This is a genomic window from Clostridium sp. Cult3, from assembly GCF_021655115.1.
Taxonomy (GTDB): domain Bacteria; phylum Bacillota; class Clostridia; order Tissierellales; family Tepidimicrobiaceae; genus PPXY01.
This window is the reverse complement of sequence record NZ_PPXY01000013.1, coordinates 1-57,671: the sequence shown is the minus strand read 5'-3', so window position 1 is coordinate 57,671 and position 57,671 is coordinate 1. Positions and strand designations below refer to the sequence as shown.

Below are 57,671 nucleotides of genomic sequence, written 5' to 3'. Positions count from 1 at the left end.
AACATGTTGTGGGGGACTCTAATACCTGGAAAAAGTCTAACGTAATAAATTTTATAGCTGATAAAAACACTTATTCTTTTCATCTAGATAAAGATTCATTTGGTACAATTCATCTCCTCTATAGTAGTAATAACAAAGATGGCTATCAAATCTATCATACTTTCTATAGTTCCTTAGCTGAAAAATGGAATCAACCGCCTTACCATGTATCCAATTTCAGTACTAATAATATATTTCCTTATCTATTTGTTGATTCTAAAGACAATCTTCATGGGTTATGGTTAGAAGGAAAAATAGACGAGAATACATTAAAATATTTTCAATTTTCATCTTCATCTAAAGAAGGTTATCAATGGAGGCAAATAAATATACCTTATGTATCTAACTGCAACCATAGACCTATTATGATTGAGGAAAATGGTATACTAAAAATTATCTATTCCCATACGAATTGTATAAGTTTTTTATATTCTTCAGACTATGGTAAATCTTGGTTCAAGGGCGATACACTAGATGTCAATAATGCAGAAATAAAACTAGTGAAAATTACAGGAAATCTATTAAATATCAGAAATACTAAAATAAACTATGCTTATTGTACTACCAAAAATGCCTTACAGTTTTATTTTATAGATGCCTTTAATCCATTAGATAATGAATCCAGTCCTACAAAACCTCTCAATACCAATATACTTTCTAAACAGTTTTTATCCAATGATCACAATAAAGAAATTCAATTAAAAGATGATGATTATTCAGAGTCTCAAGAAGAAATAAAAGCCTTGTTACTAGAAATATCTAATTCTCAAAAAACTATGGAAAAAGATATACAAAGAATAATAAAACTATTAGGAGAATATAAACCTTCCTTCTTACACAAACTATTTGGTTCATCTAAATAGATAGCTACTTATAATAGTTATTCTTTTCATAATTAATAAAAGTTACATATTTAATTTTATACCATAGAATGTACTAAGAATGACAATCATAAGAAGGAGGAAGGTTTCATGATGAATCCAATTAATAAATCTATTGATAAATTTTTAAAACGAAAAAAGATAACAAGCTCTATTCTAAATAATAAAGGTGTATCCATCATTACATGTACCAATTTGCCCCATAGTCTTGATAATATTCTAGATAATTTTATCAGACAGGATGTAGACACAAAGGAGCTATTGATCATTATAAATAACAACAAAATAGATGAAGTTAAATGGAAAAATAAAACATCAAAGTACGATAGTATTAGAGTGTTCAAATTAAATGAAAATATATCCTTAGGCCGATGCCTAAACTTTGGAGTAGAAAAAGCTAAATATGATATTATTTCGAAGTTCGACGATGACGACTATTATGGTCCAAAATATCTTTCCGATACTATTAAATATTTCGATTGTACAGAGGCAAAGCTAATTGGAAAAGGAGCAACTTTCGTATATGTAGTAGACAAAAATATCCTTACCATAAGAAATCCTCATGAAGAAAATAAATATACCAATTTTGTCAATGGTTCGACCCTGACCTTTAAAAAAGGTGTATTTAATATGGTTCGATTTCAGGATAAGAATATTGCTGAGGATGTGCACTTCTGTCGGGATTGTATCAGAAATGGCATTAAAATATACTCTTGCAGCAAATTTCACCATGTATATTTTAGAAGCCCTTCTTTAAATAATCATACATGGAAAATAGAAGATGATGAGTTTTTAAATCTATGCTGTCGTCAAGATTTATTTAATGAGCCCGTTGAAAGTATCGATGATATTATTAAATATGTAGATATCTAATCATGAGGAATCCGTCGATGAAAAACCCAGTTAATAAATCTATCCATCAGTTTTTAATTAAAAAATGCAATAAAACTCTTTCAGTAGATAGGCCTGTATCGGTTATAACCTGCACCAACAAAGAAGGCAGCATTAATAATATACTAGATAACTTTAATAGACAGAATATAGATTTAAAGGAATTGCTGATAATTATTAACAACAATAAAATAGATGAATATAAATGGAGAAACAAAATACTTGAATATCAAAATATAAGGATATTTAAAATAGATGAAAGTACATCTTTAGGTAGATGTTTAAATTTTGGAGTCCACAAAGCTAAGCATGATATTATTGCAAAATTTGATGATGATGATTATTATGGTCCTAAATATCTATCGGATTCTATAAGACACTTTGACTATACAAATGCAAGTTTAATTGGTAAAGCAACTATTTTTGTTTATTTTATAGAAAACAAAACTTTAGCTGTTAAAGATCCTGGTCTAGAAAATCGGTATGTAAATTTCATAAATGGTTCTAGCTTTATATTTAAGAAAGATTTATTTAATTTCGTACAGTTTCGCGATGTATCTATATCAGAAGATCTACTATTCTGTATAGATTGCATCGACAGAGGGCTAAAAATTTACTCTGGTAATCCATATCATCTTGTATATATTAGACATTCAACCTTAGATAAACACACCTGGCAAATTAGTAATAATGATCTAATGAAGTTATATTGCCATAACCTGGGACAGGTTGACGATTTTATTCCTTACGTAGATATATAACCTCCAATAAATTATTGCATATTGTATATTGAGGTGATTTCATGATAATTGATATCCATGGACATTATTATAATAAAGGTCTATATCCAGATTGGGTGCCCTATGGTGTAGAACCTTTGAAATCATGGCTTCAAAATCCTGATATAACAGGTTTAATAGTGTCCTCCTTAGATGTGCTGGATAATGGTATGGCAGAAAACAATTGCTTAACTCAAGTTTGTATGAACAATCCCAAGCTTTGGCAATGGTATACAGTAGATCCAAGGATACCTTACTGGTGGCACAGGCTGCCTAAGGATAAAAAGATCCTTGGTATAAAAGTTCATCCTACTTGGCAAAATTATGAACTAGTTAACTATTTTAATAAAATATTAGAAGTAGCTAAATATTATAAATGGTCGGTAATTACCCATTCAGGGGTAAAAGAACCTTTTGTAGATATAGAAAAATCTATAAGTATAGCTGACAAGTATCCTTAAGTACCAGTGATATTTGCTCACTTAGGTAATGGTTTTAAAGGATATTATGATGTATTGACACAGATTGAATTTCTGGCTAAAACTAAAAATGAAAATACATTTATAGATACGTCATCTTTGGCCATTCATCTAAGCGGATTGTTGGAAGAGTCGGTAAAAAGAATTGGTAGCAGTAGGATTGTCTTTGGCACTGATATGCCCCTTCATCTTCCTCAGTCTCAATTATCTAGAGTCATTAATGGAGAATTATGTTTGGAAGATAAAGAAAAAATACTTTGGAAAAATGCAACTATGTTATTTTCACAGTTAAAGGAGGAAACATAATATGTCAAAGGTCTCCACCCAATGGCTAATCCTTACAGGAGTTCCCTTCCAAAATAGTGGGGGTGGGCAAAGAGCAGCTCAAATAGCAAAAACACTGTTAGGTTATGGCCATCATATTACCTATGTCTACGCTATAGATTATATAGAAAAAGGCAATTCTCAAACACTAATAGAAAATGAAAACTTCAAAACCATGCACGTTAATAGATTTTCCATTTCGAAATTTATTAAAAACTTAAAAAAGGATATTAAGCTGATAATCCTCATTGAGGTTCCTCACCCAAGCTTTCTACCAATTATTAATAGTTTTAAAAACTTAGCATCAAATATCATCTATGAGCTTATCGATCCTTGGGATACGGAGCTAGGAAAAGGTTGGTATGATATAAAAATAGAATGGAAAATTATAGACCTGGCCAATATATTAACCGCAACAGCTCTTTCTTTGAAGAAAAGATTAGAACAAAAAACTAATAGATTGGTTCATTTAATTCCTAATGCCTATGATGATATATTGTTCAATCCACATATTCATTATAATAGACCCATCGATCTACCTGATAATCCTATAATAGGATATGTAGGCGCCCTGTGGGGTTCTTGGTTTGATATACACCTTATTATCAAACTAGCAAATAAGTATTCTAATTATAATATAGTGTTGATAGGTGAATACAATGACCAATTCGATGGTTTAGTTCCCTCAAATGTTCACTTTGTTGGGTTAAAACCCCAATATGAACTACCAGCTTATTTGTTCCATTTTCAGCTAGGACTTATCCCTTTTAAAGTGAATGATCTGACCTTTGGAGTCAATCCCTTAAAGGTATATGAATACTTGGCTATGGGATTACCAGTAGTTTCTACTAATATGCCTGAGTTAAAGGAAATGCCAAATGTTTTTTTAGCAAAAAACGATAAGCAATTTTTACATTTAGTAAAGTCTATCTTAGACAATGATTTAAAAACAGTCAATGTTGAGCATTGGTTAAAAAAACATAATTGGCATTCAAGGGTAAATAAACTTTTATTATTAACTCAAACCAACAATAAACAAATTTAAGCTTCAAACTTTGTAGCAAAGGCAATAACAATCTATTGCCTTTGCTATTTTAGATATATCTTTGCGTTTTCGCCCAAAATAAATCTATTAACAGCTTTTAATCCCTTCTCCTTAGTAATTATAGATCCCTTTCCAGCAATTGAATAGTCTATCATATCATCTACTCCTGAAATTATGCTATAATCTAAAATTATGGAATTTTCAACGCATGATCTATCAATATTTACCTTTTCTCCTATTGATGTGTAGGGACCCACATAGGAATATTTTATTATTGAGTTATCTCCAATTATTACTGGACCTCTTATTAAGCTATTATAGATAGTAGACCCTTTCCCTAATATTACTTTTCCTACTATTTGAGAGTCAATTATTTCTCCTGATAATTCGTTATCTATTAAGCTTAATCTATAAGCATTTTCTACTATTGCATCTATTGGACTTCCCACATCCTGCCAATGGCCCTCCAAAATATTGTATCCAACCCTATAATCATTATTCAATAACCAGGTTATAGCATCGGTGATTTCATATTCTCCCCGTTTTGAAGGCTGAATCCCTTTACATGCTTTAAAAACATTGTGATCAAAACCATATATACCTGTAATAGCCCAATTACTAAAGGCAGTTTTAGGTTTCTCCTCTATAAAAATAATATTTCCTTCTTCAATGTAAGCTACTCCATACTCCTCTGGATTATCAACCTTTTTTAATAGAATCTTGCAGTTATCTTTACCCTGCATAAAATCCTCCACAAATCTTTCTACTCCAATATCATAGGAATTATCCCCCAATAGTAATATGAACTTCTCTTTTCCAACAAAATCTTCAGTAGATAAAAGTCCATGGGCAATTCCTTTCGGGCTATCTTGAATTATATAGTGAAACCCCCTACTGAAATAACAAGTTAATATACTTTCAAATATGCTTTTATTTTGTCTATTTACTACTATTCCTATGTCTTCTATACCTATACTTAACAACTTTCTTATGCTATGCACGAGTAATGGCGTATTGGCTATGGGTATTAATTGTTTGGGAATAGTATGGGTAATAGGTTGTAACCTTCTTCCGACTCCTGCACATAATATCACACATTTCAACTAAACTCCCCCTTTTAAATGTAGTATTCTAATTCTATATCTATAATAAAGATGGAGTTTATATGCTATTTAATGCACAAAAATAAACGGACAAGGAAAATTCCTTGTCCATTATATATTAAAGACCTAATTTAACTTTAAGCTTTTCTAGCATGTCCTCTGTCATAGCATCTAAATCATACTTTGGATCCCAGCCCCATTCTTCCCTAGCTGCTGAATCATCCAAAGAGTTTGGCCATGAATCAGCTATTGCTTGTCTTTCTGGATCTACATCATAGTCCATTTCAAACTCAGGAATAATCTTTTTAATTGATGCTGCAATCTCTTCAGGTTCAAAACTCATGGCAGTAACATTAAAGGCATTTCTATGAATTAGTTTATTTGGATCTGCTTCTAATAACTGGGTAATGGCGTTCAATGCGTCAGGCATATACATCATATCCATTTTGGTTCCTTCAGCTATAAAGCTGGTATATTTTTTATTTTTTAAAGCCTCATAGTAGATATGTACTGCATAATCAGTAGTTCCACCACCAGGCAACGTTTCATAGGATATCAACCCTGGAAAACGTACTCCTCTTGTATCTACTCCAAACTTATGATAATAGTAGTCGCATAGTAACTCTCCAGCCACTTTTGTAACTCCATACATGGTATTTGGCCTTTGTATAGTGTCTTGTGGTGTATTATCTTTAGGAGTGGAAGGACCAAAAGCTGCTATAGAACTAGGAGTAAATACAGCACAATTTTCTTCTCTTGCTACTTCCAATACATTATATAATCCATTCATATTGACATTCCATGCCTGTTGTGGATTTTTTTCTCCAACAGCAGATAGGACAGCAGCAAGGTTTATTATGGTATTCACCTTGTGTTTTTTAACTATCTCTGCTACCTTTGCACCATCGGTAATGTCAAGTACCTCAAAAGCACCTGATTCCATTACATCTTCATGACCTTCTTTTATCCTTCTACTACTGGCAACTACATTGTCATTGCCATATATTTTTCTTAGCCCCATAGTGAGTTCAGAGCCAATCTGCCCTAGGGCACCAGTAACTAAAATCTTTCTCATCAAATACACCTCCGCTAAATTTTAGAAAAATACTGTCGTAATAATTATATCATATTCTTGTACTATTACCATAGACCACTATTAATAAAAACATATACCTATACCACCAGCCCCTAAATGGCAACCAATAACTGGCCCAAGAACATCTATGCTAATACTAGCTTTTGGATGCCTATATTCTAATTCTGCCTTTATTTTTTGAGCCTCTCTCTCACTTAATATATGACTCACACTTATAGCTTCAACATCCGCAGGTATTTTTCCAATAATCCCCTTTAAAGCTTTGGTTTTCCCCCGCACTTTTTCCAATAATATTAATTCTCCATATTTAAGCTCTATAATTGGTTTTATATTTAATACAGAACCAACAGCTGATTGAAAACTGGTAAGCCTGCCACCTCTTCTTAAAAACTCCAATGAATCTACTGTAAAATATATGGCCATACTATGTTTCTTGCTTTCCATATGAGATACTACATATTGACTGGTCTTACCATCCTTAACCATTTCTACAGCATCTTCCACCAGAAATCGTAAATTTGAAGCAGCTTGATTTGAATCTACAATAGTAATCCTTTCATCTCCTAATATATCCCTAGCTAACATAGCGCTATTATAGGTACCGCTCAGTTTAGAAGATAAAAGAATTGCTATTATTTCATCATAACCCTGGGAAAATGCCTTTTCAAACTCTAATAAAAAATCTCCCGTGGCTGGTTGTGAAGTTGTAGGAAACAAATTCGTACTACTCAGCTTATCGAAAAATTCATGGAATTCCCCGGGAAATCCTTCCTTCTCTGTTTCCCCATCAAAGGTATAATTTAGGGGCACAATGGATATATGGTTTGCCTCTGCATATTCCTTTGAAATATAGCTGGTACTATCAGTTATTATTTTGATCTTGTTCATTATATGACCTCCTCTAAACAAAATAATCCCACTATACTCTATTAGTATAGTAGGACTATTGTTACATATTTTATATTATTTTACAACTATATTGTATATCTTCCCCATTACAAATATCTCTTTTATTACCTCTTTTCCTTCTAAATGTTTTATTATGCTTTCATTTTTCTTAGCTTTCTCTCTAACTATATCTTGGGTATCATCTATATTTACTATTACTTTGCCCCTTACCTTTCCATTAACTTGAACTGGCATCTCTATTACTTCATCTTGAATTTTATCCTCATCATATTCTGGCCAAATCTGATCATGTAGCATACCTCCTAGGCCAACAATTTCCCACAGCTCTTCTGTAATATGAGGGGCTACTGGATTCAATAGGATTAGATAGGTCCTAAAATCCTCCTTAGTTATTCTACCAACATCGCTAAACTCATTCGACAAAGCCATTAATGCAGCTATAGCCGTATTAAACTTCAAGCTTTCATAATCATCTGATACTTTCTTAATAGTCTTATGAATACTGGTTTCCAATTCCCTAGAGTACATATCTCCATCAACTACAATATCCTGTAATCTCCATACCCTTTCCAGGAATCTTCTGCAGCCTTTAACTCCATCTTCTGACCACGGTACACTCTTTTCAAAATCTCCAATAAACATTTCATAGGCCCTTAGGGTATCGGCGCCATATTCATTTACTATATCATCAGGATTAATTACATTTCCTCTAGATTTCGACATCTTCTCGTGGTTTTCTCCAAGGATCATACCGTGAGCCGTCCTTTTACTATAAGGCTCTTTACAAGACACCACGCCTATATCATATAAGAATTTGTGCCAAAATCTTGAGTACAATAGGTGTAGAGTAGTATGTTCCATTCCGCCATTGTACCAATCTACAGGCATCCAATACTCTAATTTTTCTTTACTTGCAATTTCATTATCATTGTGAGGATCTATATACCTTAGAAAATACCAGGATGATCCAGCCCATTGAGGCATAGTATCCGTTTCCCTTTTAGCTTCCCCACCGCATTTCGGACAAGTGGTATTTACCCAATCCGTCATATTAGCTAGAGGGGATTCTCCGGTATCTGTTGGTTCATAGTTCTTTACCTCAGGTAACATTACTGGTAATTCATCTTCTGGGACAGGCACCCAGCCACATTTATCACAGTGAACTAGTGGTATAGGTTCTCCCCAATATCTTTGACGGGAAAATACCCAATCCCTTAACTTATAATTAGTTTTTCTTACACCAAGGCCTTGTTCTTCAAGCCAATTGCTAATCTTTTCTATAGCTTCTTTAACTTCTAACCCATTAATAAGGTCTGAATTAATTAAAATTCCTGATTCTGTATCCGTATAGGCTTCTTTTTCAATATCTCCACCTTTTACAACTTCTACTATAGGAAGATTGAACTTATTAGCAAATTCCCAATCTCTACTATCATGGGCAGGTACTGCCATAATAGCACCAGTTCCATAGCTCATCAGTACATAATCGGATATCCATATAGGTATTTCCTTTTGATTGACTGGATTAATAGCCTTAATACCTTTTATCTCCACCCCCGTTTTTTCTTTTGACAGTTCAGTTCTTTCAAAATCTGATTTTTTACTTGCATATTCTTGATACTCTTTTATCTCATCCATATTTCCTATTTCATTAGCATATTTTTCAATAAGAGGATGTTCTGCTGCAATAACCATATAAGTTGCCCCATATAAAGTATCTGGTCTAGTAGTAAATACCTTTAGTACATCCTCTTTTCCTGATATTCTAAAATCTACCTCCATACCTTCTGAACGGCCTATCCAGTTGGTCTGTTGGATTTTTATGCTATCTATATAATCTACAGTGTCTAAATCATCTATCAATCTGTCAGCATATTCGGTAATCTTCAGCATCCATTGATTTTTAGTCTTTCTTATTACTTCTCCTCCACATCTTTCACAACCGCCTGCTACTACCTCTTCATTTGCCAAACCTACTTTACAGGAAGGACACCAGTTAATAGGCATTTCATGTTTATAAGCTAACCCTTTTTCAAACATCTTAATAAATATCCATTGGGTCCATTTATAGTAGTTAGGGTCGGTGGTATCTATTTCTTTTGACCAATCGAAGGAAAAGCCTATGGATTTTAATTGTCTTTTGAACATTGCTACGTTTTTTTCCGTAACTTCCTTTGGATGAATCTTATGTTGTATTGCAAAGTTCTCCGTAGGTAATCCAAAAGCATCCCATCCCATGGGAAACAATACATTGTAACCTTGAAATCTCCTCTTCCTAGAAAGAATATCTAATGCAGTATAAGGTCTTGGATGCCCTACATGTAAACCCTGTCCTGAAGGATAGGGAAACTCTATCAAGGCATAAAATTTTGGTTTAGTCGTATCTTCACTAGTTTCAAATACTTTTTTTTCATCCCATATGTTTTGCCATTTCTTTTCAATTTCATACGGTCTATATTCTCTCATGATATTACCCCCTCGTTTATTAAATATTAGAAATAAAAAACCCTTCGTCAAAATAGAGACGAAAGGCAGATTTCCGTGGTACCACTCTAGTTGATAGTATTACTATCCACTTGAAACCATAACGGCGGTTACCGGCTAAAGCTACTAAGTTTCACCTTAACAACTCAAGGACGAGTTCAGCTAGGACCAATGCTGTTTTACACCAACCAACAGCTCTCTAGAATTGACCTGAAAGCTTACTACTTCCTATCATTGATAGTATACAATTTTATCAAGTATTATAACAGATATATTTATAAAAATCAAGGTATACGATTCTTTATTCCAAATATATTTAAAATTCTGCTGATTTAACCGTTCTTGGAAATGGTATAACATCTCTTATGTTGGCCATTCCAGTCAAATACATAATTGCTCTTTCAAAGCCTAATCCAAAGCCTGCATGTTTAGTTCCACCATATTTTCTTAACTCCAAATACCACCAGTAGTCTTCTTTATCCATACCCATTTCTTCTATTCTTCTCTCCAGTATATCCAGTCTTTCTTCCCTTTGACTACCACCTATTATCTCTCCTACTCCTGGTACCAATAAATCCATAGCTGCCACAGTCTTTTCATCATCGTTTAGCCTCATATAAAAAGCCTTTATATCCTTTGGATAGTCAGTAACAAATACTGGACCTTTAAATACTTTCTCTGAAATATACCTTTCGTGCTCCGTTTGAAGATCTATTCCCCATTTTACTGGATATTCAAATTTTTCTTGTGATTTTTCCAATATATCTATGGCTTCTGTATAGGTAATATGCCCAAAATCTGAACCTACGATATTATCCAATCTATTCATCAAACCCTTGTCGATAAAGGAGTTGAAAAACTCCATCTCCTCCTTAGCATTATCCATTACGTAATGGATAATGTATTTCATCATATCTTCTGCCAAATTCATATCATCCTTTAAATCTGCAAAAGCAATCTCCGGTTCTACCATCCAAAACTCTGCTGCATGTCTTGGAGTGTTGGAATTTTCAGCCCTAAATGTAGGTCCAAATGTGTATACATTTTTAAAAGCCAAGGCATAGGCTTCAGCTTCAAGCTGACCACTTACAGTTAAATTGGTTTCCTTACCAAAAAAGTCCTTGGAATAATCCACCTGGTTATCATCGTCTAAGGGCACATTAGTTAAATCTAAGTTAGTAACGGTAAACATCTCTCCCGCACCTTCTGCATCGCTACCCGTTATGATAGGAGTATGAACATACACAAACCCTCTATCCTGAAAAAATTTATGAATAGCGTAGGCCGTTAAGGATCTTACCCTAAACACGGCATTAAAGGTGTTGCTTCTTGGCCTTAAATGAGCAATAGTTCTTAAATATTCAAAGGAATGCCTTTTCTTCTGTAGAGGATAATCCTTATGAGAATCGCCCTCTAGTATTATTTCCTTAGCCTGAATTTCAAAAGGCTGTTTTGCTCCTGGAGTTTTCACTAATGAACCTTTAACTACTATAGCACTGCTTATAGGTAACTTTTCTACCTCTTTGAAATTTTCTAATTTTTCATCAAATACTACTTGTAAATTGGTAAAAAAGGTTCCATCATTTACTTCAATAAATCCAAATTTTTTTGATGACCTTAAGGTTCTAATCCAACCTTCTATCTCTATTTCTTTATTCAGGAATTTTTCTGGGTCTTTGAAAATCTCTTTTATATCTACTCTCATATATATTCTCCTTTCTATTAATATAATCAATAAAAAAACCTTCCATCCTGAAAGGGACGAAAGGTTCGCGGTACCACCCTAATTGCTAAATAGCCACTCTAATACACGAATAACGGCGTGAATCCGTCTAAGCCTACTCTCTTTTAAGATTTCGGTTAGAAACTCAAGGATGTTCTTCGATATAGGTTTCGTATCAGGCTCCCACTATCCCCGACTCCCTAGGACTACCTCCTATATCTACTCTTCCTATCACAGTCCATATGAACTTTATAATATTATAATTTGATTAATACTCTTTGTCAAATAATTTTGATAGATGTTCTTTGATTACTTGCTCATATCCATGCTCTGTAGGTTCGTAATATTTAGTTCCTATAAGCTCATCAGGTAAGTATTGCTGTTTTATATGAGCATTATCATAATCATGAGGATACCTATAACCCTTGCCATGACCAAGATTAGCTGCCCCTCTATAGGATGCATCCTTCAAATGTCCTGGCACTTTCCCTACTGGTTTATTTCTAATATCTCCCAAAGCCTTGTCAATACCTACATAGGACGCATTGCTCTTCGGTGCACAAGCTACGTAAACTGCTGCCTGAGCCAATATAATTCTACCCTCAGGCATACCAATTACATTTACTGCATTAAATGCGGATACTGCTACAATTAAAGCTTGAGGATCTGCATTTCCTACATCTTCAGAAGCACATATGATTATCCTTCTGGCTATAAACTTAGGATCCTCTCCTGCATTTATCATCTTTGCTAGCCAATACAATGTGGCATCAGGGTCCGAACCCCTCATGCTCTTTATAAAAGCAGAGATTGTATCATAATGCTCATCGCCACCTTTATCGTATTTAGCTGACTTTACCAATATACACTCTTTTATGGTATCCAAGTCTATATCTATTATTCCTCTGTCATCCTCTTCTGTAGAAAGTACAGCTATTTCTAGTGAATTTAATGCCAGTCTTCCATCTCCATCGGATATTGTTATTAGATAGTCGATGGCCTCGTCACTAATATTCACTTCATAGTTACCTAGCCCTCTAACCTTATCCTTTAATCCGTTCAATATGATATTATGGATATCCTTTTTCTCCAGAGGTTTCAAAGGGATAACCATCATCCTTGAAAGAAGTGCCTTATTTACTTCAAAATATGGGTTTTCAGTAGTCGCCCCAATTAAAATAATTATCCCTCTTTCTACAAAAGGAAGCAAAGCATCTTGTTGTGCTTTATTAAATCTATGAATTTCATCTATAAATAAAATAGTCCTTTTATTATAAAGTTTTAATCCTTCCTCAGCTTTGTGGATTACTTCCCTTATATCCTTTACTCCTGATGTAACTGCAGATAGTTTTTCAAAATTCATATTGGTGGAATTGGCTATAATCATGGCCAAAGTCGTTTTCCCAGTACCAGGCGGCCCATAAAAAATCATAGATGTTATCCTATCAGCCTTTATAGCTCTGTTTAAAAACTTTCCATCTCCTAATATGTGCTTCTGACCAACAAATTCGTCTATGGATTCTGGTCGCATTCTATCCGCTAAAGGGGCATTCTTTTTCAATTGACTTTCCATATTTAAAGTAAATAAATCCATCATTATCACCTATTTATCGAAATAATTGTTATTATCTTTCATAATATAACAGATAAGCTGTCTAGTCAATCAAATAACATAGGATTCAAGGTCTCCCCATATTCCTTTTGAAATTGTACACTAGTTAACTATTTCTTTTTTTACGTATTCTGATGTCATTAGTCTTAATATTCCACCATAGCTTAGCCTAAAATGGATCTTATCACCAATTTCATAATCTACCTGGCTGTCAGTACCATCTAAAAGAAGATGATCACTACTACCACCTAATATGTTAATTCCTTTATCTATAGGAAAAATAGTATCAAAATCCACATCCTGTTTTCCAATACCACAGATTATCCTCTTTCTAATCCCTTTATCTACAAAGGTAGGCACTTTCCCAAAAGCATCCCTACCTATTTCCCCATAAGGTACAGAGGGTTTTTCCTTAATCTCTATTATCTCCGCTACCAATTGAAAAACATCATCATAGGTATTGTTTATCCTATTTCCATAGGCAGTTTCTCCCCCTAAGACTAAGGATTCTCCTAGTCTTAAATTATTTATACCTTCTATGGATTGCCCATTCATCAATAGATGTAGGCTGCTTGAATTGCCACCAGATATGATATTTAAATCTATATCAAATCTATTTTCGATATTCTTTGAAAGCTTAACCAACCTACCCAAATTATCCTCATTAGGTATTATTCCTCCATAGCATGTTAGATTTGTTCCTATGCCCATTAACTTTACACCATCTAATTTAAGAGTATTCTTAACAGCTTCATAAACATCCTCGTCATAATAATATCCTTCCCTCAAATCACCTAAATCCACCATCAATATTATCTGATGGACTTTTCCCCTTTCTAAAGCCTTGTCGGACAATGCCTTAATAGTTTTTATTTCAGAATTAAGAGATATATCCGCATATTCTACTACATCTTCTGCTTCAGAAATCATGGGTAATCTTACTAATATCTTTGGAATATGGAAATCCTTTAATTTTTTTAAGTTTTCCACCCTTGAATCTGCAATATAGGATACACCACCATCAATATAAGCCTTTGCTATTTCTGAATGACCGCAGAACACCTTAGTTACACCAGCCACTTGGATTCCACATTGATTACATATATCTACTATGGTTTTTACATTGAATTTCAATTTGTTTAAATCTATTTCAACCTTGGGGTACTCCATAATCATCCTCCAATCCTTATACCCTTATCTAGCCTAGGCTATCTTTCAATAATTTTAGAGCTTCTTCAGGGTATTTTTTACTCATTACTCCTAGTGAAGCCATTATATAATGATTATCTATTAATATATCAACTTCCTTATTGGGAAGCAATTCATGGCCTTTGTTGCTTAAAGGTATTTGCTCTAAAATCTTAGTTCTATTTGGCAATCGGGTCAAGGGCCCACCAGTGCCTATAATAGTTTTTATTTGAGTTAGGTCCTTACCCTCAGCTATGGTCTTCTTACCACTAGGTCCATAGAGATGTCTCAAACGCCCTGCATGTCTTTTAGTAGCTACTATGGCTCCATGCAAGGTGATTTTTTCCACAAAGAGCTTTTCTAATTCCATCTCTGGGATCGGCTTATAAGCTTCTATTATCCTATTTAATTCTTCTAAGGATATATTTAACTCCTTCCTCAATTCTTCTTTTCCTACCATATCCACTATATTATACATATTCACGTATACACCTAGATCTCCTTCTACAGTCCTCTTAGCTAAAGGCTCTGGATTTACTAATATCCTATTTATTTCATCACTACCCTCCGTAACAGAATGGATATCGGTGGTAGCCCCTCCTACATCTATCGTCAGTAGATCACCAATATGCTGATAAAGCAATTGGGATGCTTCCATAACTGCCCCTGGAGTAGGCATTATTGGCCCTGTTATCATATCTTTAACTTTCTTCATTCCAGGACCATGAATTATATGATCTTCAAATACTTGCTGAATAATCTTTCTAGCAGGTTCAATATTTAGTTCATCTATCTTTGGATAAACATTCTCCACAATATATAGTTCAGACCTTCTATCATGAAATATCTCCCTGATTTCCTGCTGGTTTTCAATATTTCCTGCATATATTACTGGTATATCTAAGTCTAAATTAGCTATAAGTTCTGAATTGTATAAAGCTGTATTCCTTTCCCCATAATCTACCCCTCCAGCAATCAAGATTATATTTGGATTTATCTTCTTAAGCCTTTCTAAATCTGAATTTCTTAACTTACCGGCAGTTATATACTTTATATTGGCCCCTGCCCCTAATGCAGCTTCCTTAGCAGCTTTTACCGTCATATCGTATACAAGACCATGAACCGTCATTCTCAAGCCCCCTGCGGCGCTACTAGTGGCTATGATCTCTTTCCATTTTATATCCTTCGTATTCAAATTATGGGCTAAATCTAAAATAGCAGATTTAAGACCAATATTTACATCTCCTTCTTCCACCGAAGTAGGAGCTTGCCCTTGTCCTAAGAAAGATGGACAAGGGCTTAAGTTAAATGCATTTACCACCGTAGTAGTACTTCCTATCTCCGCAACTAGTAGATCAATCTTCATTTTTCATCTCTCTTCTCTTCTTCACTAGGAAAGTTGCCACCTGATCCCCATTAGAACCCCTACCAAATCCGGCATCCATACCATTTTCTATAGCCAATTCATTGGATACTTGAGTACCACCGGAAGCCAATATTATATCGTCCCTTATCCCCTTTTCTATACATAGTTCATGGAGCTTTTTCATGTTCTTATAGTGGATATCATCGTGACTAATGATAGTCGAGGCTAAAATTGCATCTGCATCAATTTCTATAGCAGCATCTACTAGCTTTTCCACTGGAACAGAGGTACCTAAATAATGACATTCTATTCCATACTTCTCTACGCCACCATGCTTTATATCTATTATCTCCCTTAATCCTACAGAATGCTCATCTTCCCCTACTGTAGCAGCTACTACCTTCATTGGATTTTGTTCGATATCTTCCCTTATTTCATCTTCTGTCAAGATTTCTGGTTTTGGTGGAATGATGAGCTCATCTATATCTATTGTAAATCCAACTATTCCCTTTAATTCGATTCTAGTCCCTTCCGCTTCCTGCATTATCTCTTTATGAATAACCTCTACATCCTCTAATCCCAGTCTTCTTCCTATTTCTAATGCTGCAAATTCTGCCACTCTTTCCTCTGCAGGTAAAAACATTGTCATCAACACTATGCCATCTCCAAGCCATTCCATTTCCGGCTTTATCTTGGAAGTGTTTCTAAGCTCTTTAGTCTCCTCTAATCTTAAATACACATTGTCGTTTTCATCTAATTCATCGATATATATGATCTTATCAGGATACTCAAAGGTGCTACCGCCTATTAGTTTTGAAGGATTGTCTACAGCAGATTCATCATATTGGGCTATATTGTTATATCCAAAATGGGCTGTTACTGGCGCCATATAATCTTCTTCTCTTTCATATATGGTACCTAATCCAATACCTCCATCTATCTTCCTTGCAATCCCATCACCATTTCTTTCTGGATAATAGCCAGAATCTACAAAGAAACCTTGTTCTACTGCATTAAAATATCCACCTACTTCTATTATTTCTTCCATAAATAATACTGCCCTTTCCTTCAATTCCCTAACTTTATCAGCTAATTCACCTTTATTCCTTTTTATCTCAATCATATCCGTTAATCCGTCCATCCCAGCAAATGCCTGTTTTGCTGTATCTACCGCTTCTATATTATAAATATGCCAAGGTACATTTCTACCTTCATCAGGAGTGATAGTAGATTGGATTTCCGCTCTTGTCAATTGAGATATTAGTAAGTTTAAAGTATGAGTAACAGTAGCCTCCCTTGTAGAAGATTCCATATATTTAGTATTCATCTGAGCTCTCATCTTATATTCATCAAAAAGCTCCCTTAAAGCTACAGCATAAGGTAAATCTAATCTCATACAAGGTGCTGGTGGTGCTGTCGGGGGTACCGTAGACAGGCATATGTTCTCTTTCTTCATACCTACTTTTATTGAAAACATGGAATTGATTCCATGTTGAACCATTAGCTCTGGCATCACCTTCCAAGCTTCCCTAGCTGTTGCATTAGCATTGTGAGCCCCATCTATTTGAGCAATATCTGCCCAAGCCATAATCCTTTTCGCACAGGCAGCATCTACAAAGGATCTAACCATATTTATATTTCTATACAGTACATTATATTGAGGATCCTGATGGGCTCCATTGACACCTTCTTCAGCAAACATGACCGCAATCTCCGGGCCTGCCACTCCACTAACATAGGAATGATAATTAATAGGTCTACCTACTTCATCTTCGATTATATCCAAGGCTTTCCTCTGAGCTCTAACCTGTTTTCTGGTTATAGGAATACCTCCTATTCCTTGAGGTGTTCCTTCTATTAATCCATCATAATGACTTTGCCCAGCAGTTCTAATTACCATTAGATGGTCGGCACCGTGCCAGGCGGCCATTCTCATACGTCTAATATCATCCTCAAACCTACCTGAAGCAATCTCCGTAGTAATAATAGATTTTGGTTGAGGATCTATATTATCAAAGTATTTTGCTGCTGGTAGAGGTTGACTGTTTTTTAAGGATTCCGATGTATCATAGTATTCAAATTTACCTAAGTTTCTTTTTTCACCAATTCCTTCTCTCCAGGTCCACCCTCTTCTTCTTGGTCTATACTTATCTAAATCTTTTAATATATATTCTATATCTAACTTTTCATTGGGTTTCAACTCCATTAATTTTCACCTACCTTAAATATTTCCATTACATCATCCCACATCTCCCCTTGGACTAGTTTTAATCCAGCTTCTCTTATTTCAACTCCCTTTTCTGTAGCCAATCTATAGACGATATGCCCAGCCCCTTTTCCCAACAATCCTCTATCAATGGCCCCATCTACAATGGTCTTAGCTTCCAGGCTTGAAAAACCCATTCTAAGTAGTACAGATCTTTCAATCGAAGGAGTGGTGTTTTTTTCAGCCAATTCCACTAAAGGATCGACTATCTGCTCCGCCAATTCCCAAAATCTTAATTCCAATTCCTCCTCCGTTAGATTTGCTAGATGCTTCCTTCTTTCCTGAAAATCATCTTCTCTCTTCATACTTTTCCCTCCTAATATTCTACTCCAAACTCCTCTAGTATTGATTTGACAAACTTCTCATTAGATCTAGTATCTTTTATAAGAAATTTTAGATCTTCTTTGTCTATTTCTTTTGTAGAATTGTGTTTAATGCAATTTCTAATGTAGGATCTCCTGATTCTATTTAAATCTACTTCATCAATTTTTATATAGCTTGGATCCTTTGGGAGTATAATATTCTTTCCTGGTACTTCTTCAGATGGATCACCAATCAATATTTCTATTCCATTTTCTTTAGCAAAGGTTAATTGAGGCTGTATATGTTTACCTGCACCAGTATATTCAGTTTCTTGAACTACTATAATCTGATCTTCGTCCAACTCTTGGGCTATTATAAAAGCAGCAGCTAAGGATGTATTACCTGCCGGTCCTCTTTCTAGACCTTCTAATTGGGCTAATGCTTCTGTCATATAAAATACCGAACCTTGATTTACAGTAACATATCTATCCATATATCTTAAAGGTCTAGCGGCAGATCTAGGGACATCAGATCTATCTGGCCAAGTAGCAAAAGGAATACCAAATCCCGTATGCCCTGTAGTAAAAGATTTTTTGTTAAATTGGGTATCACTTGCCATATGAAGGCCCTCTAAACTAACACTAGCTCCTACTACTTGAGTATCATAAGCTCCAGCTTTAATCAACCCTCTAGCAGTTCCCGTTAGATTACCTCCTCCTGCATTGGTTACCACTACTACATCTGGATCCCTTCCTTCCCTTTCTCTAAACTGCATAGATATTTCATAACCCAAGGTCTCCACTCCCGCTATACCAAATGGGGTGTATAGGGACGCGTTAAAGAATCCGGTTTCCTCCAATAAAACTAAAAATGTATAGAACAATTCTGGTCCCACTGTAAGCTGTACTACCTCTGCTCCATAGGCTTCACATTTTCTCGCTTTCTCTATTATCTCCGGTTGCCCAGCGCCTTTAGAATCATAACACTCCTGTACTATTATGCATTTTAAACCTCTCATGGCAGCCTGGGATGCTACTGCAGCTCCATAATTACCGCTAGTTGCTGCTATAACACCCTTATACCCTAATTTTTCTGCATGATAGCAGCTAGTAGCTGCTCTTCTAGCCTTAAAACTTCCAGAAGGATTAGCTGCTTCATCCTTAATAAATATCCTAGCCCCTTTCCCAAATGGTGCATACTTTCTAGCCAGTTTTGTCAGGTTTTTTAGCTCAAGCAATGGTGTATTTCCTACCCCGGTTTCCCGCTGGATAGTTTCTATTTCTTGAAGAGTATAGCCAGTTTCTCGCATCATCCTTTCATAGTCAAAAGCAATACTACCTGACTCGAATAGATCATAGTCAATACCAATGGCAGCTTTCATTATTTCCCCTTTCCTATCCATTACAGCTTGAAAACTCATATCCTTAGCCACACTATTCACCGTCCTCTTCTACTAAACTCCTCAACTGTCTACCAATATACAGTATTTCAGGAACACATTTGCCAAAATCATGTTTATAATAAGGATTTACCTCCATTAATGTACCTTCTACTTTTCTACCTATATAAGTTTCAACTTTCACCCTATCCCCAATATTTGCTTCATCCTCTAATAAAAATCCCTTGTTCCAAAATTCCAATGGCACTTTTTGTGTATCCTCTGGGAGATTAGGTGCTCTATCTTTAGCCTCTAATACGATATTGTGAATCTTTACCCAATCACCATGCTTTGCATCCATTCCTATCCCTCCTATATCCATCTCAACTAACGAAACATTATTGATAACTAAATTCGACTAATCCCTATCTATTAAATTCCTCATATCTCCCATAATTGCCCTTGGTACTGGGAGATCAATCATGGTCTTAAGTCCTGGTCTAGAATTAATTACATGGGGTATCATATTTACACACATTGCTATGGTGCCTATACCTCCTGGAATTTCAGGTTTTATTGCCATATTGATATTGGGAGTACCTTCAATAGCAATATAATCTCCAGTATCTATACCTTCTAATTGAGGTTCTACTTGTTGAGGATGTATCATTTCGATCTTTAATTCTCCGTTAACATTACCATAACCTTTCATATTACATCCCGCCACATTTCCTGGTTCTACTTCGGCATAGGGAGCTTTTCTATATACATTAGACACTATTGGTTCCATAGTTTGCTCTATTTTGCCATCTAATTTCCACCCTAATGCATCGGCAATCATGGATACAGATTCTTGAAATCCCACATGGCCAGCTAGATCATCCATTGCCACTCTCCTATTAAATTCATCAGCAGTTATACCTACACCCTGTTCCTCCATTACTGCAGGACCAAAAGGTGATAAGTTGTTGATCCTTTCAGCTTTGATATTATCTACATCAATACAAGCTCCTGTCAAAGTGATGACTAACAAATCCATTATTAGGCCTGGATTTATTCCCGTTCCCAAAACTGTCACACCATTTTCCTTAGCTATTCTATCCATCTCCTTAGCTAATTCTGGTTCTTGGGCTTGTGGATATGCCATTTCCTCTGCAGTAGATATTACATTTATTTTATTTTCAAGACAATATTTTATCTTTGGAAACACATCCTTTGTGAAGGAATTGGTAGCTATTAGGGCTATATCCGCCACACCTTCCTTTATTGTTTCCTCATAGGATTTAATGATGATATCCTCTCTATCCCCTCTTTCCACATCTAAAAAGTCATACATACTCTTTCCAAGTTTTTCACCTATATCTATTACCCCTACAATTTCTACACCTTTTTTACTAAGTAGCATTTCTGCCATCCCCTCACCCATGGCTCCTAATCCCCAAATGATTACCTTAATATTTTCTTTTGTCATTTTGACACCTCCATAACTTATTACTTAATATACATGCAATCCTCTTGCCAATTTAGGATGTAATGATATTCTAATAATATCTTACAAGAAAATACATACTGATATCAACTGTTTATGTAGTTTAATTGATAATAATTGTATATTTAGAAAAAGAGCTAAAATAGACTCTATATGCAAAATAGTTTGCGCCTTTACGCAAACTATTTTGCATATAGAGAATACTTTTTCATCTTATATTGTAACGCTTGCCGCTTTATTCCCAATACTTTTGCCGTTTGGGATATATTATAACTATTGTTCTCTAAGGTTTTATGGATTACTTCCCTTTCTATATCATCTAAATATTCTGGTAAGGATTTACTCATTTCCAGGGTTGTTTTTTCTCCTCCCCTATCATGACTGAATATATTGGGAGATACAACAAAATCTTCTATTTTTAAAATAGTCCTATCATGATTAACATAATTCATTGCTCCTTCTATAGAATTTTCCAGTTCCCTAACATTCCCTGGCCAAGAATATTTAGCAAAAGATTTAAGAACCTTCTGGTCAATACCAGTTATATTTTTACCTAACAATAGATTATATTTTTCAATAAAATAACTACATAAAATAGGGATATCTTCTTTTCTCTCTCTTAAAGGCGGGATACTAATAAATATCACATTTAACCGATAGTATAGGTCCTTTCTTAGAGTACCCTTTTCTACACTTTCTATAGGCTTTTCATTAGTTGTTGCAATAACCTTAACATCAATGGGAATATCCTTAACTCCTCCTATCCGGCGAATATATCCTTCTTGTAGTACCCTTAATAATTTAGCTTGTAATCCAAGGGACATAGAGTTTATCTCATCTAGTAATAGAGTTCCTCCATCTGCCTGCTCAAATATACCTTCCCTTTCAACGGCTCCAGTAAACCCACCTTTTTCAGTACCAAATAGTATGCCTTCCAGTAATGTCTCTGGTATAGCAGCACAATTTTGTGCTATAAAAGGTTTGTTTTTCCTAACCCCTTCATAGTGGATACTCTGGGCAAAAAGTTCCTTACCAGTACCTGTTTCTCCATACAACAATACAGAAGATGGTGAATTGCTAGCCCTTTTACCTATTTCTATAGCCTGCAATATACATTGGTCTAATCCAATAATATCCCCAAATGTATAGTTCTTTTTTCTCGTCTTCTTTTTTACACCATTATAATTGCTCTTCTTTAATTCATGCTGTAATTCCATGAGTTGGTTAGATAGGTCGTTTAGATAGGTTATATCTTTTGAAATCTCCAAAGCTCCTAAGATCTCATTCTCCCAGATTAATGGTATGGTAGAATTTATAGTGGTAATTTTTTGTCCCTTGTAATTTAGATAATTTTGGGTTTTATCTAAAATAGGCTTCCCAGTATTTAACACCTTAATCAAAGTTGAAGTATCCTCGTCTAAACTTGGAAATATCTCTAGTAAATCCTTATCTATAACCTGTTCTATCTCCAATCCTTCTAATATTGCCATTACCTTATTATACAATATAGTATTTCTATTTCTGTCTATTACATGGATGCCAATATCCGTATGATGCAAGATATTCTGCAGTATGATCTTGTTAAAATCTACCTTTTCCATAAAATCATCCTTTTTTAAGCTACGCCCCTTCTATTGGTATTCTAATTTGGAAGGTAGTACCCTCGTTGAGATGAGACTCAATTTCAATATTGCCATTAAATACCGAAACCACATGCTTTACTATAGCTAGACCTAATCCAGTGCCTCCTACATCTCTAGAACGAGATTTGTCTACCCTATAAAATCTTTCAAATATCCTATCTTGTTCTTCTTTTGCAATTCCCACTCCATTATCCATGATCTTTAACATTAGATGTCCTTTTTCAACTTCAATAGATGTCTTCACATAGCCTCCTTCAGGAGTATATTTTATTCCATTATCTATAAGGTTTATCAACATCTGTTTGAAATAATTATAATTTCCTTGTATAGGTGGTGCGTTTCCGAGGATTTCTTTTTCCAACATAATATTCTTCTCTGCCGCTTCCCTACCTAACATTTGAAACACTTCATCTAAAACCTCTTCCACATATATGAGTTCAGGAATTATATCTAGTTTCCTATTTTCCACTTCTGATAACAAAAGCAAATCTTCTACAAGTCTGTTTAGTCTATTGACTTCCCCATCCATAATATTTAAAAATTTTAGCGCTAGATCTCTATTTTTAATTGCACCATCCTTTAAGGTCTCAATAAAACCTTTTATAGAAGTTAGTGGGGTTTTCAATTCATGGGAAACATTAGCAACAAAATCCTCTCTAACCCTTTCCAATCTTTTCATCTTGGTTATATCTTGAATGACAAATACAGTTCCTAATCTACCAGTAGAATATTTACGGAACATAATAGGATTTGCATATATAGTTAATATTCTATCATTAGGTTGTTTCCTTTCTATCTCTATTTCCTTTGGGAGCCCCAGTTCTATTAATTCTAAAAAAACTTTTTTTAACTTTTCGTCCCGAATTACCTCCTCTAATCCTTTACCCATGGCATCAGCTTCATCTAGTTCCAATATCTTTTCAGCATAGGGGTTAATTAGTATGATATTGAGCCTATTGTCAAAGGCTATTACCCCATCCCCTATACTTATCAAAGTAGCCTTTAACTTTGTGTTAGCTTCTTGCAGCTGCCCAATGGTATTTTGTAGCTTTCTACTCATAAAATTGAAGTTTTCAGCTAGGTATTCTAGTTCCTTATCATCATGAAATACTATTTCTTCTTCATAAATTCCATCAATTATGTTTTGAGTGGCTTTAGTCAATGCCCTATAAGGCTCAATAGCATACTCCATATGTCTCATACCTATTAATAGTCCTATTACCATGGATACTAATAAAGATACGAAAACCCTTCTACCAAATTGTCTATTGATCCTGGATATATCCTCATTATATATAGATATATTTAATTCCTTAATGTAGCCATCTTCAAAAGATATACCATCACTGTATAATAATTCTTCCTTCCTTTGATGGGATGGATTATACTCATGAGAGCTGATTATACGCCCATCATACAAGCTTATACTTACTTGTCCCCCTAATAATTCCGAGTAGCTATTAACTATCTCCTTTAACTGATATTCATCCCACTTTTCTTTAGAGCTAAGTGTATTCCTTAATATGGTTTTGGTAGAACCGATTTTCCCTTCAATATCTTTAAAATATTGGGACTTTTCAAACCCCATAGATATAATACTTGTAACTATACTAGTAGACACTACTAGTAAAAGAAGTGTTATCCAAATTTTTCTTTTCATAAATTACCTCAACCCTATCCTATATCCTACTCCTCGTACCGTCTCTATATATTGGGGGTTTCTATCATCATCTTCTATCTTCTTTCTCAAATTTCTTACATGCACATCTACTGTCCTAGTCTCACCATAAAAATCGTAACCCCATACCTTATCCAACAATATATTTCTAGATAAAACCTTTCCCTTGTTTTCCAGCAAAATCCTCAATAATTCAAATTCCTTTAGAGTTAAATCCAATAGTTCTCCGTTTTTTTCTACCTCATGTCTTTCCAGGTCTACCCTTAAATTTCCAAGATTGATTATTACTCCACCATTTTGTTTTTCCGTCTCCCCTATCCGTCTTAATAGTGCATTAACCCTAGCTATTAATTCCTTAATGCTAAAAGGTTTGGTAATATAATCATCTGCACCAATATTTAATCCTAAAACTTTATCAGCCTCGCTACTTTTAGCTGTTAACATGATAATAGGAATATGTGAATCTTCTCGTTTTAGCCGTTTACATACTTCTATGCCATCAATTTTAGGTAACATCAAATCCAGTATTATCAAGTCAAACCTTTCCTCGGAAACCATATTTAAGGCTTCTACTCCATCATAGGCTTCTTTAATTTCATAACCACTATTCTCTAAATTATACTTTAATAACTCAACAATACTAGGTTCATCATCTACAACTAAAATTTTAATACTCATATTAACCCTCCAAAATCAGAAGTCAATCCGATAGCAGCCATCATTCTATTTTTGGTACCTCTTTCCTTTCTATAGGAATAAAATTTATCACTATGGCAAGCAGTACATGCTTCAGTTATTGCAATGTTGTCATCTAATACACCCTTATCCTTTATTTGGAGATAATTAATCTTCCATAAATCTAAATATATTTTATTGCCCCTTTCCTCTACTATTCCATCGAAATCATTAAACCTGTTTGCAAAATTACAGGCTAGATCCCTACCAATTTCATAACAACAAGGTCCTATAGAAGGTCCTATACCTACAAGTATATCTTCTAATTTAGAATCATATTTATTTACCATTAAATCAATCATCTTCCCGCTGATATTTCCGTATGTTCCCTTCCAACCGCCATGTGCTAATCCGACGACTTTATTCCTTCGGTCATAAAAATATATTGGGACACAGTCGGCATGATAGGTGATAAGAACTAAATTGGGCATATTCGTCACCAAACCATCCCCTATTAGATTGTGAACATTTTCTTCCCCACTAATACCCTTGTCTATGGATATTATATCCGTACCATGGACTTGGGTTAAACCTACTATATTGGTTTTTGGAACATTGAATATTTTTGATAATTTTTCAAGCTCATTTTCCCCCCACCCTATCCTCGAGGTAAACAGATGATTCACTTTTGCTTCATTAAACAATCCTATTTCATAATATATAATCTCTTCATGACGATTTTCAATAATTTTCACCTAATCACCTCACGCATTTATTCCTCATTGAGTAGTTTTTTCAATTCTTCCATAAATGTATTGATATCTTTAAATTGTCTATATACTGATGCAAATCTAACATAGGATACTTCATCTATATTTTTCAACTTGCTCATTATCATTTCTCCAATATGTTGACTAGTTACTTCCTTTTCCATAGAATTATACAATTCCCTTTCGATTTCATCTACAGTTTCTTCTATAGTGCTTAATGGTACTGGCCTTTTTTCACAGGCTTTTAATATCCCATTCAATACCTTATTCCTATCATAGGCTTCTCTAGTGCCATCCTTTTTTACAATAATTAATGGCATGGCTTCTACTTTTTCATAAGTTGTAAACCTTCTAGCACATTTAATACATTCTCTTCTACGTCTAATGGCTTGTCCTTCATCTGTTGGTCGTGAATCTACCACTTTTGTCTCATAATAATCACAAAATGGACACTTCATATATACACCTCACATTCTACTATTTATCTTGATTATAATATATAGTATTTCAATTGTCTAATGTCTAATAGTCCTCTATATTTATATCTACCAGTATAGCATCGGTACCAATCCGAACTATGTTCTTCCAATGGATCACTAAATCATTATCTTTTCCAAATAACCCCAATATCTTACCTGGACCTGGAATTACTACTGCTATTACCTTTCCATTTTCTAAGTCCATTTCAAAATCATATATTAGACCAATCTTGGCCCCATCTCTTATATTTATGACTTCCTTCTCTCTCATTTCTGATAATTTAACCATTACCCCACCTCTTTCTATTCCCTTTATATATATATATATTTAATGTACAAGTATAAATATACCTTAGATTTTAATGGGGTAATGGTCTATATCAAATTAGTTTTCTCATCTGTTTTAAAGCATTTTTTTCCAATCTTGATACCTGGGCCTGAGAAATGCCTATTTCTTCAGCTACCTCCATTTGAGTTTTCCCTTCATAAAATCGCAAATTCAATATAAGCTTCTCCCTTTCATTTAACTTGCTTATAGCTTCCCTCAATGCTATCTCTTGTAGCCACACTTCATCTTCTGCCTTTTTGTCTTTTACTTGATCCATTATAAATATAGCATCCCCACTATCATGATATATGGGCTCAAATAAGGAGATAGGTTCTTGGATTGCATCTAGAGCAAAAACTACCTCCTCCTTGGGTAAATTTAATTCTTCAGCAATCTCGTTAATAGTTGGCTCTTTGAGATTTTTATTGATCAAATGATCCCTAGCCTGAAGAGCCCTATAAGCAATATCCCTTAAAGATCTGCTTACCCTAATAGGGTTGTTATCCCTTAAGTATCTTCTAATCTCCCCTATGATCATAGGCACTGCATAGGTAGAAAACCTTACATTTTGGCTTAAATCAAAGTTATCTATAGCCTTTATCAATCCTATACATCCTACCTGAAACAAATCGTCGACATTTTCTCCTCTCCTATTAAATCTTTGAATTATACTAAGCACCAATCTCAAATTTCCTTGTATAAACTCTTCCCTTGCTTTCATATCTCCTGCTTTGATTTTTATAAACAGTTCTTGCATCTGTTCATTTGTCAATACCGGCAATTTAGATGTGTTAACACCGCAAATTTCAACTTTGCTTGTATGCAACTATTTCATTCCTTTCTCCGTGTTTTGCCCCTTTACAATTAAAATTATTGCCCCTATTCTTTTTTTTATTCAATTAATAATTAACATAATTACCCACCATATTTAAGTATTCTATCATTAAAACAATGAAAAATAATATGCCCCCTCTTGTAAACAGATCATTTAATATAATCTGCCTACCCTAGGGAGCATATCTATCTATATTTTTACTCTTTTTTTACATCAATCTAACCATTTCTTTTCTTAATCGTTTGATAATTCTCTTTTCTAATCTTGAAATATATGACTGGGATATACCTAACATATCTGCTACTTCCTTTTGTGTTTTTTCTTTTCCATTTTTTAGACCAAATCTTAATTCAACTATAGTCTTTTCCCGTCCGGATAGTTTATCTATAGCTTGGTTTAGTAACTCTTTATCTACCTCTTCTTCTAAAAACTTAAATATTATATCGCCATCAGTTCCTAGTATATCTGAAAGTAACAATTCGTTCCCATCCCAATCCACATTTAGAGGCTCATCAAAGGATACTTCTGATTTTACCTTACTGTTTCGTCTTAAATACATAAGTATTTCATTTTCAATACACTTTGAAGCGTAAGTAGCCAATTTAATATTTTTATCTGGATTAAAAGTATTAACCGCTTTTATTAGTCCAATAGTACCAATAGATATCAAATCCTCAATGCATATGCCAGTATTTTCAAATTTCCTAGCTATATATACGACTAATCGTAAATTCCTTTCGATCAGAATGCTTCTAATGCTGTCGTCATATTTTAATCTTTTTAAATAATAGCTTTCCTCTTCTGGTTTTAAAGGTGGTGGAAGTACTTCTCCACTTCCAATGTAGTATATACTATCTAGATACTTTAGTTTACATAACACCTTATTAAACCATAGATTAATCTTCATAATTATTTTTTTCAAAATATTTCCCCCTATCCTAATAATTCTGGATGCAATAACCCATTATATATTTCATCTGTAGCTAATTTATCATTATAAATAGCCACTATTATGTCATTCGTCAAGCTCTTTGTCTCTGATTCTAAATTTATCTTTATTATATCTGGTTTAAATCCTATTAATATACCATTATCATTACCTAGGGATTTGAAAGGTATCAACCGAAGTTTAATATCATCGGAAATCTCTTCCATAACCTTGCCCATAAGATTTAAATCCAATTCTTTGTTCGATAGGTACATATCCTTTATTGAATCTGGCAGTATATTCTCTAATGCCTTATACTCTGCAATGATTACTGGCTTTTGCGATATAGGTTCTTTGAGAGAGTTACCTGTATCTATTAGAGCAGTTAACTGGGCTTCCCTATCGTTTAAACCTATAATAATATTTGTTATAAAACTTTCTTTATTTACTCTTATTTGGTAAAACTTAAGTATATATCTTATAAGTATTAAAGCAACTACTATTCCAATAATTAAAAATTTTGCTAATTCGTCTGAATCCTTAAAGGAAATTCCAGTGAAATGAAAACTATTGTTTAAAATATAAAAGATTCCAATTATTGCACCTGCAAATGCAAAGGAAACCATATAAAATGCTGATATCTGTTTAATAAATTGATTAAATTTTTCTGGGTTAAAACCTATTATTACCATCAATACTGAGATAGAAAGCTTGATGCTAAACTTACCCATAAATTGTAACGAAGGAAAAAAGGCCACTAAAGTATAAATAGATCCTACTAAAGCCCCAATTAATAGTCTAATTTTTCTAGTTCTAGTTCTTGTGATCTTCTTTGTTACATATAATATAATGTAATTTATTATGATATTTTCTAACAACAGGTATTCAGCATATACGTACAATTTAATACCTCCTTTAAAAAATGTCTATACTATAAACATATTCAAAAACTAAAGTATTTATGTCCATTATACATAATATACAAGTAAAAATTTGTCACTATTTATGCAATAAAAAAAACGTATCTCAATTTTGAGAAACGTTTTTTGACAATAAGCTTTATAATTCATATTAATCTTTTTTTCTCAGGAAAGTAGGAATATCCAAGTTATCTAAGTCAAACTGGCTTGTAGCAGCGCTTTCTTCTTCTGTTATTGATTCTGTTAGCCTAGTTTTCCTTAATGCTCTTTCTGAATCGAAACCTGTTGCAATTACAGTTATTTTTATTTCTTCTTTTAAGGATTCATCTATACCTGCACCAAATATGATGTTTGCATCCTGGTCTACAGATTGTCTTATTAAATCTGCTGCTTCATTTACCTCAAATAATCCTAAATCTCCACCACCTGTAATATTCAGCAATACAGCTTTCGCTCCATCGATAGAAGTTTCCAGCAGGGGACTCTTAATTGCCTGTTTTGCAGCGTCTACTGCCCTATTTTCACCAGAAGCTTTACCTATTCCCATATGGGCAATACCCTGGTTATACATAATGGTTTTAACATCAGCAAAGTCTAAGTTGATTAGGTTAGGAACAGCTATTAAATCTGAAATCCCTTGTATTCCCTGTTTAAGTACTTCATCTGCCATAGCAAAGGCTTCTACCATGGTGGTTTTCTTCTCTGCTACTTGCAACAATCTATCATTTGGTATAGTTACTAATGTATCAACCTTTGCTTTAAGCTCTTCTATGCCCTTTTCTGCATGAATAGCCCTTCTCCTACCTTCAAAGGTAAAAGGTTTAGTTACAACTCCTACAGTTAGTATTCCCAGTTCCTTAGCAGCTTCAGCAACTATTGGGGCTGCACCAGTACCTGTTCCTCCCCCCATACCTGCAGTAATAAACACCATGTCTGCACCTTTTAATGCTTCAACGATTTCATTTCTATTTTCCTCAGCTGCCTTCATGCCAATTTCTGGATTTGCACCAGCGCCTAGTCCCTTAGTTAGCTTTTCTCCAATCTGCAATTTATGTTCTGCTCTTGATGAATATAAAGCTTGTCTATCCGTGTTAAGTGCAATAAAGTCTATTCCCCTAACTCCACATTCAATCATCCTGTTAACTGCATTGTTACCGCCACCGCCAACCCCAATAACTTTTATTCTAGCAAACTCTTCAACTTCAACATCAAAATCAAACACAATTTTAACCCCCTTCTCTATTAGTTAAAAAGCTACTATTGAACCTAAATATTTTTTACTAAAGATAATAATGGTATAATATATTAATTGTACCCTAAAAGAATGCCAATTTAAATGGTTATTCATTATTTTTCGACTTATGTCTATTTAATAGAATTCTTCTAATGCTAGCAAAGTTCTCGAAAAGCCTTCCTCCAAAGGTAAATATGGCTGCATAATATAAAGGAACTCCAAGCCTATCGCCGATGTATGCTAAAAAGGCAGCTAATACAGCATTTCCAAAAAATCCGGATATAAATATTCCAGTATCAAATTTTTTCTCTAAATTTGCCTTTATCCCACCGAAAACCGAGTCTAAACAAGCTAATATAGCTACTGAAATATATAAAGAATAAGCTGTATTATATGTGTAGGGTAACATAAGACCAATTACCAATCCAATGGTTATACCTATTAAAGCAAAAAACATATTAATCACCTTCTCTTAATGGTTTAGCATATTTGAAATTGAATCTTCCAATATATGCTGGAATTATAATGCTATCTTCTGTGGTCGATTCTATAAAGATTTGATCTATGTGTTTCAATGCATAGGCATAGGTATTAGGAGCATTTATAGCTGCCATCAAAAGCTTTGGATCCCCTATAGCTTTGATTACAAAGGGAGTTCCCAAACTTTTCCCGTTTACTCTGATGATAGGACCGCCACATTTTATCTCCGATATAGACAAGACCCTCTGACCATTTACACTTATTGCTTCAGCCCCAGCGCCTCTTAAGTCGTTGATAATTCTTAACACATCTATATCGTGAATAATATCTAACTCATATTCTTCTCCAAAAGCGCCTTCTGCCATATTATCCTGCATTATAATGACGATTCCAGGACCTTCTACTTCCTGAAAACCAGCAATGTTTTTGTTTTTCTCAAGCTCTGCATTTAAAATATCAATAATATTTTCATCCCCACTAGCAATGCTTTCTAGTATCTTTAACTGCCCCTCCTTCTCTGCAATCAATTTATTCAAATCTTCAATCTCCTTGTTAACTGTATTTATATCATTTTTAGTGACCTGAATAGATTTCAAAGTAACAGGAGCAATAGTAGGTATATTTTGTTTAAATTGACCTGCCATAAAAACACCTAGTAAAACAGAGAAAATCAATATGGTAATATTAGGTTTTTTTGTATTGTTCATATTTATCCCCCAAATTTAATTTGCCTCCTGTTCAACTGGCTTTGAATAGATAAACTCTTTTAGTTTTCTATACTTTGGTATCTGTACATTTTTTTCTTGTGTTAAATGTACATTGTAATCATAATATTCTAAAGTCCATACAATCCCTCTTTTAATAGCTAAAGCAGACTCTAATGTCTCGGGATTACCAATAGCCTTTATTACAATAGGTGCTCCTATGGATACGCCATTTATCTCAATATGGTCTCCTGCCTTTTCTATTTCAGTAAAAGCAGTATACCTCTGGTCGTTAATAGAAATAGCCTCTGCTTCAGCTGCATTTAAAACACTAATAGCTTGAAGAATCAAATCTAAATCATCTGCAATGCTATACTCTATACCAAATTGTACATCAGCAGGTGGATCATGAACCTCCAAGACTATTCCAGGACCTTCTAGGTCTACATATCCTGCTAACATCCTATACTTTTCCAAATCCTTATACAAGTTTTCAGCATAGACATTATTGTCAGCCTCACCTTTTTCATATAATTTTATCTTCTCCTCAGCTTCATCTAATGCTTTTACTGCTGCATCCCTAGCCTCTTGAGCTTTTTTCAGTTCTAAAGCTAGTTGCTGTGCCCTTTGGGTAGGAAGTACTCCTTCTCCCACAGTCTTGTTTACAGTTTTAAATTGTATAGCCAATATAATGCCTAAAAATAAGGAAACCATAGTAATTGCTAATCTACCATTTGATTTTTTCATATAATTCCCCCTATTAATCGTCTGTCACTACAATTGGATTGTCCCCTTTATTTAATAAAATTTGCTTTGCATGGATTTCTTTATTATCCATATCTTCAAGAATCTTAGATAGGAAGCTTAATTTATATTTTACATTATCTAAGGGTCCAAAGGCAACCTTAATACCATCTATTAACTCAATCATTGTATTATTATTATCGGAAAAGTTGATATATTTCATCAATGGTAGTAATCCCTTTTCTTTGCTAAATGCGATAAACTCTCTATAAGCCTCCTTACCATCCCCACTAAAAAGCTTTTCTCCAGGTATAACATCTATTAACTCAATACCAAAAATCTGGGGTAATTCAACCTCCCCTTTGTTCTCATCTATAGATAATATATATCCTTCTTCGTCTATATATACAAAAGCACCAATATAGGGTATGATTGCCACTTCCTCCCGTTCTACAATCTGAATAATTATACTTCTTGGTAATCTTCTCTTAACTTCTGCTTTTTTTATATAGGGTAACTTTTCCAAACTATTTTGTCCTTTTTTCTTACTAATATTGAATATATTTTCTCCCTTTATATAAGTTGATGCCTTAAGTATTTCATCGTAACTCATCTTATCATTACCCATTATTTTAATACTATCTATGTGAAAAAAATTAGTTTTAAAGGCAAACAAGTATATAAGGGTAAGGATTAAAATCAACAATAGAAATTTTAAAACCCTTTTTCTTCTTATGTTTTTTCTGTGTTTACTGTTCTTTTTCACTGGTTAACACCGCCTACTTGCTTGTCCTACATTTTAAAAGCAGCGAATGCTGCTCCTCTATACCATATCAATATTGGCACCTAATCCTCTAAGTATCTTATGAAAATCTTCATACCCTCTTTCAATATGATAGACATTTTCTATTTCAGTTCTCCCTTTTGCAGCTAGTCCTGCTAATACAAGACAGGCTCCACCACGCAAATCTTTAGCAGCAGTCTTCGCCCCTGTCAGGTCTTTCACTCCCTTAATAATTGCAACTTTCCCAAAGGTTTTAATATTAGCTCCCATCCTCATAAGTTCTTCTGCATGTTTGAATCTATTTTCAAACACTGTCTCCGATATTATACTAGTACCATTGGCTATGCTTAACAATGCCATAATTTGAGCCTGCATATCCGTTGGAAAACCTGGATAGGGTAAAGTTTGTATCATCTCTATGGAATTTATCCTTTCTGGTCCTATTATCTTCAATGAATTTTCATCATTATATATTAAACATCCTGCCTCTCTTAACTTTGCAATTATAGCTTGCAAATGGTCTATTATTACATTTTTTAGTATAACTTCTCCTTGAGTTATAGCTGAAGCTACCATATAGGTCCCAGCCACTATTCTATCTGGCATGGTATTGTGGGTTACACCCCTCAGTTTATCTACTCCTTCGATAATAACAATACTTGTGCCTGCTCCACTAATCTTAGCACCAGCTCTATTTAAATAGTTTTGTAAATCTACTATCTCTGGTTCTCTAGCAGCATTTCTAATTGTAGTAATACCTTTAGCTTTTACAGCAGCTAATATGATATTCTCCGTTGCTCCTACACTAGGATAATCTAACTGTATTTCTGCTCCCTTCAATCCCTTTGTTTTACAGTGTATAAAACCATGGGATTCCTCTATTTCTGCTCCTAACTCCCTTAATGACTTTAAATGTAGATCGATAGGTCTAGGCCCAATTTCGCATCCCCCAGGATAGCTTATAATTACTTCACCACATCGAGATAGCATTGCTCCCATAAGAATTATGGAAGATCGCATTTCCCTTGCCAATTCATCGGGAATCTTTATTTGGTCCAATGGTTTAGAATCAATCCACATCATATTGTCCATACGCTTTATATTACAGCCAAGGGCTAAAAGTATCTTTTCCATAACTTCTACATCACGAAGATCTGGAACATTAAAAATAGTGCTTTCATTGCCTCCAATAACAGTAGCAGCTAGTATAGGTAAAATTGCATTTTTTGCACCAGATACGCTTACCTCACCTGTCAATCTATTGCCGCCATAAACAATTATTTTTTCCATTATCGCACCTCCAATATGCCAAAGCTTAAGTATATCACCATATTATGCATATGTATTGGAAGTGTGATAACTAACTATACAATAAGTTCATCTATAATATCTACAATTTTATCTACTGCATCTATTCTCCCTATTTGTTTACTGTTTTTACACATATCCACCAAAGCTTTTTCATCTTTAATAACACTACTAATCATTTCGTTTAACTTTTCTCCGGTTAAATCCTTCTCCAATATTACAAGTGATGCACCTTTTTTCTCAAATGCCCTAGCATTATATTCCTGATGATTTTCTGCTGTATAACCCTTTGGTATCAATATACTAGGAATGCCAACGGCAGAGATTTCAGCTAAGGTTATAGCACCAGCCGAGGTTACTACCAAATCAGCAACATTAATAGCCTTTGGCATATCGTAGAAATAGGGCACGACCCTTATATTGTTGCCTAAGATCAAATTGTTCTCTTCTAATTTATTTGTGAAATCCTCATAAAACCTTTTACCAGTAATATGAAGTATCTGTAAATTCCCATTGGAGATATTCTCCTTTATCACATAAAACATTGCTTCATTTAATTTTTTCTGTCCACCGCTTCCCCCAAAAGATAATATGAAGGGAACATTAGGATCAATTTTTAAATCCTTAAAGGCTTTATCTAAATCAATTTCAACAATGCTCTTTCGTATTGGATTTCCAGTAACAACTACCCTGTCTGGATATTTAAAATACTTAATGGACTCTTCAAAAGTTACCAAAACTTTATCTACATATCTTGAAAGAATTTTGTTTGTAACCCCTGGAAATGCATTTTGTTCATGGATTAAAGTGGGAATATTTTTTTTGCTAGCCTTATAGACTACTGGCCCACACACATATCCTCCAGTACCAATTACCACATCAGGATTGAAGTCCTTTATAATTTTATTTGCATCCCTAAGCCCTAAAAGCAACTCCTTCATAGCTACAAAAGCTTCCTTGTTAATCTTCCTTGGCATGCCCTTAACTCTTATGGTTTTAAAATCATATCCTTCTCTAGGTACCAGCTCAGCCTCTAGGCCCTTTTCCGTACCAACATATAGAATATTTGCATCTCTATGCCTTTTTTTTATTTCATTTGCTATGGCTAGAGCTGGATATATATGTCCTCCAGTTCCCCCACCTGTAATTAAATATCGCATAATTTCAACTCCTATCCGTAGTTACATGTCGTGATATATTTAATAGAATGCCAATAGCTGACATATACAATATTAATGAAGTTCCTCCATAACTTACAAAAGGTAAGGGTATCCCCGTTGGAGGTATAGATGATGTTACAACAGCAATATGAATCAGAGATTGGATAGTAATGAGAGCTACTATACCTGTAGCAAGTAAGCATCCAAAAAGGTCCTCTACATTTAAAGCAATTCTAATTCCTCTCCAAATTAGTAAAAAAAACAACATAATAACGGTTAAAGCCCCTAAAAAACCTAATTCCTCTCCAATTATTGCAAATATAAAATCATTGTGAGGCTCAGGAATATAAAAGAATTTCTGCCTGCTCTTACCTAGCCCTAACCCAAAAAGTCCTCCTGAACCAAGGGCATATAGAGATTGTACCGCCTGCCATCCAGTATCACTTTTATCAGCAAAGGGATCTAAAAAGCTAGTAACCCTTTTCATTCTATATCTATTTTCCTCATCTGTTATAGCCTTAAACAACCCTAAGCCCGCCATAATAATCAAAAGAAACATATGGGACATCTTCATACCTGCGACAAACAACATACTTACTAGGGTAGCGCCTAATGTAACCGTAGTAGACAAATCCTTTTGAAAATATATCATTCCACAAGAAACCCCGATAATAGCCAAGGCAGGAATTAATCCTTCTGTAAAATCTTTTATTTTCTCCTTTTTCTTTGCTAAAAAGGCGGCTAAAAAGATGATAGATCCTAATTTTATTATATCCGAAGGCATAAATGTGGTAAAACCTAGATTTATCCACCTTCTTGCCCCCTTTCTAGTAACACCTAAAGGTGTAAATATTAATATCCCACTGAGTATAGAGACTATGAAAATTAGCCAAGACATTCTCTTTAGTCTTCTATAATCAAAATTCATGAAAAAAAGCAATGCAACTAATCCCAACCCTGCTGCAATCAACTGTTTTTTTAGAAAATGGTATCCATCGTTAAAGGTCTTTATCCCTTCTGGCCAGGACGAGCTAAATACCATAATTATACCAACAAACACAAGGAGTAAAGTTGCTAAAAGCAAGGTGAAATCAGGAGCTCTTTTTTTAACCTTTTTAGCCATTTTGTTCCTCCTTCAATCTATATACTACTTTTTTAAAATCATTTCCCCTATCCTCAAAGCTATTATACATATCCCAGCTGGCACATGCTGGTGAAAGTAGTATATTATCCCCCTGTTGAGCTAATTGAAAGCTTTTCTTAACTGCCTCTTCCATATCATTTACCATAAACACATTCTCAAAACCATGTTTTAGAGCAGTTTTCTTTATCTTCTCCTTTGTCTCTCCTAATAGTATCAAAGCTTTGACCTTTTCCTTGAAGGCTAGAATAAAATCATCAAATTCAGTCCCCTTATCCATACCTCCAGCTATCAATACTATAGGACTGTCTACGGCTTCGATAGCTTTAATGCTAGCATCTGAATTTGTCCCCTTAGAATCGTTAAAAAATTGAACTCTGTCAATTGAATCTACATATTCTATTCTGTGTTCCACCCCAGGAAAAGTCTTAAGAACTTCACGTATAATTTCTGTATCCACCCCCATAATCCAAGCAATAGCTACGCTAGCTAAGGCATTTTCTAAATTGTGCTTTCCTAGAATTCTTACTTCTTCAGTTTTAATAACTCTTTGAATCTCATTTCCATCGTCTATCACAATATATCCATCTTCTATATATATTCCCCTAGTAAGCTTACTATTCACACTAAACCATATCAAGTTGGAGTTTATTTCTCCTTCCATACTCCTTAATAGCGAATCATCATAGTTTAGTACAGTATAATCTTCACTGCTTTGGTTTATGAATATCTTTTTCTTCGAATCTATATAATTTTCCAAAGTTTTATGCCAATTCAAGTGATCAGGAGTAATATTCAATATGAGACTTATCTTCGGTTTAAAAGTAAAGGTATTATGCAGTTGAAAACTACTAGCTTCAATTACAAATATATCCTTGGCTTTAGAATTAACCATATTCCATAATACTCCTACTCCGATGTTTCCCATTACATAGGTATTATATCCAGCCTTTTTAAAGTACTCTCCTGTTAAAGTAGTAGTAGTAGTTTTTCCATTTGTTCCAGTTATTGCAATAATGTTACCATTAGGATTAATCCTATAGGCTAATTCTAAGTCCGTAACAACCTGGATACCTTTCAGATTAGCATCTTTGAAAACCTTTAAATCCGAAGGCACTCCTGGACTTTTGACGATTAAATCTATATTTTCAACGGAAACATCATTAGTTCCTAATACATATTTCACATCTATATCCCTAATCTGGTCTATATATTCCTTTAACTCGTCTTCAGTCTTAACATCGCTAATTGTTATTCTAGCTCCCAATCTATCTAAAGCCTTAACTGTAGATACTCCGCTAATCCCTAATCCTAGTATAAGTATTTTTTTATCCTTTAAATTCATAATTACACCTGACTTTCATCTTAGTTTAAACTCGCTACACCTATTAAACACAGTATGACAGTAATACTCCAAAAAACTACTACTACCCTTGTTTCTTCCCATCCTTTTTGCTCAAAATGATGGTGAAGAGGGCTCATCAAAAACACTCTTTTCCCCGTAAGTTTGTAGGAACTTACTTGTATTATTACTGACAAGGCTTCTATAAAGTATATTCCACCAGCTATGGGGATCATCAAAGGTAAATTTAGTAATATAGCTATAGCTGCCACCGCTCCGCCTAAGGCCATAGAACCTGTATCTCCCATAAACACCTTAGCAGGATAGGCATTATATATCAAAAACCCTAGACAAGCACCAGTTAATGCTGCAGAAAAAATGGAAATACTATCCATTCCCCAATTAAGCGCAATTAACCCAAAGAAGGATAATACTATCAATGTAACTCCTGATGCTAAACCGTCTAAACCATCGGTTAGATTAACACTATTAACTGTACCTACTACTACAAAAGCAATAAATGGCACATATAGTATCCCTAAGTCTAAATATCTATTGCTTAAAAAAGGAACTATTACCTTTGTGCCTAACATAGATGTATTAGATTGATAAATTGCTAAAACCACCGCTAATATTATTTGGCCTATAAGCTTTTGATAAGGTTTTAAACCTAAGGATCTTTCATTAGCCACTTTTAAATAGTCATCAATAAATCCTATCATACCAAAGCCAAAAGTAGATATTAATAGTATATACATATCTTTATTTAGCATGCCTGAAGTTATGGTAGTTAACAACAGTGCAATCAACATAATAATTCCACCCATAGTAGGAGTACCCGATTTAACTAGATGGGTTTCTGGACCATCATCTCTAACATTTTGACCTATTTTATGTCTTTTCAATAAAGGAATAATTACAGGGCCTAAAATAAGGGTTATAATAAACGAAATAAGAATAATTCTTATTATATCTAAATAATCAACCATATGTCTTCTCCTCTCTCGTATATATTGCTACTAGTATTTTTTCATATCTTCTAGTATGTCTAATACTATCTGTTTTTCGTCAAAGGGAATAATCTCATCTTTAATTATAGTATAAGTTTCATGACCTTTTCCAGCTAATAATATGGTGTCCTTTGGTTTAGCATTTGACAGGGCATACCTTATAGCTTCTTTCCTGTCCGTAATTGCAATATATTCACCCTTTGCCTTTTCCACCCCTACTATTATATCCTTTATAATCATATCTGGATCCTCATGTCTTGGATTATCTGATGTCACTATACACAAATCTGCATGCCTTGCTACCGTTTCTCCCATTATAGGTCTTTTAGTTTTATCCCGGTTGCCTCCGGCACCAAAGATAACAATTATTCTTCCTTCTGCAAATTGGTCTATAGTGGTTAATACCTTTTCTAACCCATCAGGAGTATGAGCAAAGTCAATAATAACATTATAATCTTCATCTATGGGTACCGGTTCAAATCTTCCTTTGATACCATTGATGGACTCAAGGCCCTTTTTTATACTAGGTAAATCCACATTATAAAATATGGCACAAGCTGCTGCTGCTAAAGCATTATATACATTAAATCTACCTAGTAGATTTAGCTCAATAGGAATGGAACCTTTAGGGCTATTTAATACAAACTTCACACCCTTAGTATGACAAACTATGTTAGTTGCATATACATCACATTCCCTAACTATTCCATAGGTTATTATTGGTATATTGTTTTCTAAATCCTCCAAAATTCTGTTTCCATATTTATCATCTATGTTGATGATATTGCATCCACTGGTCTTATTAAATAGTCTTAGTTTGCTTTTATAATAATTTTCCATATTCTTATGATAATCCAAATGGTCTTCCGTCAGATTAGAAAATATACCTACTTGAAAGGCCATATATTCTACTCTTTTTAAATCCAAAGAGTGGGAGGAAACCTCCATAACACAATATTTAGTATTTTTGTCCACCATTTCCCTTAAATATCTTTGTATTAAAGATGATTCAGGAGTTGTATTTATATTATCCACTATCCTGTCATCGATAAGTGTGCCCATAGTACCAATTATCCCTGTCTTCTCATGACAAACCTCAAATATATTTCTTATTAGATATGTAATTGAGGTTTTTCCATTTGTTCCTGTAATTCCCACTAGGTTTAGTTCTTTTGAAGGTTCTCCATAGAATAAGGAGGAGAATCTAGCTAAAGATAATAGGGTATCATCTACCCTTATGACAGTAACACCCTCTTTTTCAACTTCTATAGCCTTTTCAACTAAAACTGAGCTAGCTCCATTTTCCACTGCCTCATCAATATAATCATGGCCATCTACCGTAAAGCCCTGAATTGCTATGAACATATTATCTTTTTGTATTTTTCTAGAGTCATGTTCTATCCCTGTAATATTGATATCCGTATCACCCTTTATAATCTCTAGTTTATGACCCTCTATCAAATCTTTAAGTTTCAAGTCTGCACCTGCTTTCATTTTAGTTAATTAAATTAATTAAAAGGCAACTCCAAAAGTCGCCCCTTAATAATACTACTCTTATCGGTTAGAAAATTCAACTTCCACATTGGAATTTATATCAACTTCTGTTCCTGGCTCTGGATTTTGTTCTATTGCATTACCTTCACCTTTAAAATGATATTTTAAATTTAAACCTTCTAATATTTTGATCACATCTTCCCTAGATTTTCCCATTAAATCTGGCATTATTATCTTTTTTTGAGTTTCTTGATCCTCATTTAGATATAGATCTATTATGGAACCATTGGACACTTCTGTCCCAGGTAATGGAAATTGATCTATTACCTTGGATTTTTCTGAGATATTACAGGAGTCAGTAGTATATTTAAATCCATGTTCCATCAATATCCTTCCTGCTTCTTCAATAGTCTTATTTCTTACGTCAGGAACTTCCTCTATATAGTCAAATTGCTCTTTCTCTTCTTCTGTAAACTCTGGCTTTATCTCCAGATAATTTAAAGTTTCTTCTATTATCTTCCCTGCCACTGGTGCAGCTACACTTCCCCCATAATATACTCCTTGGGGTTCATCTACTATAACCAATAGAGCTATTTGGGGATCATCAGCTGGGGCTACAGCTACAAATGAACCAATATATTTACCAGGTGCATATTTCCCATCTATTATCTTCTGAGCAGTCCCAGTTTTTCCAGCTACCCTATACCCTGGAACATAAGCATTTGTACCAGTACCTTTCATCACTACTGATTCCATCATATCTAACATAATATCCGATGTACTCTTAGATATTACCTGTCTTTTGATCTTTGGTTCATTAACCATGACCACATTACCTTCATTATCAACTAGATGGGATACCAGTCTTGGTTCCATTAAATTTCCACCATTAGCTATGGCAGATATTGCATTTACCAATTGTATAGGTGTCACAGCTATTCCATGTCCATAGGACATAGTTGCTAAGTTTACTTCTTTTATAATATCCGTACTATAGGGTATAATTCCACCTTGTTCCCCAGTTAATTCAATACCAGTAGGCTCTCCGAATCCAAAAGCCTTTATATACTTATAAAACTTCTCTTTTCCCAATTTTCTACCTAAATCCACGAAAACCACATTACAGGAATTTTCCATTCCTTCCTTTAGGGTTTGTGGTCCATGGGGGTTGTACCATCTAGAACATTTTAATAAAGCACCTGGAATATCTCTAATAAACCCATTACAATAAAAATTGGAATCAATGCTTGCGATATTTTCTTCAATAGCTGCTGCTGCTACGATGGTCTTAAATGTAGAACCAGGTTCATAAGCATCATTAATGGCAAAGTTCCTCCACATATCATACCATCTTTTTTCTAATTCATCTATAGGCAAATCCCTCCACTCATCTTTTTTCATCTCATCTAATGGTTCCCTAGGACTATTGGGATTGTACTGTGGTAAATTTGCCATAGCCAATATGTCTCCAGTTTTTGGCTCCATGATAATTATAGAAACATTTTTAGCCTTAGTAGTAATTATAGATTCCATAGCAGCCTTTTCTGCAAAATGTTGGATAGTTTCATCAATTGTTAAGACCACATTTAATCCATCTTGAGCCTCAAATACCTTTTCTCCATCATAGGGCATCTGTTTTCCACTAGCATCAGTAGTTTTAATCCATCTTCCCGGGCTACCAGACAGATACTTATCATAAGTCTTTTCTATTCCATATAATCCATCATTGTCTATATTAGTAAAGCCTAATATATAGGATGCAAAATCCTCATAAGGATAAAATCTCTTATTATCATCAACTACATTAATTCCCGATAGTTTTAAATTTCTTAATTCCTTTGCCTCCTCTTTGGATATCCATTGCTTTATCTTTTCTGCATCTACCTTTTTGGTTATCTTCTCATATACTAAGTTTTCATCCATATCTAAAACTTCAGCAACCTTTTTAGCCGTATCTTTAGGATCTTCTACATCTGCTGGACTGGCCCATACAGTATAGGAACTAACGCTAATAGCTAGCTTTTTACCATTTTTATCGTATATGATTCCTCTTTTAGATTTGATTTCAATACCTCTAGTCCACTGTTCCAAAGCACCCTTTTTCAATTCTTCCCCAGTAACTATTTGTATATACCCTAATCTAATAATCAGTGCCAATATTGCTATTAATACTATTACAAACACAAATACCAATCTTTTTTTCGAAGCATTACTAGGTGCAACCAATATCAAAACCTCCTAAAACAGACTTGACATTAAACTAAATATTTTTTTAAAATGTGACAATAACATAGCCTCATCTGTTGTATCTTCAGCTTCTAAATCCGTATCTCTAACATCTACATATACTATTTGCTCTTCTGTAGCATAATCCATGCCCAGTTTAACCATTGCCTCCTCCTCAATCCTAGTAGAACTTTTAACAGCCACTAATTCTGCTACTAAATCCTCTTTTTCCTTCATCAGTTCTGCCTTATGTTTCTCTAGTTCCGTAATTTCTAACCTAATCTTTGTAATATTGGTATACCCATATAATATAAACAAACAAATAGCCAATACAACCATGGATATGCCTATAGCAGACAGTTTAGATGCAGCTTTAGATTTTCTCTTTCTTCTAGGTTTTGTTCTTCTTTTCTGTTCTTCCTGAGGTTGTATCTCTTCTGTATGGTAATATTCCAAATCCTTTTTAGCTACTAACAATTTATTCTTACCCCCTTTGTTTTAGAACTCAAACTCTTTCAGCAATCCTTAACTTTGAGCTTCTTGCACGTGGATTTTTTTCGATTTCTTCATCGCTAGGTGTAATTGGTTTTTTAGTTACTATTTCTAATTCTTTCTTCTTATCACAAACGCATATCGGTATCTCTGGTGGACAAATACAATCCTTATTTAATTCCCTAAAAGTTTCTTTTACAATACGATCTTCCAATGAGTGGAAAGTAATAATACACATACGTCCACCTTCCTTGAGTACCCCATTCATCTTAGGTATGCTCATCTTTAATACATCTAGTTCTCTATTTACTTCTATTCTTATAGCCTGGAAAGTCCTTTTAGCAGGATGATGTCCCTCCATTCTTACCTTTTTGGGTATAGCTTTCTTAATAGTATCAACCAATTGTAATGTAGTATCTATGCTTTTTGTCTTCCTATCCTCCACTATGAATTGGGCAATTCTCCTAGCCCATCTCTCCTCGCCATAGTCCCAAATTACCCTTTCCAATTCACTTTGGGAATAGGTATTTACCACATCCCATGCAGAAAATTCTTGGGTTGTATCCATTCTCATATCTAATGGGGCTTCTTTATGATAGGAAAATCCCCTAGTCTTTTCATCTAACTGATGAGAAGATACTCCTATGTCCAGCAATATTCCATCAACTTTTCCCATTCCTAAATTAGATAATATGCTATCAATGTTTACGTAATTATCGTGTACAAATATAACCTTATCTGAATGGTCCCTTAGCACTTCCTTTGCCTTAGTAATAGCATTTATATCCTGATCTATTCCTATCAACTTTCCCTTTGTCAATCTATTTGCTATTTCCAGGGAGTGACCAGCACCACCTAAAGTCCCGTCTACATATATTCCATCTTCCCGTATCTTTAATCCATCTATAGCCTCTTTTAACAATACTGGTGTATGTTCAAAATTCAAATTCTTCACTCCTGTCCTCTTAAATTCCTAATTCAGCCATTTTTTCAGCAATCTTATCATAGCTCAAACTATCATCATCGTTGTAACTATCCCACTCTTCCTTACTCCAGATTTCAATTCTAGTAGAAACGCCAATAATTACGGCATCCTTCAACAGCCTTGCGTGTTCTCTTAAATTGCCAGGTATAAGAACTCGGCCTTGCTTATCTAAAGTACATTCTGAAGCTCCTGCAAAGAAAAACCTTACAAAAGCTCTTGCATCCCTATTGGTAAGAGGTAAAGCCCTTAATTTCCCTTCTAATACCATCCACTCACCTTTGGGATATACAAAAAGGCAATTATCAAGACCTTTGGTCATGATAAAATCAGAACCTAGATCTTCCCTGAATTTAGATGGCACTATTAATCTTCCCTTATCATCAACTGTATGTTGGTATTCTCCAATGAACATACCACTCACTCCACCTTTATGTATAAATTACCCCACTTCTTACCACTTTACCCCACATATTATTAATTCTATACCATTTCACGAAATCCTTCTATAATTTTAAAAAATTTTTATAGTTCTTTAGTCTCATTTTACAAAATTCATCTTTTTTCAATGCTATTTTCCATATTTATATACAGATATATACAAAAAAATAAAAAAGACTCCCTCCTTACAAGGAAATCCTTTTTACCCTACTATATGTTGTTAATCAACAGATACTACTCATCTAGATTCACATACTCTCAAATATTATTCCTTTCCTTTTCTCCTCATGTTAAAATAAATCAGCGGTATGACAATCCCTATAACACTGACCAACTGAGCCACTCGTAAAGGTCCCACCATTAAACTATCTGTTCTCAAACCTTCTATAAAAAATCTTATGCTGGAATACAGTATTAGATACAATAGAAATACTTCACCAGAAACTTTTGGCTTATTTCTCCTATACCATATTAAAAATACAAAAATTGTAAAGTCTCCTATGGACTCATATAGGAATGTAGGATGAACTTTTATTCCATCTACCATTATACCCCAGGGTAGATCTGTGGCAGTTCCATAAGCTTCCTGATTTATGTAATTTCCCCAGCGGCCTATGGCTTGACCTAGTGCTAAACTTGGAGCACAGGCATCGGCAATTTTCCAGAAATCCAAATTCCTCTTCCGAGCAAACATCACCGCTACAATAATACCAGCTATAATTGCTCCATGAATAGCCAGACCACCACCCCTAAAGTGAAATATCTCCTTTAAGTTTTCCCTATAATAATCCCAAGTAAAAGCCACATAGTAAATTCGAGCACCAATCAAAGCTAAGGGAATTGCATACAATAGTAAATCTATTAGGTTATCTTCTCCAATCCCTATTCTTTCGGCCTCTCTTAACGCCAAAACAGTTCCCAATACCACCCCAATAGATATTAATATACCATACCACATAACCTTTATGCCAAAAATTTCAAATGCTACAGGATTCATCCTTCGTCACCTTCCCTTATTCTTATCAGTACTTATAAGTATAGCACAAATTGTATATTTTACCTATATAGTTTACTATCCATTTATATAGGTTTCCCATGAAAGTATATAGTATCTGCTTTGATACTCTTTGATGCTTCTACTATCTCATCCTTACTAACCCTATCTATTTCCATCAATGTTTCATCCAAGGATCTTCCATCTTCAATCAGTATTCTGCCGAGTAAAAAGTCTGAAAACAAAAGCTTATCCTCGTACATAGATTTAATACTAGCTTTAATGGATTGTTTTGATATATTCATGTCCTCCTTGGTGAAAGATCCTTTTTTTAAATTATCTATTTCAGTTCTAATTCCTGCTATTATCTTCTGAAAATCTTCAGAATTAACCCTCCCATTGATTAACATTAGAGATTTATGTTTATATAACTTACAATTCATATTATGAGCAATATCTTTTTCTCTAACCATTTTAAAGAGCTTGGAATTTGGACCACCACCTAGTATATAACTGCCTACCTCCAACCCATTATATAAAATATCTTCATAAGGTATTCCACTTCTATATCCGATTACTAGCCATCCTGGATCTAGGTCTAAGTGCTCATATACCATGTTTTTAATCTGCACGTTCCCAGTAACAGACTCCCTAGAAAGTTCCATAACACTATCCCGCTTGTATTTAAAACTATCTATTATATATTCTACTAGATGATCATCTAAATCACCAATATAAAATATTTCTATCATTGCTTTATCTAGTATTTCTTTATAATGTTTATAGAGAGTTACGTTATCAATTTTGTCTAAATCTTCTATATATCCAAGGGGATGGATACTAAATTTTTCATTTCTATACATCTCTTCAATACAACGTTCCTTAACATAAATTTCTTTGTTTATCCTTCTATCCTCTATGATTTTCTTTAAGTTCTCCTTTTCTCTAGATACAAATTGCTGACTAAATATATCATCTGTAGAATAGGGAGTACAGATTAATGACTTTAATATATCTATCAATTCCATCATGACCATTTTATCTTGTAGTTTGTTAAACCGTGGCCCTTTAGCAGTAAAACTGATTATTTGTTTCTCCCCCTCTTTTATTATTCTTATACCTACATTTGAATTATGGGTTTTTTCTAGTTTTTTTTGTACTATAGAACTTCTAGCACACCTTTCTAATACTAATGGCAACAAAGCGTTTTTAGTTACATCTTTTCTATCCAAGGATAATACAAAATAAATGCTAAGAAGATTGATGTCAAATTTATCCTCGTGGACTAAATTTAAGTTTATCCCTTTTTCAATGTTTATCCTCCTCAATGCTAAATTCAACTATTTTCCCTCCTTATGGTTTATATTTTATGATACCCTTTTAAATTTTCTATACTAATATAATTCATATAAATAAAAACCCGGTCATATGACGGGTTTTTATTTACTCTTTTTTCAACCTTTCTATTATTCCGTTTATCTCCTTTATATGTTCATCATAGTTTTTTCCATTCATTAAGGATTCTATAATCTTTTCAATTTGATCAAATACCTTTTTATTATCCGTTATAAGCACTTGCCTTATCATAGTATCGTTTTCTAATACTGCATTGATTATCATCTCCTTTACATCATCATTAAAAGTCGTATCCTGTGCCATTTCAACGGCTACTACAACTACATCATTAAATATAATAGAAGATGCATTATCTATGCCATACAAATCTACCACTATATTAGATATGTTTTCAGAACGAGACAATATATCATAATCTTTTCCCCCTACTCCTATGCTTATCTCATCTTCTACCTCTTCCTTTCCAATATCATCATTGACCTTGCAACCTACTAATAATACACTAAACACCATGAAGATTAAAACAATCCTTATTATATATATGCCTTTTCTTTTCATAGTCATACCTCCCAGCCTAAATTTATTTGCTAATCAAGTTCTTATATAATATAGTTTTTCATAAATAAGAAATTTTATAACTAAAAAAAGGCATTTAATATGCCTTTTAGCCAAATACCCCATTGATATATCCCTTTGTCCTGTCATCATCAGGGTTGTTAAACAGTTCTTTTGTCTCCTTATACTCCACCAGATTTCCTAACAGAAAAAATCCAGTAAAATCGGATATCCTCGCTGCCTGCTGCATGGAATGGGTGACCATTATAACCGTATACTCACCCTTTAGCTCCATTATTAGCTCCTCTATTTTAGCTGTTGCAATAGGATCCAAAGCAGAAGTAGGTTCATCCATAAGGATGACTTCAGGCTCCACAGCCAAAGCTCTAGCTATACATAATCGCTGTTGTTGACCTCCTGATAAGCTAAGAGCAGATTTACTTAATCTATCCTTAACCTCATCCCACAAAAAAGCTTTCTTCAAACTTCTTTCAACAATGTGATCCAAGTTTTTTTTATTTTTTACTCCATGGACCTTTGGACCATAGGCTACATTATTATATATACTCATAGGGAAAGGATTTGGTTTTTGAAACACCATACCTATGTTTTTTCTTAAACTTATTTCATCCATATCCTTATATATGTCCAATCCGTCTAATTTTATAGTGCCGTTAATTTTAACCTCCGGTACAGTATCATTCAATCTATTTAAGCATCTTAAAAAACTTGTCTTTCCACACCCAGAGGGACCTATGAGAGCAGTAACTGATTTCTTGGAAAAAATAATATTTATATTACTTAGCACCTTTACTTTATCATAAGATAAGCTTAAATTTGTAACATCTAATTTAGGTATCATAGCCTAACCCTCCTAATCTATTCCCTTTAATTTCTTTTGGATAACTCTACCTATATAATTAGAAACTCCATTAATAATCAATATAAACAATATCAATATTGCCGCTGTAAAATAAGCTAACTCAAAAGAGATTCCCTCTTTAGCTAAAATATATAGATGCACAGATAAGGTCCTTCCCGAATCCAATAAACTACTAGCAATCCTAGGAACCATACCTGCTGTTAAATATACTGCAGCTGTTTCACCTATAACACGACCAACACTTAATATCATGGAAACCATTATTCCAGGCAATGCGGTTGGTAAAACTACTTTATATATAGTCTGTATTCTAGATGCTCCTAAGCTTAAGCTCCCCTCCTTTAAAGATATGGGGACAGTTTTTAGAGCTTCTTCCGTAGTCTTAATTATTATCGGTAAAATCATTATTCCCAAAGTCAGCGCCCCTGATAATATGGACCATTTTAGACCTAATCCTACAACAAAAACGATCATACCAAATAAACCAAATATAATGGAAGGTATACCCGCTAGGCTTTGTATAGAATATCTGATAACATCAACTAATCTTCCTTCTTGGGCATATTCGTTTAAATAAATTGCAGCACCTATACCTAGAGGAGCAGAGATAAATATGGATAAAATAACTATGAAAATAGTATTTATGATGGAAGGATATATTCCAGTATCCTTTAAAACCTCGTTCCAGTTTAACCTTATGATTCCATTTACCAGGATATGTCCTAATATCCAAAGAACTATACTTAATGTTAAGATAGCAGAAATATATATAAACAATCTTATAGTATCTTCACCTTTTCTAGTAAGCCTCATCTATCTCCTCCTACCTTTTTGTTAAATATTATCAATAGTAAATTTAGTGCTATAATAAACATAAACAATATAACCCCAGTAGCAAACAATGCCTGTTGGTGTAATCCATGGGCATAGCCCATTTCTAAAGCAATATTTCCTGTTAAAGTCCTTACCCTATCCTCTATGGCTTTAGGAACTAGAGGAGTATTGCCTGCAACTAGTATCACTGCCATAGTCTCTCCAATAGCCCTGCCTATAGCTAATACTAAGGAAGTCAAAATTCCAGATCTAGCTGCAGGAATTGTTACTTTAAATATAGTATATATATCTGAAGCACCTAAAGCTAAAGAGCCTTCTTTTAATTCTGTTGGTACGCTTTTGATAGCAGTTTCAGATATGCTAATTATAGTAGGTAAAATCATTATTCCCAATATGATGGAGGCAGCTAAAAGGCTATTGCCACCACCTCCTAATATTCTATCGATTGTCGGAACTATAGTTGCTAATCCGAAAAAGCCATATACTACGGATGGTATGCCTGCCAATAATTCTACCAAACCCCTATATAGACTAGATATCCGTTTTGAGGCAATTTCACTAATAAATATAGCTGTAAGTACCCCAATAGGTGCCCCTAGTACAAGGGAACCTAAGGTAACATATATCGATCCTACTATCATAGGCAACAAACCGAAACTTCCTCCTGTAGGCTGCCACTCTTGCCCAAGTAAAAACTGCTTTAAGCCAATTTCTTGAATAGCTGGAATGCCTTTAAAAAATATAAATATAGTAATACCTAATACAGCTATAATTGAAGTCATTCCGCAAACAAACAATATTCTTTCATTAATTTTTTCATGTATTCTTCTAGTTTGTTTCATTGTAGAATATCTCCTTTGCCCATAAAAAATTTTGAATTTATTGTTTTATTGGAACTTGGTTTTCTCCCACAATTTTTTGTCCTTCATCGCTTAAAGTAAAATCTATGAAAGCCTTTATTAGATCCGTTTCTTCATCCATAGTTAACATATAAAAGGGTCTAGATATTTTATATTCACCTTTTTGAATAGTATCAACTGTAGCTTCAACCCCTTCAACTTTTATACCCTTTACCATTTCATCTAGATAGGATAAAGACACATATCCTATAGAGTTTTCCTTACTAACAATATTTGCCTTAACAGCTCCATTTCCATCTGCTATTAGAGCATCTTTTTTTACAATGCTTAAGGTATTACCTGATCCATCTTTCTCCTGTAGCTCAAGTATCTCCTCAAAAGCCCCTCGTGTTCCAGAACCCTCTTCCCTGGATATTACTAAAATCTCCTGATCATCTCCGCCTAGCTCTTTCCAATTGGTGAGCTCACCTGAAAATATCTTCTGTATAGTTTCCATATCTAAATCTTCTACTGGATTATTTGGATGCACTGCGATTACAATTCCATCATAGGCTATGGTATATTCTTTTACTCCTGTGGCTTTCTCCTCATCCTTTAAGTTTCTAGATGACATTCCAATATCTGCTGTACCATCAATAGCTGCCTTTATACCAGCAGTAGACCCCACTCCTTGTATATCTATATTTACACCTTTATATAACTTTGAAAACTCCTGGCCTAAGCTCTCAGCCACAGGGGTTACAGAAGTAGATCCTACAATATTTATAGTTCCTGATAGTTGACTACTGGTATCTTTTGACCCAGTAAGCTCATCTATCCCTTGAGGACTTGAATCCCTATTGGCACAACCAGTAAACACAACGCTTAAAACAAGAAGTAAACTAACTAATACTAATACTTTTCTAATTCTTTTCAATTTGCATTCTCCTTTCATTTATGTTCTTCTTAATTAAATAATAAATCTTCTATGTTAAGTTAAAGTTAAGGCTAAGTTAATTTCATGTAAAATAAAGTTGCATTAATGTTGAATATGGTCTAACTATGATATATAATTATTCTTGTGCAAAATTTATGCAATTTGAAAGGAAGATTTAGATGAAACTAGGAATAGTGGGACTACCAAATGTAGGAAAGAGTACTCTTTTTAATGCATTGACAGCGGCTAAAGCTGAAGCAGAAAACTATCCTTTTTGTACTATAGAGCCTAATGTGGGAATCGTATCAGTACCTGATAAAAGGCTAGAAATGTTAGCTGAGTTGGTAAATCCGGAAAAGATAACTCCTGCAACTATAGAGTTCTTTGATATTGCTGGACTAGTGAAAGGAGCTAGTAAAGGAGAAGGCTTGGGAAACAAATTTCTAGCTCATATCAGAGAGGTTCAGGCTATAATCCATGTAGTTAGATGCTTTGAAGACCCAAATGTAACCCATGTAGAAGGTAAGATCAGCCCTTTAGATGATATTGAAATAATTAATTTAGAATTAATGCTATCGGATCTAGAAATTATTGAAAATAGATTGCATAGAGTTGAAAAACTGGCCAAAGGGGATAAAACCTACAAAAAAGAATTTGACTTATTAAATCGACTAAAGGATTCCATTGACAAGGATATACCATTAAGAAATTTAGATTATACTTCTGAAGAAATGGAGTTGGTTAGAGATTTCAATTTACTTTCCTTAAAACCTGTACTATATGTTTGCAATATTTCAGAAGATGATCTAATTAATGGAGAAGATAATGAGTACGTTCAACTGGTTAAAGAATATGCAAATAAAGAAGGATCACAAGTAATAGTTATTTCAGGTAAAATTGAATCAGAAATAGCTCTTTTGGATAAAGATGAAAAGGAAGTATTTTTATCTGAATTAGGTCTAAAAGAGTCTGGATTAGATAGGCTCATTAGAGCTAGCTATGACCTACTAGGGTTAATGAGCTTTTTAACTGCTGGACCAAAAGAGGTTAGGGCTTGGACTATTAAAAAGGAAACTAAAGCCCCTAGGGCAGCAGGAAAAATCCATTCCGATATGGAAAAAGGATTCATAAGAGCTGAAGTCATTAACTATAGAGATCTATTAGAATGTGGGGGTAGCGCCAAAGCAAAAGAAAAAGGCTTAGTACGATTAGAAGGAAAAGACTATATAATGCAAGATGGAGATGTAGTGTTATTTAGGTTTAATGTATAACAAGTGGCTGTTAAGCCACTTGTTTTTATTTATCATCAGTTAGTAATCTTTACTATTCACCTTTTACAATTTTAATCGATGCACTAGCTCCAATTCTAGAAGCCCCTGCATCTACCATGGCCTTAGCAGTTTTATAATCTCTAATGCCCCCAGAAGCCTTTATTTTAAGGCTATCGCCTATAGTTTCTTTCATGAGTTTTATATCTTCTACTGTAGCTCCACCAGTACTAAATCCTGTAGAGGTTTTTACAAAATTAGCTCCAGCTTCCTTAGCTAATTTACACGCCACAACCTTCTCTTCATCAGTCAACAAGCATGTTTCTATAATCACTTTGACAACAGCTCTGTTCTTAGCTGCCTCTACTACAGCTTTAATATCATCTCTTACCAAATCATGTTCTCCATTTTTTAATGCTCCTATATTTATCACCATATCCACTTCATCTGCACCATTTTTTATTGCATTTTCCGTTTCAAAAGCTTTAACTTCCTTGGCATTTGCTCCTAATGGGAAACCTATAACCGTTGCTACCCTAACCTTTGTACCTTCTAAAAGGTTTTTTGCTCTTCTAACATAATAGGGATTTACACATACAGCAGCAAATTCATACTCCTTTGCTTCTTTACATAAGCCGTCTATCGCCTCTCCTGTAGCATCAGGTTTTAACAATGTATGATCGATCATGGAAGCTATATTCATATTATTTCACCCCTCTATTTTCTAATTCTACTAAATCACCATTTTTTACGCCTGCAGCATTCCCTTCTTCTATATCCACATGCATCTCTAATGCAAAATTATCCTTCACCCTAACTAAAACATTTTCAAAGATGACAGCTCTCATGCCTTCTGTTCTTACTTTTACAACATCTCCATCTTTGACTCCAAATTTTTCCCCATCAGATGTGTGCATATGTATATGCCTAGCCGCAACTATAACACCATCTTTCAATTCTATCTCCCCTTTAGGCCCGACTATCTTAGCCCCTGGGGTTCCCTCTACATCGCCTGAATTCCTAACTACTGGTGTAACTCCCAATTTAAAAGCATCAGAAATGGATATTTCAATCTGAGTCCTACTCCTTACAGGTCCTAATACCCTAACACCTTTCAATGGCCCCTTAGGCCCTATAATATCCACCTTTTCATCACAAGCATATTGGCCTGGTTGAGATAAATCTTTAGTCCTTGTTAGTTGGTAACCCTCTCCAAAAAGTGTGTCTAAATCCTTTTCACTTAGATGTATATGTCTATTGGACAAGGCAATTGGTAGTTTGTTACTCATCTATTTTCCTCCCTTAACTAAACAAATATTTTGTGTTCTTAATCAATTATATTAGTTACAATATAAAAAATCAAACATCACTGTAGTAAACTAAATAATGTAGTATAAAAATTAGGATATGATATATTTATACATTCAAAACCTTCGATATGGGATTTACCCTTTGCCATTAAAGCAGCAATAGATAATGCCATAGCAATCCTATGATCATTATAGGAATTGAGTGTAGCTGATTTTAATTCTTCTACTCCTTCTAATACCATTCCATCAGGTAAAGCTTTTATGTGAGCCCCCATCTTATTCAATTCTTCTGTTATAGCGTTAATCCTATTGCTTTCCTTGTGTTTCAGTTCCTCAGCGCCTTCTATCGTAGTTTTTCCCTTAGCTAAAGCCGCTGCTACCGCTATGATAGGTATCTCATCGATTAGTGTGCCCATCATATCTCCACTTATGGTTACGCCCTTTAGTTGAGAATGTTTTACCTCTATATCACCAATGGGTTCATAGTTTGTTTCTCTCTTGTTTAATATCTTTATATTAGCACCCATGTCCTCTAATACAGAAAGTATCCCTGTTCTTGTAGGATTTATTCCTACATCTCTAATAATTATATGAGAGCCCTTGATTAAAAGAGCTGCCACGATAAAATAAGCAGCTGAAGAAATGTCTCCAGGGATGTATACCGATTTTCCATATAGTTTTGAGTCTCCATTAATTGCTATTTCATTGCCCCTATGACGAATATTTGAACCGAAAAGCCTCAACATCCTCTCTGTATGATCTCTAGTGGTTTTGTGCTCTATGATTGTAGTAATACCTTCTGCATATAAAGTAGACAATAGGATAGAGGATTTAACCTGTGCACTAGCTATAGGCATAGGATAATGTATTCCCATAAGCCTATTGGTAGGCATAATTACTAATGGTGGGTATCTATTTTCAATGCCCTTAATATTTGCCCCCATCTTATTTAAAGGTATGATGATTCTATCCATTGGTCTTTTCATTAAGGAAGTATCTCCTATTAGACTGGAAGAAAATTTTTGTCCTACCAATAGGCCAGATAGCAATCTCATAGTTGTACCAGAATTTCCACAGTTTATTGGCTCTATAGGCTTTCTAAGGCCATGAATACCTACTCCATCTATTAAAGCCCTACTCCCATCTAATTGGATATTGACCCCCATAGCCTTAAAGGAATCTATGGTTCTTGTTGTATCCTCAGCTATCAATAGATTGTCTATGGTAGTTTCTCCTTGAGCTATAGAACCCAGAATAAGAGCTCTATGAGAAATAGATTTATCTCCAGGTACTTTAATTGTACCAACTAATTTATCCTTCACTCCATCTATTATCAAAACCAATCCCCCTTCAAAGCTTTAACAATCAAATCTTCCTCTATACTATAAAATACATGTACTTTTCCCTTATCCACTGGAAGAACAAATACTATATTATTGTCTACATTTTTCTTGTCATTTCTCATAATATCGATTAATTCCTCTATTTCTTTTTGAGAAAATAAAATAGGTGATAGAATAGAATTTAAGGTATGAAATACCTCTTGAAAATACTCTTTCTCTATTAAACCTAGTTCTAATGCCATATAGAATTCATACATCATTCCCAAAATAACCGCTTCTCCATGATTAAACTTATTGAAATCATAAAAAGCTTCAATACTGTGACCAATAGTATGACCAAAATTTAATATATTTCTCAAACCTACATCATATCTATCTCTGGAAACTATGTTTTTTTTAATGGCAACCGATCTGTCAACTATAGACATTAGGGTATCTAAATCCTTACTGTATATATAATCTAAATTGTCTTTTGCGAACTGAAATAGGTTATAATCTTCTATTAATCCATATTTAAATACTTCTCCTAAGCCACAAGTAATCTCTCTTTTTGGCAAGGATTTCAAAAATGTAACATCCGTAAATATAGCCTCTGGAAAATAAAAAGAACCTATGATGTTTTTTATGCCCTTATAATCAAAGCCCGTTTTACCTCCAATGCTGCTGTCCACTTGTGCTAAAAGGGTAGTAGGGATTTGTAAATACCTCAATCCCCTTTTATAAGTAGAAGCTACAAATCCAGTCATATCTCCGACTACTCCACCACCAAAACTTAGTATGAGGGTTTTCCTATCTATACCTTTTCCTATTAAATCATCATAGATGGATAATACATTATCTATGGATTTGTTTTCCTCTCCTGGTGGAAGTATATATACATAGGTATTAAAATCATCTACAGACGATTTTAAATACTCCATATAAAGATCATTTACTGTTTCATCCGTAATTATATATAATCTATGTATAGAACTATCGGATAGATATGTCCCTAAATTACAGAGATTGTTTTTACCAATGAATATATTCATATTATCACCTGTTCTGTAAACTATTTATGTAACAATCATAATTAGCTCTTGTTTCTTCCATACTATCTCCACCAAATTTAATAATAATTTCATTAGCTAATACATAGGCAAACATGGCTTCTGCTACAATGCTAGCTGACGGCACAGCACAAACATCGGACCTTTCGAACTGAGCCAAATTTACTTCTTTAGTTCTCATGTCTACTGTCTGTAGAGGTTTTTTTAATGTAGGTATTGGTTTCATCACCAATCTAAACACTATATCCTCTCCATTAGAAATACCACCTTCAATACCACCGGCATTGTTACTATTCCTATAATAACCTGTATCATAACAAATCTCATCATGCAACTTAGAGCCTAGTTTGCCAGCTGTATCAAATCCTAATCCAAACTCTATCCCTTTTATTCCAGGAATACTCATAATACTTTGGGCTATCCTTCCATCCAATTTTCTATCCCAAATAGCATGACTACCTAAGCCTACTGGAATGTTTGTCCCTATTACTTCTATTACTCCTCCTATAGTATCTCCTTGATTCTTTGCCTTCTCTATAATATCTATCATCAATCTTTCAGAATTTCTGTCCAATACTCTAATTGGGGATTTATCAGCCTCTATTAATTCACCCAAATCCAAGTCTGTATAATAATTTTTGTCGGATTGAATATGCCCTATCTGAATTACATGACTAAATAATCGAATATCGAATTCAGTCAAAAAAAGTTTACAAATGCCGCCTACAGCAACTCGCATAGCTGTCTCTCTGGCACTGGCTCTTTCTAAAATATTTCTAGCCCCATCTTGATTATACTTTAAAGCACCAGCTAGATCTGCATGACCTGGTCTTGGTCTTGTTATCTCTACCAATTCTATGTTTTTTCCCCTATTCTTTATCATTAAGGATATAGGGTTTCCCGTAGTATAGCCATTGCTTGTTCCCGACAAAATTACTGCTTCATCCCTTTCTATATCCATTCTATTACTTCTTCCATAGCCTTTTTGTCTTCTTCTTAACTCCATATTTATATAATTTAAATCTAGATTTAAATTTGCAGGAATCCCTTCTACTATACCTAATAACATATCACCATGGGATTCTCCACCAGTTAAAAACCTAATCACCTTACCACCCCTCAAAAAAACTTCTACATTAATGTAGAAGTT

Annotated in this window: 57 protein-coding genes and 2 other annotated features (1 of these 59 running past the window's edge); of the genes, 8 read left to right on the top strand and 49 right to left on the bottom strand. The window is 34.2% G+C overall.

The features are described from left to right. From C3E88_RS03140 to C3E88_RS03115, 6 genes are all read left to right on the top strand, one after another. Window positions 1-902 carry the 3' portion of a hypothetical protein gene (locus C3E88_RS03140; RefSeq protein WP_236908620.1) on the top strand. It extends 373 nt beyond the left edge of the window, so only the last 902 of its 1,275 coding nucleotides appear in the window; the start codon falls outside the window, past its left edge; the stop codon is at window positions 900-902. Window positions 903-1,010: 108 nt separating this feature from the next. Beyond that, a complete protein-coding gene (locus C3E88_RS03135; RefSeq protein WP_236908618.1) occupies window positions 1,011-1,793 on the top strand; it encodes a glycosyltransferase in 783 nt (260 codons plus the stop codon). A gap of 17 nt (window positions 1,794-1,810) precedes the next feature. Beyond that, complete coding sequence (locus tag C3E88_RS03130) at window positions 1,811-2,572, top strand: glycosyltransferase (protein ID WP_236908614.1); 762 nt, start codon at window positions 1,811-1,813, stop codon at window positions 2,570-2,572. A 41-nt stretch (window positions 2,573-2,613) separates the two neighbouring features. After that, window positions 2,614-3,051: a hypothetical protein gene (locus tag C3E88_RS03125; protein WP_236908613.1), complete on the top strand. Its 438-nt coding sequence runs from the start codon at window positions 2,614-2,616 to the stop codon at window positions 3,049-3,051. A 6-nt stretch (window positions 3,052-3,057) separates the two neighbouring features. Further along, window positions 3,058-3,375, top strand: a complete 318-nt coding sequence (locus C3E88_RS03120) for an amidohydrolase family protein (protein WP_236908612.1) — start codon at window positions 3,058-3,060, stop codon at window positions 3,373-3,375. A 1-nt stretch (window position 3,376) separates the two neighbouring features. Then, window positions 3,377-4,438, top strand: a complete 1,062-nt coding sequence (locus C3E88_RS03115; protein WP_236908610.1) for a glycosyltransferase — start codon at window positions 3,377-3,379, stop codon at window positions 4,436-4,438. Between the two features lie 44 nt (window positions 4,439-4,482). Here C3E88_RS03115 and C3E88_RS03110 read toward each other — a convergent pair whose 3' ends face one another. The 4 genes from C3E88_RS03110 to leuS all read right to left on the bottom strand — a co-directional run bounded on the left by C3E88_RS03110 (window position 4,483) and on the right by leuS (window position 10,012). Further along, entirely contained in the window at window positions 4,483-5,532 is a 1,050-nt protein-coding gene (locus C3E88_RS03110; RefSeq protein WP_236908782.1) for a glucose-1-phosphate thymidylyltransferase, read from the bottom strand. 127 nt (window positions 5,533-5,659) lie between these two features. Next, window positions 5,660-6,616, bottom strand: a complete 957-nt coding sequence (locus C3E88_RS03105; protein ID WP_236908605.1) for an L-threonine 3-dehydrogenase — start codon at window positions 6,614-6,616, stop codon at window positions 5,660-5,662. 81 nt (window positions 6,617-6,697) lie between these two features. Continuing rightward, window positions 6,698-7,525 (bottom strand): DegV family protein, encoded by an 828-nt coding sequence (locus C3E88_RS03100; RefSeq protein WP_236908602.1) that lies wholly within the window; start codon window positions 7,523-7,525, stop codon window positions 6,698-6,700. A gap of 75 nt (window positions 7,526-7,600) precedes the next feature. Continuing rightward, the gene (leuS, locus tag C3E88_RS03095; protein WP_236908600.1) at window positions 7,601-10,012 is read right to left on the bottom strand and encodes a leucine--tRNA ligase; all 2,412 of its coding nucleotides are present in this window, start codon (window positions 10,010-10,012) and stop codon (window positions 7,601-7,603) included. Window positions 10,013-10,063: 51 nt separating this feature from the next. Next, window positions 10,064-10,274 (bottom strand) — a binding site (T-box leader). Between leuS and C3E88_RS12475 the strand changes: the two genes are divergently transcribed. Then, window positions 10,265-10,366 carry a hypothetical protein gene (locus C3E88_RS12475; RefSeq protein ID WP_442870631.1) on the top strand — a complete coding sequence of 34 codons (102 nt, stop codon included), beginning with the start codon at window positions 10,265-10,267 and terminating at the stop codon, window positions 10,364-10,366. Its footprint overlaps the feature before it by 10 nt. Here C3E88_RS12475 and asnS read toward each other — a convergent pair. The 40 genes from asnS to C3E88_RS02895 form a co-directional block, all read right to left on the bottom strand. Next, window positions 10,347-11,735 carry an asparagine--tRNA ligase gene (gene asnS, locus C3E88_RS03090; RefSeq protein ID WP_236908598.1) on the bottom strand — a complete coding sequence of 463 codons (1,389 nt, stop codon included), beginning with the start codon at window positions 11,733-11,735 and terminating at the stop codon, window positions 10,347-10,349. The two genes, C3E88_RS12475 and asnS, sit on opposite strands and share 20 nt — an antisense overlap. A 49-nt stretch (window positions 11,736-11,784) precedes the next feature. Continuing rightward, window positions 11,785-11,997, bottom strand: a binding site (T-box leader). 24 nt (window positions 11,998-12,021) lie between these two features. Next, entirely contained in the window at window positions 12,022-13,347 is a 1,326-nt protein-coding gene (locus C3E88_RS03085) for a replication-associated recombination protein A (protein ID WP_236908596.1), read from the bottom strand. Between the two features lie 120 nt (window positions 13,348-13,467). Beyond that, window positions 13,468-14,535, bottom strand: coding sequence for an ornithine racemase Orr (gene orr, locus C3E88_RS03080; RefSeq protein WP_236908594.1), 1,068 nt, complete (start codon window positions 14,533-14,535; stop codon window positions 13,468-13,470). 28 nt (window positions 14,536-14,563) lie between these two features. Beyond that, window positions 14,564-15,919, bottom strand: coding sequence for a GlmL-related ornithine degradation protein (locus tag C3E88_RS03075; RefSeq protein WP_236908593.1), 1,356 nt, complete (start codon window positions 15,917-15,919; stop codon window positions 14,564-14,566). Beyond that, window positions 15,909-18,125: a D-ornithine 4,5-aminomutase subunit OraE gene (gene oraE / locus C3E88_RS03070; RefSeq protein ID WP_236908592.1), complete on the bottom strand. Its 2,217-nt coding sequence runs from the start codon at window positions 18,123-18,125 to the stop codon at window positions 15,909-15,911. The genes C3E88_RS03075 and oraE overlap by 11 nt, the downstream gene beginning before the upstream one ends. Beyond that, complete coding sequence (locus C3E88_RS03065; protein ID WP_236908589.1) at window positions 18,125-18,490, bottom strand: ornithine aminomutase subunit alpha; 366 nt, start codon at window positions 18,488-18,490, stop codon at window positions 18,125-18,127. The genes oraE and C3E88_RS03065 overlap by 1 nt, the downstream gene beginning before the upstream one ends. Before the next feature lie 11 nt (window positions 18,491-18,501). Next, window positions 18,502-19,929: a 2-amino-4-oxopentanoate thiolase subunit OrtB gene (gene ortB, locus C3E88_RS03060; RefSeq protein WP_442870630.1), complete on the bottom strand. Its 1,428-nt coding sequence runs from the start codon at window positions 19,927-19,929 to the stop codon at window positions 18,502-18,504. Further along, complete coding sequence (gene ortA / locus C3E88_RS03055; RefSeq protein ID WP_236908587.1) at window positions 19,922-20,227, bottom strand: 2-amino-4-oxopentanoate thiolase subunit OrtA; 306 nt, start codon at window positions 20,225-20,227, stop codon at window positions 19,922-19,924. The genes ortB and ortA overlap by 8 nt, the downstream gene beginning before the upstream one ends. A 57-nt stretch (window positions 20,228-20,284) precedes the next feature. Beyond that, window positions 20,285-21,337, bottom strand: a complete 1,053-nt coding sequence (gene ord, locus C3E88_RS03050; protein ID WP_236908586.1) for a 2,4-diaminopentanoate dehydrogenase — start codon at window positions 21,335-21,337, stop codon at window positions 20,285-20,287. A gap of 200 nt (window positions 21,338-21,537) precedes the next feature. After that, window positions 21,538-22,956 carry a sigma-54 interaction domain-containing protein gene (locus C3E88_RS03045; protein WP_236908585.1) on the bottom strand — a complete coding sequence of 473 codons (1,419 nt, stop codon included), beginning with the start codon at window positions 22,954-22,956 and terminating at the stop codon, window positions 21,538-21,540. A gap of 19 nt (window positions 22,957-22,975) precedes the next feature. Then, complete coding sequence (locus C3E88_RS03040; protein WP_236908582.1) at window positions 22,976-24,658, bottom strand: sensor histidine kinase; 1,683 nt, start codon at window positions 24,656-24,658, stop codon at window positions 22,976-22,978. A gap of 3 nt (window positions 24,659-24,661) precedes the next feature. Then, on the bottom strand, window positions 24,662-25,354 hold the full coding sequence (locus C3E88_RS03035) for a response regulator transcription factor (protein ID WP_236908578.1): 693 nt from the start codon (window positions 25,352-25,354) through the stop codon (window positions 24,662-24,664). After that, window positions 25,351-26,106 (bottom strand): peptidoglycan editing factor PgeF, encoded by a 756-nt coding sequence (gene pgeF, locus C3E88_RS03030; protein ID WP_236908575.1) that lies wholly within the window; start codon window positions 26,104-26,106, stop codon window positions 25,351-25,353. Before pgeF ends, C3E88_RS03035 begins: the two co-directional genes overlap by 4 nt. A 17-nt stretch (window positions 26,107-26,123) precedes the next feature. After that, window positions 26,124-26,579, bottom strand: coding sequence for a transcriptional regulator NrdR (nrdR, locus tag C3E88_RS03025; RefSeq protein ID WP_236908572.1), 456 nt, complete (start codon window positions 26,577-26,579; stop codon window positions 26,124-26,126). A gap of 64 nt (window positions 26,580-26,643) precedes the next feature. Then, window positions 26,644-26,889 (bottom strand): YlmC/YmxH family sporulation protein, encoded by a 246-nt coding sequence (locus C3E88_RS03020; protein ID WP_236908571.1) that lies wholly within the window; start codon window positions 26,887-26,889, stop codon window positions 26,644-26,646. A gap of 91 nt (window positions 26,890-26,980) precedes the next feature. Beyond that, the gene (gene sigG / locus C3E88_RS03015) at window positions 26,981-27,754 is read right to left on the bottom strand and encodes an RNA polymerase sporulation sigma factor SigG (RefSeq protein ID WP_236908570.1); all 774 of its coding nucleotides are present in this window, start codon (window positions 27,752-27,754) and stop codon (window positions 26,981-26,983) included. 217 nt (window positions 27,755-27,971) lie between these two features. After that, entirely contained in the window at window positions 27,972-28,673 is a 702-nt protein-coding gene (gene sigE, locus C3E88_RS03010; RefSeq protein WP_236908780.1) for an RNA polymerase sporulation sigma factor SigE, read from the bottom strand. 23 nt (window positions 28,674-28,696) lie between these two features. Next, on the bottom strand, window positions 28,697-29,593 hold the full coding sequence (gene spoIIGA, locus C3E88_RS03005) for a sigma-E processing peptidase SpoIIGA (protein WP_236908569.1): 897 nt from the start codon (window positions 29,591-29,593) through the stop codon (window positions 28,697-28,699). A gap of 169 nt (window positions 29,594-29,762) precedes the next feature. After that, a complete protein-coding gene (gene ftsZ, locus C3E88_RS03000) occupies window positions 29,763-30,833 on the bottom strand; it encodes a cell division protein FtsZ (RefSeq protein WP_236908568.1) in 1,071 nt (356 codons plus the stop codon). Window positions 30,834-30,951: 118 nt separating this feature from the next. Next, entirely contained in the window at window positions 30,952-31,302 is a 351-nt protein-coding gene (locus tag C3E88_RS02995) for a small basic family protein (RefSeq protein WP_236908567.1), read from the bottom strand. A gap of 1 nt (window position 31,303) precedes the next feature. Continuing rightward, window positions 31,304-32,032, bottom strand: coding sequence for a DUF881 domain-containing protein (locus tag C3E88_RS02990; RefSeq protein WP_236908566.1), 729 nt, complete (start codon window positions 32,030-32,032; stop codon window positions 31,304-31,306). Window positions 32,033-32,047: 15 nt separating this feature from the next. Then, window positions 32,048-32,776, bottom strand: coding sequence for a DUF881 domain-containing protein (locus tag C3E88_RS02985; RefSeq protein WP_236908565.1), 729 nt, complete (start codon window positions 32,774-32,776; stop codon window positions 32,048-32,050). Between the two features lie 13 nt (window positions 32,777-32,789). Then, the gene (locus C3E88_RS02980; protein WP_236908564.1) at window positions 32,790-33,539 is read right to left on the bottom strand and encodes a cell division protein FtsQ/DivIB; all 750 of its coding nucleotides are present in this window, start codon (window positions 33,537-33,539) and stop codon (window positions 32,790-32,792) included. Window positions 33,540-33,596: 57 nt separating this feature from the next. Then, window positions 33,597-34,847: a UDP-N-acetylglucosamine 1-carboxyvinyltransferase gene (gene murA / locus C3E88_RS02975; protein ID WP_236908563.1), complete on the bottom strand. Its 1,251-nt coding sequence runs from the start codon at window positions 34,845-34,847 to the stop codon at window positions 33,597-33,599. Window positions 34,848-34,921: 74 nt separating this feature from the next. Further along, on the bottom strand, window positions 34,922-36,025 hold the full coding sequence (gene murG / locus C3E88_RS02970; RefSeq protein WP_236908562.1) for an undecaprenyldiphospho-muramoylpentapeptide beta-N-acetylglucosaminyltransferase: 1,104 nt from the start codon (window positions 36,023-36,025) through the stop codon (window positions 34,922-34,924). A gap of 4 nt (window positions 36,026-36,029) precedes the next feature. After that, entirely contained in the window at window positions 36,030-37,148 is a 1,119-nt protein-coding gene (gene ftsW / locus C3E88_RS02965) for a putative lipid II flippase FtsW (protein WP_236908561.1), read from the bottom strand. Further along, window positions 37,141-38,511 carry a UDP-N-acetylmuramoyl-L-alanine--D-glutamate ligase gene (gene murD, locus C3E88_RS02960; RefSeq protein ID WP_236908560.1) on the bottom strand — a complete coding sequence of 457 codons (1,371 nt, stop codon included), beginning with the start codon at window positions 38,509-38,511 and terminating at the stop codon, window positions 37,141-37,143. The genes ftsW and murD overlap by 8 nt, the downstream gene beginning before the upstream one ends. Before the next feature lie 20 nt (window positions 38,512-38,531). Continuing rightward, on the bottom strand, window positions 38,532-39,497 hold the full coding sequence (mraY, locus tag C3E88_RS02955) for a phospho-N-acetylmuramoyl-pentapeptide-transferase (protein ID WP_236908559.1): 966 nt from the start codon (window positions 39,495-39,497) through the stop codon (window positions 38,532-38,534). 30 nt (window positions 39,498-39,527) lie between these two features. Beyond that, window positions 39,528-41,012 (bottom strand): UDP-N-acetylmuramoyl-L-alanyl-D-glutamate--2,6-diaminopimelate ligase, encoded by a 1,485-nt coding sequence (locus tag C3E88_RS02950; RefSeq protein ID WP_236908558.1) that lies wholly within the window; start codon window positions 41,010-41,012, stop codon window positions 39,528-39,530. A 60-nt stretch (window positions 41,013-41,072) separates the two neighbouring features. Continuing rightward, window positions 41,073-43,238: a penicillin-binding transpeptidase domain-containing protein gene (locus C3E88_RS02945; protein ID WP_236908557.1), complete on the bottom strand. Its 2,166-nt coding sequence runs from the start codon at window positions 43,236-43,238 to the stop codon at window positions 41,073-41,075. A 12-nt stretch (window positions 43,239-43,250) separates the two neighbouring features. Continuing rightward, a complete protein-coding gene (locus C3E88_RS02940; RefSeq protein ID WP_236908556.1) occupies window positions 43,251-43,715 on the bottom strand; it encodes a septum formation initiator family protein in 465 nt (154 codons plus the stop codon). Window positions 43,716-43,743: 28 nt separating this feature from the next. Continuing rightward, window positions 43,744-44,676: a 16S rRNA (cytosine(1402)-N(4))-methyltransferase RsmH gene (gene rsmH, locus C3E88_RS02935; protein ID WP_236908555.1), complete on the bottom strand. Its 933-nt coding sequence runs from the start codon at window positions 44,674-44,676 to the stop codon at window positions 43,744-43,746. Window positions 44,677-44,695: 19 nt separating this feature from the next. Continuing rightward, window positions 44,696-45,127: a division/cell wall cluster transcriptional repressor MraZ gene (mraZ, locus tag C3E88_RS02930; RefSeq protein WP_236908554.1), complete on the bottom strand. Its 432-nt coding sequence runs from the start codon at window positions 45,125-45,127 to the stop codon at window positions 44,696-44,698. 291 nt (window positions 45,128-45,418) lie between these two features. Continuing rightward, complete coding sequence (lgt, locus tag C3E88_RS02925; protein ID WP_236908553.1) at window positions 45,419-46,150, bottom strand: prolipoprotein diacylglyceryl transferase; 732 nt, start codon at window positions 46,148-46,150, stop codon at window positions 45,419-45,421. A gap of 83 nt (window positions 46,151-46,233) precedes the next feature. Then, complete coding sequence (locus tag C3E88_RS02920) at window positions 46,234-47,487, bottom strand: M16 family metallopeptidase (protein ID WP_236908552.1); 1,254 nt, start codon at window positions 47,485-47,487, stop codon at window positions 46,234-46,236. Window positions 47,488-47,590: 103 nt separating this feature from the next. Further along, window positions 47,591-48,061, bottom strand: a complete 471-nt coding sequence (locus C3E88_RS02915; RefSeq protein ID WP_236908551.1) for a YhcN/YlaJ family sporulation lipoprotein — start codon at window positions 48,059-48,061, stop codon at window positions 47,591-47,593. 106 nt (window positions 48,062-48,167) lie between these two features. After that, window positions 48,168-48,917 (bottom strand): phosphate ABC transporter ATP-binding protein PstB, encoded by a 750-nt coding sequence (gene pstB / locus C3E88_RS02910; protein WP_236908779.1) that lies wholly within the window; start codon window positions 48,915-48,917, stop codon window positions 48,168-48,170. Window positions 48,918-48,932: 15 nt separating this feature from the next. After that, window positions 48,933-49,754 (bottom strand): phosphate ABC transporter permease PstA, encoded by an 822-nt coding sequence (gene pstA, locus C3E88_RS02905; protein ID WP_236908550.1) that lies wholly within the window; start codon window positions 49,752-49,754, stop codon window positions 48,933-48,935. Then, on the bottom strand, window positions 49,751-50,617 hold the full coding sequence (gene pstC / locus C3E88_RS02900; RefSeq protein ID WP_442870629.1) for a phosphate ABC transporter permease subunit PstC: 867 nt from the start codon (window positions 50,615-50,617) through the stop codon (window positions 49,751-49,753). The genes pstA and pstC overlap by 4 nt, the downstream gene beginning before the upstream one ends. A 37-nt stretch (window positions 50,618-50,654) precedes the next feature. Beyond that, on the bottom strand, window positions 50,655-51,551 hold the full coding sequence (locus C3E88_RS02895; RefSeq protein ID WP_236908549.1) for a phosphate ABC transporter substrate-binding protein: 897 nt from the start codon (window positions 51,549-51,551) through the stop codon (window positions 50,655-50,657). A gap of 179 nt (window positions 51,552-51,730) precedes the next feature. Here C3E88_RS02895 and ychF point away from each other — a divergent pair, with 179 nt between their 5' ends. Beyond that, a complete protein-coding gene (ychF, locus tag C3E88_RS02890) occupies window positions 51,731-52,822 on the top strand; it encodes a redox-regulated ATPase YchF (RefSeq protein ID WP_236908548.1) in 1,092 nt (363 codons plus the stop codon). A 52-nt stretch (window positions 52,823-52,874) separates the two neighbouring features. Here the strand turns inward: ychF and deoC are convergent, their stop codons facing one another. The 5 genes from deoC to aroC all read right to left on the bottom strand — a co-directional run. After that, the gene (gene deoC / locus C3E88_RS02885; protein WP_236908547.1) at window positions 52,875-53,522 is read right to left on the bottom strand and encodes a deoxyribose-phosphate aldolase; all 648 of its coding nucleotides are present in this window, start codon (window positions 53,520-53,522) and stop codon (window positions 52,875-52,877) included. Between the two features lies 1 nt (window position 53,523). Continuing rightward, complete coding sequence (gene pduL / locus C3E88_RS02880) at window positions 53,524-54,108, bottom strand: phosphate propanoyltransferase (protein WP_236908546.1); 585 nt, start codon at window positions 54,106-54,108, stop codon at window positions 53,524-53,526. Between the two features lie 77 nt (window positions 54,109-54,185). Beyond that, a complete protein-coding gene (gene aroA / locus C3E88_RS02875) occupies window positions 54,186-55,466 on the bottom strand; it encodes a 3-phosphoshikimate 1-carboxyvinyltransferase (RefSeq protein WP_236908545.1) in 1,281 nt (426 codons plus the stop codon). Next, the gene (gene aroB, locus C3E88_RS02870) at window positions 55,463-56,503 is read right to left on the bottom strand and encodes a 3-dehydroquinate synthase (protein WP_236908544.1); all 1,041 of its coding nucleotides are present in this window, start codon (window positions 56,501-56,503) and stop codon (window positions 55,463-55,465) included. The genes aroA and aroB overlap by 4 nt, the downstream gene beginning before the upstream one ends. A gap of 4 nt (window positions 56,504-56,507) precedes the next feature. Beyond that, the coding region (gene aroC, locus C3E88_RS02865) for a chorismate synthase (protein WP_336513055.1) at window positions 56,508-57,671 on the bottom strand (1,164 nt) is incomplete at its 5' end.

What these genes read in the sequence shown, in the direction of transcription:
- pduL (WP_236908546.1), bottom strand. Translation starts at nt 54,108, where the DNA reads ATGAGTAACAAACTACCAATTGCCTTGTCCAATAGACATATACATCTA.
- C3E88_RS02990 (WP_236908566.1), bottom strand. Translation starts at nt 32,032, where the DNA reads ATGAACAATACAAAAAAACCTAATATTACCATATTGATTTTCTCTGTT.
- mraY (WP_236908559.1), bottom strand. Translation starts at nt 39,497, where the DNA reads ATGGTTGATTATTTAGATATAATAAGAATTATTCTTATTTCGTTTATT.
- C3E88_RS02985 (WP_236908565.1), bottom strand. Translation starts at nt 32,776, where the DNA reads ATGAAAAAATCAAATGGTAGATTAGCAATTACTATGGTTTCCTTATTT.
- deoC (WP_236908547.1), bottom strand. Translation starts at nt 53,522, where the DNA reads ATGAATATAGCTTCCATGATCGATCATACATTGTTAAAACCTGATGCT.
- C3E88_RS03105 (WP_236908605.1), bottom strand. Translation starts at nt 6,616, where the DNA reads ATGAGAAAGATTTTAGTTACTGGTGCCCTAGGGCAGATTGGCTCTGAA.
- C3E88_RS02915 (WP_236908551.1), bottom strand. Translation starts at nt 48,061, where the DNA reads ATGAAAAGAAAAGGCATATATATAATAAGGATTGTTTTAATCTTCATG.
- oraE (WP_236908592.1), bottom strand. Translation starts at nt 18,125, where the DNA reads ATGGAGTTGAAACCCAATGAAAAGTTAGATATAGAATATATATTAAAA.
- C3E88_RS03100 (WP_236908602.1), bottom strand. Translation starts at nt 7,525, where the DNA reads ATGAACAAGATCAAAATAATAACTGATAGTACCAGCTATATTTCAAAG.
- murA (WP_236908563.1), bottom strand. Translation starts at nt 34,847, where the DNA reads ATGGAAAAAATAATTGTTTATGGCGGCAATAGATTGACAGGTGAGGTA.
- C3E88_RS03045 (WP_236908585.1), bottom strand. Translation starts at nt 22,956, where the DNA reads ATGGAAAAGGTAGATTTTAACAAGATCATACTGCAGAATATCTTGCAT.
- murG (WP_236908562.1), bottom strand. Translation starts at nt 36,025, where the DNA reads ATGCGATATTTAATTACAGGTGGGGGAACTGGAGGACATATATATCCA.
- asnS (WP_236908598.1), bottom strand. Translation starts at nt 11,735, where the DNA reads ATGAGAGTAGATATAAAAGAGATTTTCAAAGACCCAGAAAAATTCCTG.
- C3E88_RS03085 (WP_236908596.1), bottom strand. Translation starts at nt 13,347, where the DNA reads ATGGATTTATTTACTTTAAATATGGAAAGTCAATTGAAAAAGAATGCC.
- lgt (WP_236908553.1), bottom strand. Translation starts at nt 46,150, where the DNA reads ATGAATCCTGTAGCATTTGAAATTTTTGGCATAAAGGTTATGTGGTAT.
- aroB (WP_236908544.1), bottom strand. Translation starts at nt 56,503, where the DNA reads ATGAATATATTCATTGGTAAAAACAATCTCTGTAATTTAGGGACATAT.
- C3E88_RS02950 (WP_236908558.1), bottom strand. Translation starts at nt 41,012, where the DNA reads ATGAAAGCAGGTGCAGACTTGAAACTTAAAGATTTGATAGAGGGTCAT.
- C3E88_RS03135 (WP_236908618.1), top strand. Translation starts at nt 1,011, where the DNA reads ATGATGAATCCAATTAATAAATCTATTGATAAATTTTTAAAACGAAAA.
- C3E88_RS03125 (WP_236908613.1), top strand. Translation starts at nt 2,614, where the DNA reads ATGATAATTGATATCCATGGACATTATTATAATAAAGGTCTATATCCA.
- orr (WP_236908594.1), bottom strand. Translation starts at nt 14,535, where the DNA reads ATGGAGTACCCCAAGGTTGAAATAGATTTAAACAAATTGAAATTCAAT.
- C3E88_RS03075 (WP_236908593.1), bottom strand. Translation starts at nt 15,919, where the DNA reads ATGAAGATTGATCTACTAGTTGCGGAGATAGGAAGTACTACTACGGTG.
- ychF (WP_236908548.1), top strand. Translation starts at nt 51,731, where the DNA reads ATGAAACTAGGAATAGTGGGACTACCAAATGTAGGAAAGAGTACTCTT.
- pstA (WP_236908550.1), bottom strand. Translation starts at nt 49,754, where the DNA reads ATGAGGCTTACTAGAAAAGGTGAAGATACTATAAGATTGTTTATATAT.
- C3E88_RS03065 (WP_236908589.1), bottom strand. Translation starts at nt 18,490, where the DNA reads ATGAAGAGAGAAGATGATTTTCAGGAAAGAAGGAAGCATCTAGCAAAT.
- ftsW (WP_236908561.1), bottom strand. Translation starts at nt 37,148, where the DNA reads ATGGCTAAAAAGGTTAAAAAAAGAGCTCCTGATTTCACCTTGCTTTTA.
- murD (WP_236908560.1), bottom strand. Translation starts at nt 38,511, where the DNA reads ATGAATTTAAAGGATAAAAAAATACTTATACTAGGATTAGGGATTAGC.
- leuS (WP_236908600.1), bottom strand. Translation starts at nt 10,012, where the DNA reads ATGAGAGAATATAGACCGTATGAAATTGAAAAGAAATGGCAAAACATA.
- C3E88_RS03035 (WP_236908578.1), bottom strand. Translation starts at nt 25,354, where the DNA reads ATGAGTATTAAAATTTTAGTTGTAGATGATGAACCTAGTATTGTTGAG.
- C3E88_RS03040 (WP_236908582.1), bottom strand. Translation starts at nt 24,658, where the DNA reads ATGAAAAGAAAAATTTGGATAACACTTCTTTTACTAGTAGTGTCTACT.
- C3E88_RS03020 (WP_236908571.1), bottom strand. Translation starts at nt 26,889, where the DNA reads ATGGTTAAATTATCAGAAATGAGAGAGAAGGAAGTCATAAATATAAGA.
- ord (WP_236908586.1), bottom strand. Translation starts at nt 21,337, where the DNA reads ATGACAAAAGAAAATATTAAGGTAATCATTTGGGGATTAGGAGCCATG.
- pstC (WP_442870629.1), bottom strand. Translation starts at nt 50,617, where the DNA reads ATGAAACAAACTAGAAGAATACATGAAAAAATTAATGAAAGAATATTG.
- mraZ (WP_236908554.1), bottom strand. Translation starts at nt 45,127, where the DNA reads ATGTTCATTGGAGAATACCAACATACAGTTGATGATAAGGGAAGATTA.
- ortA (WP_236908587.1), bottom strand. Translation starts at nt 20,227, where the DNA reads ATGGATGCAAAGCATGGTGATTGGGTAAAGATTCACAATATCGTATTA.
- C3E88_RS03130 (WP_236908614.1), top strand. Translation starts at nt 1,811, where the DNA reads ATGAAAAACCCAGTTAATAAATCTATCCATCAGTTTTTAATTAAAAAA.
- C3E88_RS03115 (WP_236908610.1), top strand. Translation starts at nt 3,377, where the DNA reads ATGTCAAAGGTCTCCACCCAATGGCTAATCCTTACAGGAGTTCCCTTC.
- nrdR (WP_236908572.1), bottom strand. Translation starts at nt 26,579, where the DNA reads ATGAAGTGTCCATTTTGTGATTATTATGAGACAAAAGTGGTAGATTCA.
- C3E88_RS02995 (WP_236908567.1), bottom strand. Translation starts at nt 31,302, where the DNA reads ATGTTTTTTGCTTTAATAGGTATAACCATTGGATTGGTAATTGGTCTT.